Source organism: Pseudomonas sp. Root329 (genome assembly GCF_001424925.1).
GTDB lineage: Bacteria > Pseudomonadota > Gammaproteobacteria > Pseudomonadales > Pseudomonadaceae > Aquipseudomonas > Aquipseudomonas arabinosi.
Genome location: NZ_LMCV01000021.1, coordinates 1 through 56338, shown reverse-complemented (window position 1 = coordinate 56338; position 56338 = coordinate 1). Strand labels below are relative to the sequence as shown.

The 56338-nt window shown below is 59.5% G+C and carries 56 protein-coding genes, 4 tRNA genes and 1 pseudogene (1 of these 61 cut by a window edge); 15 read left to right on the top strand and 46 right to left on the bottom strand.

All coding sequences use genetic code 11. The annotated features are described in order from the left end of the window. On the top strand, window positions 1–510 hold the 3' portion of the coding sequence (locus ASC74_RS17540) for an esterase/lipase family protein (RefSeq protein ID WP_056742766.1). 363 nt of this gene lie to the left of the window's left edge; only the last 510 of its 873 coding nucleotides appear in the window; the start codon falls outside the window, past its left edge; its stop codon occupies window positions 508–510. Window positions 511–570: 60 nt separating this feature from the next. Here ASC74_RS17540 and ASC74_RS17535 read toward each other — a convergent pair whose 3' ends face one another. From ASC74_RS17535 to ASC74_RS17455, 17 genes are all read right to left on the bottom strand, one after another. Beyond that, window positions 571–1131 carry a DUF1285 domain-containing protein gene (locus ASC74_RS17535; RefSeq protein WP_046049085.1) on the bottom strand — a complete coding sequence of 187 codons (561 nt, stop codon included), beginning with the start codon at window positions 1129–1131 and terminating at the stop codon, window positions 571–573. 17 nt (window positions 1132–1148) lie between these two features. Then, complete coding sequence (locus tag ASC74_RS17530; protein WP_056742765.1) at window positions 1149–1757, bottom strand: DUF4823 domain-containing protein; 609 nt, start codon at window positions 1755–1757, stop codon at window positions 1149–1151. Window positions 1758–1986: 229 nt separating this feature from the next. Next, on the bottom strand, window positions 1987–2955 hold the full coding sequence (locus ASC74_RS17525) for a GTP 3',8-cyclase MoaA (protein WP_046049083.1): 969 nt from the start codon (window positions 2953–2955) through the stop codon (window positions 1987–1989). A gap of 139 nt (window positions 2956–3094) precedes the next feature. Then, complete coding sequence (locus ASC74_RS17520) at window positions 3095–3733, bottom strand: TetR/AcrR family transcriptional regulator (protein WP_007945721.1); 639 nt, start codon at window positions 3731–3733, stop codon at window positions 3095–3097. Between the two features lie 342 nt (window positions 3734–4075). Continuing rightward, window positions 4076–4861, bottom strand: coding sequence for a TatD family hydrolase (locus ASC74_RS17515; RefSeq protein ID WP_056742763.1), 786 nt, complete (start codon window positions 4859–4861; stop codon window positions 4076–4078). 14 nt (window positions 4862–4875) lie between these two features. Beyond that, a complete protein-coding gene (locus ASC74_RS17510; protein ID WP_056742761.1) occupies window positions 4876–5232 on the bottom strand; it encodes a PilZ domain-containing protein in 357 nt (118 codons plus the stop codon). 42 nt (window positions 5233–5274) lie between these two features. Further along, window positions 5275–6264: a DNA polymerase III subunit delta' gene (locus ASC74_RS17505; protein WP_056742759.1), complete on the bottom strand. Its 990-nt coding sequence runs from the start codon at window positions 6262–6264 to the stop codon at window positions 5275–5277. Continuing rightward, window positions 6257–6889, bottom strand: a complete 633-nt coding sequence (gene tmk, locus ASC74_RS17500; protein ID WP_046049079.1) for a dTMP kinase — start codon at window positions 6887–6889, stop codon at window positions 6257–6259. The genes ASC74_RS17505 and tmk overlap by 8 nt, the downstream gene beginning before the upstream one ends. A 19-nt stretch (window positions 6890–6908) precedes the next feature. Then, window positions 6909–8165 (bottom strand): endolytic transglycosylase MltG, encoded by a 1257-nt coding sequence (gene mltG / locus ASC74_RS17495; protein ID WP_056742757.1) that lies wholly within the window; start codon window positions 8163–8165, stop codon window positions 6909–6911. Window positions 8166–8168: 3 nt separating this feature from the next. Beyond that, window positions 8169–8984, bottom strand: a complete 816-nt coding sequence (gene pabC, locus ASC74_RS17490) for an aminodeoxychorismate lyase (protein WP_056742756.1) — start codon at window positions 8982–8984, stop codon at window positions 8169–8171. Then, on the bottom strand, window positions 8984–10228 hold the full coding sequence (gene fabF, locus ASC74_RS17485) for a beta-ketoacyl-ACP synthase II (protein WP_056742754.1): 1245 nt from the start codon (window positions 10226–10228) through the stop codon (window positions 8984–8986). Before fabF ends, pabC begins: the two co-directional genes overlap by 1 nt. Before the next feature lie 108 nt (window positions 10229–10336). After that, a complete protein-coding gene (gene acpP, locus ASC74_RS17480) occupies window positions 10337–10573 on the bottom strand; it encodes an acyl carrier protein (RefSeq protein ID WP_003442511.1) in 237 nt (78 codons plus the stop codon). A 191-nt stretch (window positions 10574–10764) separates the two neighbouring features. Continuing rightward, window positions 10765–11508: a 3-oxoacyl-ACP reductase FabG gene (fabG, locus tag ASC74_RS17475; protein ID WP_046056097.1), complete on the bottom strand. Its 744-nt coding sequence runs from the start codon at window positions 11506–11508 to the stop codon at window positions 10765–10767. A gap of 16 nt (window positions 11509–11524) precedes the next feature. Continuing rightward, the gene (gene fabD, locus ASC74_RS17470; protein ID WP_008152335.1) at window positions 11525–12463 is read right to left on the bottom strand and encodes an ACP S-malonyltransferase; all 939 of its coding nucleotides are present in this window, start codon (window positions 12461–12463) and stop codon (window positions 11525–11527) included. Between the two features lie 125 nt (window positions 12464–12588). After that, on the bottom strand, window positions 12589–13599 hold the full coding sequence (gene plsX / locus ASC74_RS17465; RefSeq protein WP_082555843.1) for a phosphate acyltransferase PlsX: 1011 nt from the start codon (window positions 13597–13599) through the stop codon (window positions 12589–12591). A 4-nt stretch (window positions 13600–13603) separates the two neighbouring features. Continuing rightward, window positions 13604–13786, bottom strand: coding sequence for a 50S ribosomal protein L32 (gene rpmF, locus ASC74_RS17460; protein WP_008152339.1), 183 nt, complete (start codon window positions 13784–13786; stop codon window positions 13604–13606). Window positions 13787–13799: 13 nt separating this feature from the next. Beyond that, entirely contained in the window at window positions 13800–14327 is a 528-nt protein-coding gene (locus ASC74_RS17455; RefSeq protein ID WP_004371317.1) for a YceD family protein, read from the bottom strand. Window positions 14328–14433: 106 nt separating this feature from the next. On the opposite strand from ASC74_RS17455, the gene ASC74_RS17450 reads away from it, so the two are divergent. Then, on the top strand, window positions 14434–15012 hold the full coding sequence (locus ASC74_RS17450; protein ID WP_056742752.1) for a Maf family protein: 579 nt from the start codon (window positions 14434–14436) through the stop codon (window positions 15010–15012). Window positions 15013–15158: 146 nt separating this feature from the next. On the opposite strand, the gene ASC74_RS17445 is transcribed toward ASC74_RS17450, so the two are convergent. The 3 genes from ASC74_RS17445 to rluC are packed head-to-tail and all read right to left on the bottom strand — an operon-like array spanning window position 15159 to window position 17784. After that, window positions 15159–16148, bottom strand: a complete 990-nt coding sequence (locus ASC74_RS17445) for a S49 family peptidase (RefSeq protein ID WP_056742751.1) — start codon at window positions 16146–16148, stop codon at window positions 15159–15161. A 24-nt stretch (window positions 16149–16172) separates the two neighbouring features. Then, window positions 16173–16835: an HAD-IA family hydrolase gene (locus tag ASC74_RS17440; protein ID WP_056742750.1), complete on the bottom strand. Its 663-nt coding sequence runs from the start codon at window positions 16833–16835 to the stop codon at window positions 16173–16175. Further along, window positions 16822–17784 (bottom strand): 23S rRNA pseudouridine(955/2504/2580) synthase RluC, encoded by a 963-nt coding sequence (gene rluC / locus ASC74_RS17435; protein WP_046049069.1) that lies wholly within the window; start codon window positions 17782–17784, stop codon window positions 16822–16824. The genes ASC74_RS17440 and rluC overlap by 14 nt, the downstream gene beginning before the upstream one ends. 700 nt (window positions 17785–18484) lie before the next feature. Between rluC and rne the strand changes: the two genes are divergently transcribed. Beyond that, window positions 18485–21694, top strand: coding sequence for a ribonuclease E (gene rne / locus ASC74_RS17430; RefSeq protein ID WP_056742749.1), 3210 nt, complete (start codon window positions 18485–18487; stop codon window positions 21692–21694). Window positions 21695–21879: 185 nt separating this feature from the next. Here the strand turns inward: rne and ASC74_RS17425 are convergent, their stop codons facing one another. The 12 genes from ASC74_RS17425 to ASC74_RS17370 all read right to left on the bottom strand — a co-directional run bounded on the left by ASC74_RS17425 (window position 21880) and on the right by ASC74_RS17370 (window position 33335). Beyond that, window positions 21880–22470: a nucleotidyltransferase family protein gene (locus ASC74_RS17425; protein ID WP_056742745.1), complete on the bottom strand. Its 591-nt coding sequence runs from the start codon at window positions 22468–22470 to the stop codon at window positions 21880–21882. After that, window positions 22467–23450, bottom strand: a complete 984-nt coding sequence (locus ASC74_RS17420) for an XdhC family protein (RefSeq protein ID WP_056742743.1) — start codon at window positions 23448–23450, stop codon at window positions 22467–22469. The genes ASC74_RS17425 and ASC74_RS17420 overlap by 4 nt, the downstream gene beginning before the upstream one ends. Then, window positions 23450–25774 (bottom strand): xanthine dehydrogenase family protein molybdopterin-binding subunit, encoded by a 2325-nt coding sequence (locus ASC74_RS17415; RefSeq protein ID WP_056742741.1) that lies wholly within the window; start codon window positions 25772–25774, stop codon window positions 23450–23452. Before ASC74_RS17415 ends, ASC74_RS17420 begins: the two co-directional genes overlap by 1 nt. After that, window positions 25771–26244: a (2Fe-2S)-binding protein gene (locus ASC74_RS17410; protein ID WP_056742739.1), complete on the bottom strand. Its 474-nt coding sequence runs from the start codon at window positions 26242–26244 to the stop codon at window positions 25771–25773. Before ASC74_RS17410 ends, ASC74_RS17415 begins: the two co-directional genes overlap by 4 nt. Window positions 26245–26490: 246 nt before the next feature. Continuing rightward, complete coding sequence (gene murB, locus ASC74_RS17405; protein WP_056742738.1) at window positions 26491–27510, bottom strand: UDP-N-acetylmuramate dehydrogenase; 1020 nt, start codon at window positions 27508–27510, stop codon at window positions 26491–26493. Beyond that, the gene (locus ASC74_RS17400) at window positions 27507–27971 is read right to left on the bottom strand and encodes a low molecular weight protein-tyrosine-phosphatase (RefSeq protein ID WP_046049063.1); all 465 of its coding nucleotides are present in this window, start codon (window positions 27969–27971) and stop codon (window positions 27507–27509) included. The genes murB and ASC74_RS17400 overlap by 4 nt, the downstream gene beginning before the upstream one ends. Beyond that, window positions 27971–28735 carry a 3-deoxy-manno-octulosonate cytidylyltransferase gene (gene kdsB / locus ASC74_RS17395; RefSeq protein ID WP_046049062.1) on the bottom strand — a complete coding sequence of 255 codons (765 nt, stop codon included), beginning with the start codon at window positions 28733–28735 and terminating at the stop codon, window positions 27971–27973. Before kdsB ends, ASC74_RS17400 begins: the two co-directional genes overlap by 1 nt. Beyond that, on the bottom strand, window positions 28732–28917 hold the full coding sequence (locus ASC74_RS17390) for a Trm112 family protein (protein ID WP_007945752.1): 186 nt from the start codon (window positions 28915–28917) through the stop codon (window positions 28732–28734). Before ASC74_RS17390 ends, kdsB begins: the two co-directional genes overlap by 4 nt. A gap of 23 nt (window positions 28918–28940) precedes the next feature. Next, window positions 28941–29951 (bottom strand): tetraacyldisaccharide 4'-kinase, encoded by a 1011-nt coding sequence (gene lpxK / locus ASC74_RS17385; protein ID WP_056742737.1) that lies wholly within the window; start codon window positions 29949–29951, stop codon window positions 28941–28943. Further along, window positions 29951–30382, bottom strand: a complete 432-nt coding sequence (locus tag ASC74_RS17380; protein ID WP_056742736.1) for an ExbD/TolR family protein — start codon at window positions 30380–30382, stop codon at window positions 29951–29953. Before ASC74_RS17380 ends, lpxK begins: the two co-directional genes overlap by 1 nt. Beyond that, complete coding sequence (locus tag ASC74_RS17375) at window positions 30379–31014, bottom strand: MotA/TolQ/ExbB proton channel family protein (RefSeq protein WP_046049059.1); 636 nt, start codon at window positions 31012–31014, stop codon at window positions 30379–30381. The genes ASC74_RS17380 and ASC74_RS17375 overlap by 4 nt, the downstream gene beginning before the upstream one ends. A gap of 98 nt (window positions 31015–31112) precedes the next feature. Next, the gene (locus tag ASC74_RS17370) at window positions 31113–33335 is read right to left on the bottom strand and encodes a DNA internalization-related competence protein ComEC/Rec2 (RefSeq protein ID WP_056742735.1); all 2223 of its coding nucleotides are present in this window, start codon (window positions 33333–33335) and stop codon (window positions 31113–31115) included. Between the two features lie 135 nt (window positions 33336–33470). Here ASC74_RS17370 and ASC74_RS17365 point away from each other — a divergent pair, with 135 nt between their 5' ends. Next, window positions 33471–33989: a DUF2062 domain-containing protein gene (locus ASC74_RS17365; protein WP_056742733.1), complete on the top strand. Its 519-nt coding sequence runs from the start codon at window positions 33471–33473 to the stop codon at window positions 33987–33989. A 101-nt stretch (window positions 33990–34090) separates the two neighbouring features. Here the strand turns inward: ASC74_RS17365 and ASC74_RS17360 are convergent, their stop codons facing one another. From ASC74_RS17360 to ASC74_RS17345, 4 genes are all read right to left on the bottom strand, one after another. Further along, a complete protein-coding gene (locus tag ASC74_RS17360) occupies window positions 34091–34870 on the bottom strand; it encodes an ABC transporter permease (RefSeq protein WP_056742732.1) in 780 nt (259 codons plus the stop codon). After that, window positions 34867–35799, bottom strand: a complete 933-nt coding sequence (locus ASC74_RS17355) for an ABC transporter ATP-binding protein (RefSeq protein ID WP_008152392.1) — start codon at window positions 35797–35799, stop codon at window positions 34867–34869. The genes ASC74_RS17360 and ASC74_RS17355 overlap by 4 nt, the downstream gene beginning before the upstream one ends. Before the next feature lie 133 nt (window positions 35800–35932). Beyond that, window positions 35933–36556 carry a glutathione S-transferase family protein gene (locus tag ASC74_RS17350; RefSeq protein ID WP_056742730.1) on the bottom strand — a complete coding sequence of 208 codons (624 nt, stop codon included), beginning with the start codon at window positions 36554–36556 and terminating at the stop codon, window positions 35933–35935. Window positions 36557–36599: 43 nt separating this feature from the next. After that, window positions 36600–37259 (bottom strand): transglutaminase-like domain-containing protein, encoded by a 660-nt coding sequence (locus ASC74_RS17345; protein WP_056742728.1) that lies wholly within the window; start codon window positions 37257–37259, stop codon window positions 36600–36602. Between the two features lie 249 nt (window positions 37260–37508). Here ASC74_RS17345 and ASC74_RS17340 point away from each other — a divergent pair, with 249 nt between their 5' ends. Both ASC74_RS17340 and ASC74_RS17335 read left to right on the top strand, forming a co-directional pair. Beyond that, window positions 37509–39956 carry an acyl-CoA dehydrogenase gene (locus ASC74_RS17340; protein ID WP_056742726.1) on the top strand — a complete coding sequence of 816 codons (2448 nt, stop codon included), beginning with the start codon at window positions 37509–37511 and terminating at the stop codon, window positions 39954–39956. 83 nt (window positions 39957–40039) lie between these two features. Continuing rightward, the gene (locus ASC74_RS17335; protein WP_056742723.1) at window positions 40040–40447 is read left to right on the top strand and encodes a PA2817 family protein; all 408 of its coding nucleotides are present in this window, start codon (window positions 40040–40042) and stop codon (window positions 40445–40447) included. A 118-nt stretch (window positions 40448–40565) separates the two neighbouring features. Here the strand turns inward: ASC74_RS17335 and ASC74_RS17330 are convergent, their stop codons facing one another. Beyond that, window positions 40566–41564, bottom strand: coding sequence for a LysR family transcriptional regulator (locus tag ASC74_RS17330; RefSeq protein WP_056742721.1), 999 nt, complete (start codon window positions 41562–41564; stop codon window positions 40566–40568). A gap of 91 nt (window positions 41565–41655) precedes the next feature. Between ASC74_RS17330 and ASC74_RS17325 the strand changes: the two genes are divergently transcribed. The 4 genes from ASC74_RS17325 (at window position 41656) to ASC74_RS17310 (ending at window position 45720) form a co-directional block, all read left to right on the top strand. After that, complete coding sequence (locus ASC74_RS17325; RefSeq protein ID WP_056742720.1) at window positions 41656–42282, top strand: hypothetical protein; 627 nt, start codon at window positions 41656–41658, stop codon at window positions 42280–42282. Window positions 42283–42374: 92 nt separating this feature from the next. Continuing rightward, window positions 42375–43145, top strand: coding sequence for a 2OG-Fe(II) oxygenase (locus ASC74_RS17320; protein WP_056742718.1), 771 nt, complete (start codon window positions 42375–42377; stop codon window positions 43143–43145). 1 nt (window position 43146) lies between these two features. Further along, window positions 43147–43782: a LysE family translocator gene (locus ASC74_RS17315; protein ID WP_033056907.1), complete on the top strand. Its 636-nt coding sequence runs from the start codon at window positions 43147–43149 to the stop codon at window positions 43780–43782. A gap of 198 nt (window positions 43783–43980) precedes the next feature. Next, entirely contained in the window at window positions 43981–45720 is a 1740-nt protein-coding gene (locus ASC74_RS17310) for a dipeptidase (RefSeq protein ID WP_056742717.1), read from the top strand. Between the two features lie 209 nt (window positions 45721–45929). Here the strand turns inward: ASC74_RS17310 and ASC74_RS17305 are convergent. The 4 genes from ASC74_RS17305 to ASC74_RS17290 all read right to left on the bottom strand — a co-directional run bounded on the left by ASC74_RS17305 (window position 45930) and on the right by ASC74_RS17290 (window position 46343). Continuing rightward, a tRNA-Gly gene (locus tag ASC74_RS17305) sits at window positions 45930–46005 on the bottom strand. Window positions 46006–46008: 3 nt separating this feature from the next. Beyond that, window positions 46009–46084: transfer RNA gene (locus ASC74_RS17300), tRNA-Glu, on the bottom strand. A 105-nt stretch (window positions 46085–46189) separates the two neighbouring features. Then, window positions 46190–46265: transfer RNA gene (locus ASC74_RS17295), tRNA-Gly, on the bottom strand. Between the two features lie 2 nt (window positions 46266–46267). Beyond that, window positions 46268–46343: transfer RNA gene (locus ASC74_RS17290), tRNA-Glu, on the bottom strand. A 393-nt stretch (window positions 46344–46736) separates the two neighbouring features. Here ASC74_RS17290 and ASC74_RS17285 point away from each other — a divergent pair. Then, window positions 46737–47495: a hypothetical protein gene (locus ASC74_RS17285; protein WP_046054392.1), complete on the top strand. Its 759-nt coding sequence runs from the start codon at window positions 46737–46739 to the stop codon at window positions 47493–47495. A gap of 145 nt (window positions 47496–47640) precedes the next feature. On the opposite strand, the gene ASC74_RS32720 is transcribed toward ASC74_RS17285, so the two are convergent. From ASC74_RS32720 to ASC74_RS17270, 4 genes and pseudogenes are all read right to left on the bottom strand, one after another. Beyond that, window positions 47641–48504, bottom strand: coding sequence for a methyl-accepting chemotaxis protein (locus tag ASC74_RS32720; RefSeq protein WP_442965794.1), 864 nt, complete (start codon window positions 48502–48504; stop codon window positions 47641–47643). Next, window positions 48502–48726, bottom strand: a pseudogene (locus ASC74_RS32715) (HAMP domain-containing protein); the annotation flags it as partial. The gene ASC74_RS32720 and the pseudogene ASC74_RS32715, both read right to left, overlap by 3 nt. A 986-nt stretch (window positions 48727–49712) precedes the next feature. Beyond that, on the bottom strand, window positions 49713–51104 hold the full coding sequence (locus ASC74_RS17275) for an aminotransferase-like domain-containing protein (RefSeq protein ID WP_056742715.1): 1392 nt from the start codon (window positions 51102–51104) through the stop codon (window positions 49713–49715). Between the two features lie 185 nt (window positions 51105–51289). Next, complete coding sequence (locus ASC74_RS17270; RefSeq protein WP_046046461.1) at window positions 51290–52051, bottom strand: SDR family oxidoreductase; 762 nt, start codon at window positions 52049–52051, stop codon at window positions 51290–51292. 100 nt (window positions 52052–52151) lie between these two features. On the opposite strand from ASC74_RS17270, the gene ASC74_RS32195 reads away from it, so the two are divergent. After that, complete coding sequence (locus tag ASC74_RS32195; protein ID WP_236713303.1) at window positions 52152–52289, top strand: hypothetical protein; 138 nt, start codon at window positions 52152–52154, stop codon at window positions 52287–52289. Further along, window positions 52286–53290 carry an NADP-dependent oxidoreductase gene (locus tag ASC74_RS17265; protein WP_056742714.1) on the top strand — a complete coding sequence of 335 codons (1005 nt, stop codon included), beginning with the start codon at window positions 52286–52288 and terminating at the stop codon, window positions 53288–53290. Before ASC74_RS32195 ends, ASC74_RS17265 begins: the two co-directional genes overlap by 4 nt. Before the next feature lie 137 nt (window positions 53291–53427). On the opposite strand, the gene pyrF is transcribed toward ASC74_RS17265, so the two are convergent. Beyond that, on the bottom strand, window positions 53428–54126 hold the full coding sequence (gene pyrF, locus ASC74_RS17260; protein WP_162247449.1) for an orotidine-5'-phosphate decarboxylase: 699 nt from the start codon (window positions 54124–54126) through the stop codon (window positions 53428–53430). A gap of 292 nt (window positions 54127–54418) precedes the next feature. Here pyrF and ASC74_RS17255 point away from each other — a divergent pair, with 292 nt between their 5' ends. Together ASC74_RS17255 and ASC74_RS17250 are read left to right on the top strand one after the other, a co-directional pair. Continuing rightward, entirely contained in the window at window positions 54419–55177 is a 759-nt protein-coding gene (locus tag ASC74_RS17255; RefSeq protein WP_046046464.1) for a response regulator, read from the top strand. Then, entirely contained in the window at window positions 55177–56229 is a 1053-nt protein-coding gene (locus ASC74_RS17250; RefSeq protein ID WP_056742713.1) for a sensor histidine kinase, read from the top strand. Before ASC74_RS17255 ends, ASC74_RS17250 begins: the two co-directional genes overlap by 1 nt. The last annotated feature ends 109 nt before the right edge of the window (window positions 56230–56338 follow it).

Below are 56338 nucleotides of genomic sequence, written 5' to 3'. Positions count from 1 at the left end.
GCGCTGACGCCGGGTGAGTTGCCCGAAGCCCTCGTACTCGCCCTGTTCAAAGCCGTCGGCATCTTCATTTCGTTGATCAGCGACCATCCGGAAAACCCTCAGGACCCTCAAGCGGCTTTTGAATCCCTGACCAGCGCAGGATTGGCAGCCTTCAACAAGAAGTACCCGCAAGGGCTACCGCAACATTGGGGTGGGGAAGGCAACGAAATTGAAAACGGCGTGTACTACTACTCCTGGAGCGGGATCCTGCAAAACTTTCAAAGCCTGCAACCTCTCGATCCGTCTCACTTGAACTGTATCGTGCTGTCGAAGTTATTTTATAAAGAGAAACACGCCAACGATGGGCTGGTCGGACAGTACAGCTCGCACCTGGGCAAAGTCATTCGTTCGGATTACCCGATGGACCATTTCGACGCAGTCAATCAAATGGCCGGGATCACGAGCTGGAACGTAAGCCCGGTCCACCTCTATCTGGAACATGCTGCTCGGCTTAAGGAAAAAGATTTGTAGGCAAAAAAAATGACCCGCTTGAATAGCGGGCCATTATCCAGAACACAGCAATTTGGCGAGTTACGGCTCAAGCCCGATAGGGAAGAACTCGCCAGCGCTCCACACGCCTAACCAGCGCTGCCCGTCGATCTCGCGGGTGACGGCCAGCTCCACCAGTTGGTAGAACACGTTGCGGTGGATCAGGGCTTCGAGGTTGGTGCGCACATGCACGTAGGGCGCCGGTTCCTGCGTAACCGGGTCGATCACCACGCGCATGGGGTGTTCGGTGCCGGCCTCGGCGGTCTCGTCAACATTGGTGGTGAAGCGCAGGACCTGGGTTTCACCCTCGCCTTCGACCTCCACGGCAATCGCCACAAAGGGCGCATCGTCGACCTTGATGCCAACCTTCTCGACCGGGGTAATGAGGAAGTAATCGTCACCATCGCGACGAATGATGGTGGAGAACAGCTTGACCATCGGCTTGCGCCCGATTGGCGTACCCAGGTAATACCAGGTGCCGTCACGGGCGATACGCATGTCGATGTCGCCGCAGAAATCGGGGTTCCACAGGTGGACCGGCGGCAAGCCTTTGGTTTTGGGGATTTGCCCCAACAGATCGTTGGCTTTTTGCGGGCCACTCATGGCGTTCTCCTTTTGAATTACTGGTCGCTGAGCCCCAGCAGGCTGCGCGCGTATTGTTCCAGCGGCGGGCCCATCAGGTCTTCCGGCTTTTTGTCGTGGAACGTCAGTAAACCGCCACGACCCTTGATGCGTGCAGTATCAATCAAATACTGGGTGCTGGTCTCGATCAACATGATCTGAATCACGCCGCCATCGATACCGAGGCGATCCAGGGCTTCCTGATCGAGCCACTCGTCCGAGTTGCCGATACGGTCGTCAGACTTGGCGAACCGGGTATAGAGCAGGTAATGGGCACCGGCGGCACGGGCTTCACTCATGGCTTGATCAAGACCTTCCGGGGCACGGGCGCGGCGGACCATAGGGAAGTATTCAACAAAGCCATCGAAGGCGACTTCGGCGATCACGTTAGGTCGCGGGTAGACAGCACTGCCTGGCGGCACAAACGCGCCCTGGGCGATATACACGAATGAGTCCGGTTGGATGCGCAGGTTATTCACACGGCGGCTGTCGCTATGGTCGAGCAACCCCGCGTCGCTCATGTGGTAGCGAGTCCCTTCAGCCAGATCGCTGACATTCATGCAGCCACCAAGCGCCAAAACGGCCAGCAGCAAAACCAGGCTACGCATCCTACCCTCCAGAGGCCGGTGACGGAAAACCGGCGAATGGCCATTGGATGCAGCTTCCGCGCCAGCTCGGGAGAGGCACGGCCCTTGTAGCAGCTGCCGAAGGCTGCGTTCGGCTGCGCAGCAGTCGCGAGATCAGGCGATCCGGTGTTCCAGACATATTTTGCTTACAGGATTTACGACTGCTTCGCAGCCGAACGCAGCCTTCGGCAGCTGCTACAAGGGATCGTGTTTAGCCGCCGATGATTTTCATGATGGTCGCGCCGCCAGAAAATGCCACTTCCTGCTTATCACCCAAGGCTTTCACCAAGAGTCTCTGCAAGGCGGGCAGCGCTTGATGACGGGGCTTGTCCAGCAGGTCGCCGACATAGTGGCGGTTGCTCGACGACAGGCAGCCGTGCAGCCAGCCCGTGGAGGACAGGCGCAGCCGCGAACAGGTGCGACAGAAAGGAACGCTTTCGTTGGCGATCACGCCGAAGTAGCCCTGCCCCGGAATCTGGTAACGCACGGCGGTGGCGTCTACCGGCGCATCGGCCTGAAGGTATTCGTAGCGCTCGCCGATCAGGCTGAGCAACTGCTGAAGGCTGACAAACTGTTGCAGGAAAGCATTGGAGTCGCTGGCCAGGTGGCCCATGCGCATCAACTCGATGAAGCGAAGCTCATAGCCGCGCTCCAGACAGTAATCGAGTAGCGGCATCACTTGATCGAGGTTCTGCCCACGCAGCGGCACCATATTGACCTTGATCTTCAGGCCGGCGGCGCTGGCTTGATCCATACCGTCGAGCACCGTCGCCAGATCGCCGCCACGGGCAATGCTGCGAAAAGCGCTGGCATCCAGGGTATCGAGGGAAACGTTGATGCGACGAATGCCGGCATCCACCAGCAGTGGCAGCTTCTTCGCCAGCAGCTGACCGTTGGTGGTCAGGCTGATGTCCGCCAGGCCCATCTGCCCGACAGCGGTCATGAAGGTTTCGAGTTTGGGGCTGACCAGCGGCTCGCCGCCGGTGATGCGCAAGCGCTCGATGCCCGCTGCTTCAATCAGATAGGCCACGCCACGCGCCATGGCCTCGGCCGACAATTCATCCTGCGCAGCCACCAACCGCTTGCCGTTGGGCACGCAATAGGTACAAGCGTAATTGCAGGCTGAAGTCAGACTGATTCGCAAATTGCGAAAACGCCTGCCTTGACGGTCAACGATCATGGACTACTCCGGCGGAAGAATATTCGGACCGCTAAAACTTGACTCACAAATCAAGTTTTAGCAAGTCCTATGCCTGAGTATATTCCTGCGGTACTGCACCACGTAGCGAAATAATGGCGCAATAAGGAAACTGAATGGTTCAGCTGCTCGGGGTGTCGCTATCGCGCTTGCGCTTGTTGCCCATGCGCACACCGATGTCCATCAGGAATTGGAAGAAACCTTCCTGATCTTCCAGCACATTGCTCCAGAACGGCGAGTGATACAGCGCCACGGCGCCGTGCACCAGCGCCCAGGATGCGCAGTAATGGAAGTAAGGAGGTACGTCTTCAAGCTTGCCTTCGCTGATCCGCCCCTTGATCAGCAGGGTCAGGCGTTCGAAGTTCGAGGCGCGGATCTTGTGCAGCTCCTCGACCATCTCCGGCACCTGATTACCCTTGACCACCTTTTCTTCCAGGCGATCGAACAAGCGATAGCGTTGAGGGTCGCGCATGCGGAATTCGAAGTAGGCCCGGGACAGGGCTTCCTTGTCCTTGTCGACATCGGCCGAATGCAACAGCTCGTTCAAATCGCGCTCGTAATCGAGCATCAGGCGCAGATAGATCTCGGCCTTAGATTTGAAGTGCTTGTAGATCGTGCCTTTGCCGATACCGACGGCATCAGCAATCATCTCGACGGTGACACTGTCTTCACCTTGATCGAGGAACAGCTTGAGCGCGGTATCGAGAATTTCTTGCTCGCGGCGACGAAACTCACGGACCTTACGAGGTTCTTTATGCATAAGAAAAGGTCTGTTGGGGTCAAAATTCGAAGCCGCGTATTATGCCTAACTTGCGCAAAAATGCACGGATCATCCGACCATATATGTGTTTCTTGATGAATTCCGGCAGCCTCGCAGATTAATGAGAACTCAACCGAAGCGCCCGTATTCCAAATTTGTTTAAAAACCGCGACCAGTAAACTGGACTCGGCGCAATACTGATCAATACTTCAACTGTCGGCGGGACATCTCCCCCAAGTGTTGCGCCGATATAGGTACCAACGGACCGCGTGCCTTTGTTTTACTCCTAATGGTCTTAACCCGGATTCACCCCCCAGAACCCGGGTTTTTTTTGCCTGCGATTTAACCTTTCACATGCGCCAGCGGAAACAGTCGCTTGAAATTCTCGGTGGTTTGCTCGGCAAATCGCTCGTAGGGCTCACCTCGCAACATTGCCAGAAATTCCGCTACGTCGCGCACGTACTGCGGCAGGTTCGGTTTGCCGCGATGAGGGATCGGTGCCAGATACGGCGAGTCGGTTTCCACCAGCAATCGATCAGCCGGCACTTTACTGGCCACGTCACGCAGCGCGTCGGCATTGCGGAAAGTGACAATACCGGACAAGGAAATGTAATACCCCATGTCCAGTGCTGCTTTGGCCATGTCCCAGTCTTCGGTGAAACAATGCAGCACGCCAGCCTGGGGCAGCGCCGCTTCACGCAGGAGGTTCAACGTATCGGCGCGGGCACCACGGGTGTGGATGATCACCGGTTTGCCCGTCTGCTGCGCCGCTTGCAGATGCAGGCGAAACGACTCCTGCTGCAACTCCGCGGCTTCCGGCTCGTAGTGGTAATCCAGACCGGTTTCACCGATCGCCACCACACGCGGGTGGTTGAGTTCACGTAACAGCCAATCCAATGCTGGCGCGGCGCCCGGTTGCACGTCCAGCGGATGCACGCCAACCGAACAGTCGACGTCGTCGTAACGTTCAGCCAGGGCTTTGACGTCGGCGGCATTCTCGACGCTGACGCCGATACACAAAAAGTGCCCCACTCCGCGCTGACGGGCCGCATCAAGTGCGGCATCCAGGGAGCCGTCGTGGGCGGCGAGGTCGAGGCGATCAAGGTGGCAATGGGAATCTACGAGCATAAAAGGGCTGCAACTTACATCGTATGAGTGGGACGGTCGGACTTCAGGGCTCCGGCCAGATGGGTTTCGATTCGACTGCGCGCGGTATTGTCGCCATCGTTGAATTGTACGCCGACTCCGGCGGCCCGGTTGCCCTGCGCACCTTTGGGGGTGATCCAGGAGACCTTGCCGGCGACCGGAATCTTCTCCGGCTCGTCCATCAGGTTGAGCAGCATGAATACCTCATCGCCCAACTTGTAGCTCTTGTTGGTCGGGATAAACAGGCCACCGTTCTTGATGAACGGCATGTAGGCCGCGTAAAGCACGGACTTGTCCTTGATCGTCAGGGACAAAATGCCGTTGCGCGGCCCCGGATTGACGAGTTCATTCATGCTGACCTCCGTTGCAGATGCTCAGAGTCTAGGCACAGACGGTCACTTCTGGGTAGGCAAACCCACCCATTGCACCAACAGCGCCTCCAGCAACAACACCCGATTGAGGTTGGCTTTGCTCATCACTTTCTGGCGCTGGGCGAGGATCCAGTCCTGAATATTCAGGACTTTGTCCTGGCCGGCTTTCTGCGCCAGGTACTGAATCACCTTGCGCATGTCCGTCAGCCCCAGACCTTCTTCGTCCTGAGTCAGCTGATAACGCAGGATCAGGCTCGACCAGTCGCAGAACCAGTCGAACAACAGCAACAGCGGAATCGCATTCCAGCCTTCGGCCAGTTGCGTCGGTGACTGTTGCTGCTTGAGCAACTTCTTCACGCCATCGACCACCAGCGCCCGCTGTTCGCGCACGCCCTGAGCCTGCAAGTTGACGGCGGCCAGTGGCGAACCGGCGGCCAGGGTCAGCAACTCGATACGCTCTTCTTCCGCACAATCCGGCAAAGCCTTCGCCAGCCACGCAAGACTCATGGCTTCGCTCGGCAGCGGACAGGCCTGCTGCTGGCAGCGGCTCTTGATCGTCGGCAGCAAACGACTGGTCTGGTGACTGACCAGCAGCAAAACAGTATCGCCGGAAGGTTCTTCAAGACTTTTGAGCAAAGCGTTGGCGGCGTTGATGTTCATCGACTCGGCCGGCTCGATCAGCACCACTTTGCGACCGCCCATTTGAGCGGTCTGAACCACGAAGCTGACCAGATCACGAACCTGATCGACCTTGATCGCCTTATCGGCTTCTTCCGGTTCCAGGATGTAGTTGTCAGGGTGACTGCCGGCCTTGAGCAACAGACAGGATTTGCATTCGCCGCAAGCTTCGTGGGCAGCGCTCGGACGCTGGCACAGCAAACTGGCCATCAAGCGCTCGGCCAATGCACGCTTGCCGATTCCGGCCGGGCCATGCAGCAGATAGGCGTGGGCATGTTGCTTGCGACCGGCCAAATGCTGCCAGAGACTGTCCTGCCACGGATAGGCTTCAGCCACGGGTCAACTCCAACAGGCGTGGCAGCAGGGCATCCAGTGCCTGCTGAACCTGTGCCAACGGCTGGGCGGCATCCACCAGGACATAACGCGCAGGATCGGCTTCGGCACGCTTGAGGAAAGCACTGCGCACCGCATCAAAAAAGGTTCGGCCTTCGAGCTCGAAGCGATCCAGACGACCGCGAGCGCTGGCGCGGGCCAGGCCCACTTCCACCGGCAGATCGAAAATCAACGTCAGGTCCGGGCGCAGATCGCCCTGGACGAAGGCTTCCAAAGTCGCGATGCGCTCCAGCGACAGGCCGCGACCGCCACCCTGATAGGCATAGGTCGAATCGGTAAAGCGATCACACAGCACCACCGCACCGCGGGCCAGCGCCGGGCGAATCACCTCGGCCAGATGCTGGGCTCGCGCGGCGAACACCAACAGCAACTCGGTGTCGGGGTTCATGACTTCGTCAACCGGCGCCAGCAGCACTTCACGGATCCGCTCGGCCAACGGCGTGCCGCCTGGTTCGCGAGTCAGCACGACCTCGATACCCGCGGCGCGCAGGCGCTCGGCCAGGTATTCGCGATTGGTGCTCTTGCCGGCCCCTTCCGGGCCTTCCAGGGTAATAAACAAGCCAGTCACAGGCAGTCCTTAGTCAGAGTCATTGCGGGCTTTGCGGCGCGGTTGCATCCGGTTCGGGCGCGGGTGCGGCTGCGGGTTCTTGAGCGGGTTCTGGAGCAGGCGCCGGCGGGGTCTCTTGAGGCTGCACTGGCGACGATTCCTGCACCGACTCCTGCGGCGACACTTGCGGCAAAGCCTCGGGAGCTGTGTCGGGCGAAGCAGCCGGAATCGGGGCCTGCTGATCCGTCGCCTCTGGTGCCGTAGCCGGCGCCGGGCTGGAGCGGTAGTCGGCACGGCGCTTGATCTGGAACTCACGCACAGCGTTATTGTGCGCGTCCAGATCATCGGAGAACACGTGGCTGCCATCACCACGAGCAACGAAATAGAGGCTATTGCCCGCCACCGGATTCAGCGCTGCATGAATCGCTTCGCGGCCGACCATGGCGATCGGGGTCGGCGGCAATCCCGAAATCATGTAGGTGTTGTACGGCGTCGCTTCCTTGAGGTGGGCGCGAGTCAATTTGCCGTTGTAACGATCACCGAGGCCGTAGATCACGGTCGGATCCGTTTGCAACAACATGCCCATTTCCATGCGCCGTACAAACACGCCAGCGATTTGCCCGCGCTCCTGCGGCACGCCGGTTTCCTTCTCCACCAGCGAGGCCATGATCAGCGCCTGATAGGGTTCGGTGTACGGCACGTCAGCGGCGCGCTGGCTCCACTCCTTGGCCAGGACTTCGTCGAGGCGGTCGTAGGCTTTTTTCAGCAGCTCGACATCGGTCATGCCGCGCACGAAGCGGTAGGTGTCAGGGAAGAATCGCCCTTCCGGAAAAATCCCGGTGTGGCCGAGTTTGTCCATCACCTCGCTATCACTCAAACCGTCGAGGGTCTTTTCGAGTTTTTCATCCTTGGCCAGAGCAGCGCGCACCTGATGGAAATTCCAGCCCTCGACCAGGGTCAGGCTGTACTGAACTATTTCCCCGCGTTTCCACAGGTCAATCAGCCCTTCGACGGTCATGCCGGGCTGCATGCGGTATTCGCCCTTGTGCAACGGTTGTTTGGCGAGATTGAAGCGCCAATACACCCGCAGCCAGAAAGCATCCTTGATGACGCCATCGGCTTCGAGTCGATAGAAGGTGCGGGTCGGTGTCGTGCCTTTGGGCACTTCCAGCAGCTCTTCCTGAGTGATGTTCAGCGGCTGTTCCAGCGCCGAATGGATTTTCCAGGCGGAAGCGCCCAGACACAGCCCTGCCAGAACCAATCCGGTTTCCAGCAGCAGCAAGAATTTACGTCTCACGTATCAAGCATCCAGTAGCGCGCGGGCAATGGTTTGGAGTTTACGGGTGAGCGGACCAACCGGCCAGCTTAGTGCGGCATAGGCGCGCACCGGCCAAACGCCATACACGCTGTTGCAGACAAAGACTTCATCAGCCCATTGCAGCTGATCGAGGGTGATATCGGTGATTTGCGTGGGGATCCCCAACGACTCGGCTTGAAACAATAATTCGGCACGCATCACGCCGGCCACGCCGCAGCGCTTCAAATCAGCCGTGATCAGCACGCCATCGCGGATCAGGAACAGATTGCTGAACACGCCTTCAATGACGCGCCCGGCCTGATCGAGCATCAAGCCTTCGGCATGATCGGTATCTTGCCATTCAGAACGGGCGATAACCTGCTCAAGACGGTTCAGGTGTTTGAGTCCGGCGAGCAGAGGCTGTTTGGAAAGCCGCGTCGCACAGGGGAACAGGCGAACACCCTGCTCCGCATGGGCAGCAGGATAAACCGCGGGTGGGTTGCCCATCATGATGCGGCGCGCCTGAGCCGAAGGATCGGGCGCATAACCGCGCGCGCTTTCGCCACGCGTGACAATGAGCTTGAGCACACCTTCGCCCAGCGCTTGGGCATAGGTCAGTAATTCTGTGCAGACAGCCGCATGATCGAGATTAATTGCCAACCGCTGGCAACCTTTGACCAAACGCACCAGATGCCGATCCAGCAGCACCGGAGCGCTGTTGCGCACGGCAATGGTCTCGAACAGACCATCACCGTAAGCCAGGCCGCGATCCTTCAGCGACAAAGCGTCAGCCGGCTGACCGTCGACCCAGCTGTCCATCAGTCAGCGAACCGGCGGAACACCAGCGAGCCGTTGGTGCCGCCAAACCCGAAGGAGTTGGACAACACCACATCGATATCCATATTGCGCGCGGTATGCGGTACGAAATCGAGGTCGCAACCTTCGTCCGGCTCATCAAGGTTGATGGTCGGCGGTGCTACCTGGCTGTTGATCGCCAGCACACTGAAGATCGCCTCGACCGCGCCCGCCGCACCCAGCAGGTGACCGGTCATGGACTTGGTCGAACTGACCGCCAGCTTGTAAGCGTGATCGCCGAACACCGACTTGATCGCACGGGCTTCGGCAAGGTCGCCGGCCGACGTCGAGGTGCCGTGGGCGTTGATGTACTGAACCTGATCGCCATTGATCTTGGCATCGCGCAGCGCATTGGTGATGCAACGTGCAGCCCCTGCACCATCAGCCGGTGGCGACGTCATGTGGTAGGCATCGCCACTGGTGCCAAAGCCGATCAGCTCGGCGTAGATCGTCGCACCACGAGCCTTGGCGTGCTCCAGCTCTTCCAGAACCAGAGCGCCGGCGCCGTCGGACAGCACGAAGCCATCACGGCCCTTGTCCCATGGACGGCTGGCGCGGGTCGGTTCTTCGTTGCGGGTCGACAGTGCGCGGGAGGCACCGAAGCCGCCCATGCCCAGACCGCAAGCTGCCATTTCAGCGCCGCCGGCAATCATCACGTCGGCTTCGTCGTACATGATGTTGCGTGCCGCCATGCCGATGCAGTGCGTACCGGTGGTACACGCGGTGGCGATGGCGTAGTTAGGTCCCTGTGCGCCCAGATGGATGGACAGGAAACCGGAAATCATATTGATGATCGAGCCAGGCACGAAAAACGGAGAAATCCGTCGTGGGCCGGAATCATGCAGTGTGCGGCTGGTTTCTTCGATATTGGTCAGTCCGCCAATACCCGAACCCATGGCCACGCCAATACGCTCACGGTTGGCGTCGGTGACTTCCAGACCAGAGTTACGAACTGCCTGAAAACCTGCGGCCAGACCGTACTGAATGAACAGGTCGAGCTTGCGAGCTTCCTTGACCGACAGGTATTCCTCGACATTGAAGCCCTTTACCGAGCCGCCAAAACGGGTGGAATAGGCAGAAAGGTCGGTGTGTTCGATCAGACCAATGCCACTGCGGCCAGCCAGAATGCCCTGCCAACTGCTCGGCACATCCGTGCCCAGTGGCGACAACATACCCATACCGGTGACTACGACGCGTCTACGCGACACAGCACTCTCCTTTTTCAAATGACGACTTTGCATCAGGCCTAAAGAAAAAACCGCACGCCGTGATGGCAGTGCGGTTTTTCCATGACAGCAAGCAACGATTACAAGCTATTAAGCCTGGTGGTTAGTAACGTAATCGATTGCGGCTTGTACAGTAGTGATCTTCTCAGCTTCTTCGTCAGGGATTTCGGTCTCGAATTCCTCTTCCAGAGCCATCACCAGCTCAACAGTGTCAAGGGAGTCGGCACCCAGGTCTTCAACGAAGGAAGCAGTGTTGACCACTTCTTCTTCTTTAACGCCCAGTTGCTCAGCAACGATTTTCTTGACGCGCTCTTCGATGGTGCTCATACCTTGTTTTCACTCCTAATGGACAAATTCAGGCAGCTGGCCAGTGGGTAAGTGTATAGAAAGACTTTTCAGTTTTTCAACTGAAAGCTTCACTCCTCAAACCCGACGACCCTCTGCCTATAAATAGATTGCAGCTTTATAACGGATTTTAGACAGCTCGTATGACATTTTTTTGAAGCGATCCGTCACATTTAACTCATGTACATCCCGCCGTTCACCGGGATTGTAGCCCCAGTAACGTAAGCCGCACCGTCGGACGCAAGAAAAGCGACCACAGACGCGATCTCTTGAGCTTGCCCCAGACGGCCCAGCGGAATCTGCGTCTGCAAGGCTTCACGCTGTGCCTCGGGCAGTTCGCGGGTCATATCGGTGTCGATGAACCCAGGGGCCACCGAGTTTACCGTAATCGAACGCGAACCGACTTCACGCGCCAGTGATCGGCTGAAACCTTCCAGACCGGCCTTGGCGGCTGCGTAGTTTACTTGGCCTGCGTTGCCCATGGCACCCACAACCGAGCCAATACTGATAATTCGTCCCCAACGGGCTTTGGTCATACCGCGCAAAACGCCCTTGGACAGGCGGAACAGACTGTTCAGGTTGGTATCGACGACGTCATGCCATTCGTCATTTTTCATGCGCATCATCAGATTATCGCGGGTGATACCGGCATTGTTGACCAGGATCGCCGGCGCACCGAACTGCGATGTAATGCTCGCCAGTACTGCAGCAACGGATTCGTCGCTGGTGACATTGAGTTCCAGGCCAGTGCCTTGAATCTCGTTTTCCTTCAGGGTAGCGGCAATGCGCTCGGCACCCGAGGCAGACGTCGCGGTGCCGATAACGATGGCGCCCTGACGACCCAGTTCCAGGGCGATAGCCTGGCCGATACCGCGGCTCGCGCCAGTGACCAGTGCAACTTTACCTTGCAGACTCATGCAGGCTTCTCCTGATTCAGGCCAACGCTGCGCGAGCGGCAGCGAAGGCGTCGGGGGTATTGAGGTTGGATGTCGACACGCCTTCGGCGCAACGCTTGTTCAGGCCAGCCAGCACTTTACCCGGGCCGCATTCGACCAACTGGGTAGCACCTTTGGCGGCCAGCGCCTGAACCGATTCGACCCAGCGCACAGGCTTGTAAAGCTGCTCAAGCAGATCGCGCTTGAGGGTTTCCAGATCGGCCGGCACAGTGGCGCTGACGTTCTGAACCACCGGGATCTGCGGCGCCTGCCAGTCGATCGCTGCGATCGACTCGGCGAAACGCTCGGCCGCCGGACGCATCAGCTCGCAATGGGACGGCACGCTGACCGGCAACGGCATGGCGCGTTTGGCGCCACGAGCCTTGCAGCCTTCGATGGCGCGCTCGACCGCAGCCTTGGCACCGGCGATGACCACTTGGCCAGGGGAGTTGAAGTTGACCGCACTGACCACTTCGCCTTGCGCCGCTTCGGCACAGGCTGCCAGCACATCAGCATCGTCCAGACCGAGAATGGCGGCCATGCCACCTTGCCCGGCCGGAACGGCTTCCTGCATCAACTGACCACGGCGTTCAACCAGCTTCACCGCGTCGCCCAGGCTCAGGCTGCCCGCGGCAACCAGAGCGCTGTATTCGCCCAGGCTGTGCCCGGCAACATAAGCCGGACGCGCGCCGCCTTCAGCCAGCCACAGACGCCACAAGGCAATCGAGGCGGTCAGAATGGCCGGCTGGGTTTTATCGGTTTGATTGAGTTGCTCTTCCGGCCCTTGCTGGGTCAGTGCCCACAGGTCGTAACCCAGAGCATCAGAAGCTTCTTTGAATGTTTCGAGGACAACCGGATGTTGCGCGCCCAACTCGGCCAGCATGCCGAGGGACTGCGAACCCTGTCCCGGAAAGACGAATGCGAGGGAAGCAGACATGTAACAAGCCCCTAATGATCTTGTCGTCGGAGAATTGACGTCCCGTTTTGGGGACGCAAGAAACTGACAGTTGGATGGCAAATTGAACTGAGCGGTCACATTTAAGCATTGTCCGACGAAAACGCCTAAAGCAACAAATCCTCCAGGCGACCGTGAATGCGTTCCGGCAGGTTTTCCTGGATCTCGATCAAGGCGCGCTGAATCGCACTCTGCAAGCCCTGAACCCCCGCCGAACCATGGCTTTTCACCACAATTCCCTGCAACCCGAGGAAGCTTGCACCGTTATGCCGCGCGGGCGCCAGATCGGCTTGCAAGCGCTTCATCAGTGGCAATGCCAAAGCACCGACCACTTTCGACGCGAGGTTTTTCTTGAACAAGGCTTCGATGCGCCCGGCAATCATGGTCGCCAGGCCTTCGCTGGACTTGAGCAGGATATTGCCGACAAAACCGTCACATACCACCACATCCGCCTCGCCACGGTACACACCGTCACCTTCGACAAAACCGATGTAATTGATGCCGCGAGCACTCTGCAACAAGGTGGCCGCCAGCTTGACCTGCTGATTGCCCTTGATGTCTTCAGTACCGATGTTCAGCAGCGCCACTCGCGGACGAACGATGCCCAGCGTTTCCGCCGCCACCGACCCCATCACAGCGAACTGCAACAGATGCTCGGCGCTGCAATCGACATTGGCGCCCAGGTCGAGCAACTGGCAATAACCCTTCTGCGTCGGAATCGCCGCCACCATCGCCGGCCGATCAATACCCGGCAAGGTCTTGAGCACAAACCGCGACAACGCCATCAGCGCACCGGTATTGCCGGCACTGACACAGGCCTGGACCTTGCCATCGCGCAGCAACTCCAGCGCCACGCGCATCGACGAGTCGGGCTTGCCGCGCAGGGCTTGAGCAGGTTTTTCGTCCATGGTGATGACTTCGGACGCCGGAGCAATCGACAGGCGCGAGCGATCCACAGCCGATTGGCCAGAGAGCAATTCTTCAAGAAGGGAGGGTTGACCGACGAGGGTCAGGTGCAGCGAGGGCGTAGCAGACAGACAAGCAAGGCTGGCCTGAACAATGCTGCGGGGACCGAAGTCCCCGCCCATTGCGTCAATCGCGATGACTTGAGCAGACAAGTGATTACTCGTCAGCGCCCTTGTCGATCACTTTACGGCCACGGTATACGCCTTCTGGCGATACGTGGTGACGCAGGTGAATTTCACCGGTGGTTTTTTCTACAGACAGAGTGCTTGCCGTCAGGGCGTCGTGCGAACGACGCATGTCACGGGCAGAGCGGGATTTTTTGTTCTGCTGAACAGCCATAATTGATTAACTCCTAAACGTTTGGGTCACGCTTTAACTGCGCCAATACACTGAACGGGTTGGACCGCGTTACCTCGTCCTCGCTCGGTTCGGGCTCATCGAGACCCGCCGGCTGCTGGCATTCTTCCGGATGATGAGCAGGCACAATGGGCAAGGCGAGCAGAAGCTCCTCCTCGATCAGTGACTGCAGATCCAAAGGATCTTCGCCCAGTTCCAGCACGTCATAACCTTTCGGCAACGACTGGGTATTCGCACCCTCCTTCACCACAGCATAACTGCATTCGCTATGGATCGGCAGGGTGACCAGCTCAAGACAACGCTGGCAAACCATTTTGACCTCGGTGTCGATAAAGCTGTGGATTACCACAGACTTACGTTCATCTCGTTCAAAAACGAATTTAGCCTGCACCGTACCGACAGTGTCGGAAAGCGGGTCGCAGAGTCTCTCCAAATCGGCCAGCAGCAGTTCACCTTGAAGGGTGGTGCCACGATCAGCCAATTTGCGCGGGTCAACGTGAGGTGGAATCGGGTCATTCAACATAGGCGCAGCATTATAGGGATGCCCCCAGCCATGTCAAAGGAAATTCAGCCCTGTCCGTCACTTGCAAGCCTCCGCTAGAATTCGCGCCTGTCTTCTGGAGATGCGCATGCTGCCTTTATTACTCGCTTCAAGCTCGGTTTATCGCCGGGAATTGCTGGCCCGCTTGCAGCTGCCGCTTACCTGCAGCTCGCCGGATATCGACGAAAGCCATCGCCCGGGCGAGTCCGCCATCGAGCTGGTCAAGCGCCTCGCCGAGGAAAAAGCACGTGCGCTGGCCGGCAGCCACGCCGCTCATCTGATCATCGGCTCCGACCAGGTCGCGGTGCTTGGCGAGCGGATTATCGGCAAACCGCACACCTTCGAAAAGGCCCGCGAACAATTGCTGGCTTCGAGCGGTGCCAGCGTGACCTTCCTCACCGGCCTGGCACTGCTCAACAGCCAGACTGGTGAATGCCAGGTCGACTGCGTGCCGTTCACCGTACACATGCGCACACTCGATACCGCGCGCATTGAACGCTACCTGCGCGCGGAACAGCCCTATGACTGCGCTGGCAGCTTCAAAGCCGAAGGTTTGGGGGTGAGCCTGTTTCAAAGCACCGAAGGCCCTGACGCCACCAGTCTGATCGGCCTGCCATTGATTCGCCTGGTGGACATGTTGCTGACCGAAGGCGTGCAGATACCTTAAAGATCAAAAGATCGCAGCCTCGTTTCACTCGACAGCTCCTACATTGAAATGCGTACCCCTGTAGGAGCTGTCGAGTGAAACGAGGCTGCGATCTTTTGACTTTAAAAAAAACCGGCAAAAGCCGGTTTTTTTATGTGACAGGAGAATCAGCGCAACGAAGGCCCCTGGAAGCCCATCCACATCGCCAGATGCTCAGCCACGCTGGCACCCAGTTTTTTCGAGAAACGATCGAACGGCGATTCCTGAACGGTGAAATCCACCAACTCCTTCTCGCCAATCACGTCACGCGCCACCGAACTGGCATTCCCCAGGCCATCGATCAGGCCCAGCGGCAGCGCCTGCTCGCCGGACCATACCAACCCGGAGAACAGCTCCGGATGTTCCTTGTCCTTGAGGCGGTCGCCACGCCCTTTTTTGACGCTGCTGATGAACTGCTGATGAGTGGTATCGAGCACGCCCTGCCAGAACTGAGTTTCTTCAGGCTTCTGCGGCTGGAACGGATCGAGGAACGATTTGTGCTCGCCGGAGGTGTAAGTGCGACGCTCGACACCCAGCTTCTCCATCGTCCCGACAAAGCCATAACCGGCCGCCGTCACGCCAATGGAACCCACCAGGCTCGCCTTGTCGGCGTAGATCTGATCGGCCGCGCTGGCGATGTAGTAAGCACCGGAAGCGCCGAGGTCCGAGATCACCGCGTAGACCTTGGTATCGGGATGCAGACCGCGCAGGCGAACGATTTCGTCGTACACATAACCCGACTGCACCGGACTGCCGCCCGGGCTGTTGATCCGCAGGATCACACCCTTGACCTTCTCATCCTCAAAGGCTGCACGCAGACTGCCAACGATATTGTCAGCGCTGGCAGGCTCCTTGTCGGCGATCATGCCGGTCACGTCGATCAGAGCGGTGTAGCTGCCACTGCGGGTGGCAGCTTTTTCCATGTCCATCAGCGGCGTGAACAGGACCAACGCGCCAAACAGGTACACAAAGGTCAGCAGCTTGAAGAAAATCCCCCAGCGACGGGACCGGCGCTGCTCCTGCACACCAGCCAGCAGGGTCTTTTCCAGCAGCTTCCAGCTTTTCTCGTCACCGCTCTCTGCGCTCGCCTTGGCGGGCGCTTTCCATTCGTCGGTCATGACATGTACCCCAGCAAAAACCTATTAAGCCCGCTGACTCAGCCAGGCATGCAATTCTGAAAAACGATCAATGGCCAGTGCCGGCTCGAATAATTTCAACGCTTCGATCGATTGCGCGCCATAGCTGACGGCCACCGAATCCATGCCGGCGTTGCGCGCCATCTGCAAGTCAAAGGACGAATCGCCCACCATCAGCGCCTGCTCCGGGCGAACCTCGCAGTGAGCGAGGATCTGCTCAAGCATCAGCGGATGGGGTTTGCTGGCGGTTTCGTCGGCCGCGCGGGTGATGTCGAAATAATCTTCCCAGCCGTGAGACTTCAGCACCCGATCCAGCCCGCGACGAGCCTTGCCGGTCGCGACCGCCAAGTGATAACCCTCGGCGCGAAACGCTTCCATCGACTCGACCACACCTTCGAACAACGGCGAAGGCACAGCTTCCGAGGCGATGTAGTGATCAGCATAGTGCTGACGGAAGGCTACCAATTCGTCGTCGCCGATTTCCGGATACAACGTGCGAATCGCTTCCGGTAGACCCAGACCGATGATGCCTTTGACAGCAAGATCATCGCGCAACTGAAATCCGGATCGCTCGGACGCGACATGCATCGACTCGACAATCCGACCAATGGAGTCGGCGAGAGTGCCGTCCCAATCGAAAATCAGCAGCTTGTAATCAGATGGGTGCACTCAGGCGCTCCACGGTTTTGGCCCACATCTCGTCGACCGGCGCCTGCAACTTCAGCTCACCACCATCCGGCAGCGGCACGGTCAGCATGTAGGCGTGCAGGAACAGGCGCTTTCCGCCCAGGTCGCGAATCTCTTTGCTGAAGCCTTCATCGCCGTACTTGGTGTCACCGGCAATGCAATGCCCGGCATGGAGGGTATGGACGCGGATCTGGTGAGTCCGGCCAGTAATCGGTTTGGCTTCGATCAGGGTGGCAAAGTCGCCAAAACGACGCAGGACCTTGAACACGGTCACGGACTCCTTGCCCTCCTCCTCGTCGACCTCGACCATGCGCTCGCCGGAGCGCAGGTTGCTCTTACCCAGCGACGCCCGGACTTGCTTGATCGAGGCCGCCCAGTTGCCGCGGACCAGCGCCATGTAGCGCTTATCGACGCCATCGCCGCGCAATGCCGTATGCAAGTGACGCAGCATGCTGCGCTTCTTGGCGATCATCAGCAGGCCGGAGGTGTCACGGTCGAGACGGTGAACCAGTTCGAGCTCCTTGCAATCGGGACGCAACTGACGAAAGGCTTCGATCACCCCGTAAGTCAGGCCGCTGCCGCCATGAACCGCGATGCCGCAAGGCTTGTTGATCACGATCAATGCCTTGTCTTCGAAGACAATCGAGGCTTCGAGACGCTGGAGCAAGCCTTGGGCCAGCGGTACCGGCTCGTCGCGCTCGGGCACGCGAACCGGCGGTACGCGCACGATATCGCCCGCCTGCAGCTTGTATTCGGGCTTGATCCGACCTTTGTTCACTCGCACTTCGCCTTTGCGCAAAATGCGGTAAATCAAGGTCTTGGGCACGCCTTTGAGCCGAGCGAGAAGGAAGTTATCAATACGTTGGCCGGCATATTCCGGCGAGACCTCCAGCAGTTGTACGGCTGGGGTCGAAGGGGCAGTAGTCGTCATGGCGCGGATGATAACAATTTTTTATGGAATTGAAGCACTTAATCATTGCTGCTATAGTCGCGAACGCCGCCAAAAGTGGCCTGGACAGCGGACTAACGGTCAAAAACCGGCCCTGACCAACGCAATTCACGAGGACGAGAGGCCGTCCTACGGCGCTTTCGCTACGAAACGGTAGAGTTTGCAGTTGTAACGAGCGCAGGTGACATGAGGCCTGAAGCATGCCGCAAAGCAGAGTTTTCACTCGCCTTGCGAGCAAATATTCACGGCCAGTTCACAAAGTGCAGTCAGCTACGAACAACCCCGAGCGAACGCTTCGGAAACAACGCCTAAATTAGCCATGATGCGTGACCTCCCCTTTCGGAGCTCACGGTAAATGCCAACCCGCTGCGGATTCTGCGCGCGGCAGCACCCGAATTATCAGGGATACGTGTAGGGTGGAGATGCACAACCGCTGGACTGTGTAGCAATAGGCTTTATCAAGACGCTTCATCTCGTCCACAGCCGCTGGTTGATTCCTCCTCCTGACTGAGTGCTTAAGTAGCCACAGCAAGCAGGACGCGTACGTCGCGACGCCGGCCCAATTGGTCGGGGTTCGCTAGACACTGGAGTGTCCAACCACTCCTGACGCACCTGACACCGACCATGAGAAGTCGTGTGTGCCGAACGCCGTTTCCGGCAGCCCGGAAACCGACGGTACTACATGAAAAGAATGCTGATTAACGCAACTCAACCCGAAGAGTTGCGTGTTGCACTGGTAGATGGCCAGCGCCTCTACGACCTGGACATCGAATCCGGTGCACGCGAGCAGAAAAAGGCCAACATCTATAAAGGCCGGATTACTCGCATCGAACCAAGCCTTGAGGCTGCCTTTGTCGATTTCGGCTCTGAGCGCCACGGCTTCCTGCCCCTCAAAGAAATCTCCCGCGAATACTTCAAGAAAGCCCCCGAAGGCCGCGTCAACATCAAGGACGTCCTGAGCGAAGGCCAGGAAGTCATCGTTCAGGTCGAAAAAGAAGAACGTGGCAACAAGGGCGCAGCCCTGACCACCTTCATCAGCCTGGCCGGTCGTTACCTGGTTCTGATGCCGAACAACCCGCGTGCCGGCGGTATCTCCCGTCGCATCGAAGGTGAAGAGCGCAACGAACTGCGTGAAGCCCTGAACGGCCTGGTTGCCCCAGCCGACATGGGTCTGATCGTTCGCACTGCCGGCCTGGGCCGCAGCAGCGAAGAAATGCAGTGGGACCTCGACTACCTGCTGCAACTCTGGACCGCCATCAAAGAAGCCTCGCTGGATCGCTCCGCGCCGTTCCTGATCTACCAGGAAAGCAACGTGATCATCCGCGCCATCCGCGATTACCTGCGCCAGGACATCGGCGAAGTGCTGATCGACAGCGTTGAAGCCCAGGACGAAGCCCTGACCTTCATCCGCCAGGTGATGCCGCAGTACGCCAGCAAGATCAAGCTGTACGAAGACAGCGTTCCGCTGTTCAACCGTTTCCAGATCGAAAGCCAGATCGAGACCGCTTTCCAGCGCGTCGTTGAACTGCCTTCCGGCGGCTCCATCGTTATCGATCCGACCGAAGCCCTGGTGTCCATCGACATCAACTCGGCGCGCGCCACCAAAGGCAGCGACATCGAAGAAACCGCTCTGCAGACCAACCTTGAAGCCGCCGAAGAAATCGCCCGTCAGTTGCGCTTGCGCGACATCGGCGGCCTGATCGTCATCGACTTCATCGACATGACCCCTGCCAAGAACCAGCGCGCCGTGGAAGAGAAAGTCCGCGAATGCCTGGAAGCCGACCGCGCTCGCGTGCAAGTCGGTCGCATCTCGCGCTTCGGCCTGCTGGAAATGTCCCGTCAGCGCTTGCGTCCATCGCTGGGCGAAAGCAGCGGCATCGTTTGCCCGCGTTGCAACGGCACCGGCATCATCCGTGACGTTGAATCGCTGTCGCTGGCGATTCTGCGTCTGATCGAAGAAGAAGCCCTGAAAGACCGCACTGCCGAAGTTCGCGCCCAAGTGCCGATCCCGGTCGCCGCGTTCCTGCTCAACGAAAAACGCAACTCGATCACCAAGATCGAACTGCGCACCCGTGCCCGCATCGTCATTCTGCCGAACGATCACCTCGAAACGCCGCACTTCGAAGTGCAGCGTTTGCGCGATGACAGCCCGGAAGCCGCAGTCGGCCAGTCCAGCTACGAAATCGCTGCTGCCGCTGCCGAAGTCGAAGAAGTCCAGCCAGCCGCTGCGACCCGCACCCTGGTTCGCCAGGAAGCCGCGGTCAAGACCGCTCCGGCCCGCGCCAACGCTCCGGTTCCGAGCGAAGTCGTCGCTGCCGCCCCTGTTGCCGCACCGGCCGCCGCGCCAGAGCCAAGCCTGTTCAAAGGCCTGGTGAAGTCGCTGGTCAGCCTGTTCGCGAGCAAGGAAGAGCCTGCTGCTCCGGTTGTGGTTGAAAAACCGGCGACCACCGAGCGTCCGGCCCGCAACGAAGAGCGTCGCAACGGTCGTCAGCAGAGCCGCAACCGTAACGGTCGCCGCGATGAAGAGCGCAAGCCTCGCGAGGAACGTGCACCGCGTGAAGAGCGCGCACCACGTGAGCCACGCGAAGCCCGCGAAGAAACGCCAGCAGTAGCAGTCGCCCGCGAAGAACGCGCTCCACGTGAAGAGCGCGCACCACGTGCCCCTCGTGAAGAACGTGCACCGCGCGCTCCTCGCGAAGATCGCAAGCCACGTGGCGATCGTGAAGAGCGTCCGGTTCGTGAACTGCGCGAGCCTCTTGATGCTGCTCCGGCCGCTGCTGCTACTGTTACTGCTACCGCTGAAGAGCGTCCAGCTCGTCAGCCACGCGAAGAACGTGCTCCACGCCCACCGCGTGAAGAACGCCAGCCACGTGCCGAGCAAGCCACTGCCGCAGTAGCTGAAGAAGAGCTGGTTACCAACGAAGAGCAACTGCAGGAAGACGGTCAGGAAGGCGCCGAAGGCGATCGTCCACGCCGCCGCTCCCGTGGCCAGCGTCGTCGCAGCAACCGTCGTGAGCGTCAGCGCGATGCCAACGGTAATGTGATCGAAGGTTCGGAAGAATCCGAGTCCGCCGAAGGTAACGAAGCTGCCGAAACCAACGAAGCGCCAAGCGCTGCCGATCTGGCCGCCGGCCTGGCTGTTACCGCAGCCGTTGCCAGCACCGTGATCAGTGCTCCAGCCGAAGCACAGGCTAACGAGCAAGCCGAACGCGCGACTGCCGCCACCCTGGAAACCGCTCCAGTGGAAGCGCCAGTGGTTGAAGCAACGACTCCGGTCGAAGCCACCGCCGCTCCGGAAATCGAAGTCGCCCCGGTTCGTGAAGCACAGCCTGTCGTTGAAGCTGCTGCTGAGCCAGTGGTTGCCGCAGAACCGGTTGTCGAAACAGCCTCCGAAACAGTGACCGAAGCTGTCCGTGAAGTTCGCGAAGAGCAAACCGCGTTCAACTGGGTTGCCGAGCCAGCCGCCGCCGAAGCGCCAGTAGCCGAGGCCATGGTGTCCGAACCAGTGGTTGCTGCTGCCGAGCCTGCCCCGGTGGTTGAAGCGCCGGTTGTTGCCGAAGTGGCTGCACCGGAAGTCGAAGCCGCCCCTGTCAGCGCCCTGACGCCAAGTGGCCGTGCGCCGAACGATCCGCGTGAAGTGCGTCGTCGCAAGCGTGAAGAGGAGCGTCTGCAGAAGGAAGCCGAACTGGCTGCCGCTGCTGCTCCGACGGCTGTCGAACCAGCACCGGTTGTCGCTGAAGTCGTCGAGGCAGCACCTGCCCCGGTTGCTGAAGTCGCTGCTGCCGAACCCGCTGAATCGGTGATCGACGAAGCACCGCGCTCCGTTCAGGAAGCGGTAGAGCAACACGAGCAAGCCCTGGAAAAAGAACACGAGCCTAAACCTCTCGTCTGATTCCATCGGCCACTAAAAAGCCCCGCCTGGTGATCCAGGCGGGGCTTTTTTATGCCCGTAAATATCACGGTGATCCAATGTGGGAGCGGGCTTGCTCGCGAAAGCGGTTTAACATTCAACATTGATGCAAGCTGAGCCACCGCTTTCGCGAGCAAGCCCGCTCCCACATTGGATCTGTGTCGAGGCTACCGGAAGATCAATTTCTGTGGAACATCCACATCCCACAACACCCCGGGATCGTCCACGACCACCTCGACTACCCTCGCCTGCGCAAACAACGCCTTGGCCCCGCGATCACCGGACAACGCCATCAACGCCGGACCGAAGCTGCGCCCAAATCCCACCGGATGCCCAAACTCACCTTGATGCACCGGAACACTGACGGCGTCATCAGCAATCTCCGCCACCACACGTTCAATACTCGCTGGAAGGATGAACGGCATATCCCCCAGCACAATCAGCCAGCCGCCAAGCTGCGGACACGCCGCCACCCCGGCCGCGATGCTGTCGCCCATGCCGGTCGATTCGGTCAGCACAATCTCGCAGCCATAAGCCTTGGCCATGCGAATCACTTGCGGTCGATCCACAGTGGTCACCAGGACGCGCTTCTCAAGGGCGGCCGGCAAATTCACCAGCACTTGCTCGATCATCGAATGAACAGCACCCTCGCGCCCCGTGCAATCCGCCACCAGCTTGTCCCTCTCGGCACCGGCCACCTGTCGAAACCGACTGCCCTGCCCCGCAGCCAAAACGATGACGCCGATCGGTTCACTCATACCACCTCCTGCAACGGCTTCTTCTGCTTGAGCTCGACGCCGTTCTTGATCGCCACGATTTCAGCCAGCAGCGACAAGGCGATTTCCGCCGGTGTGTGGCTGCCGATGTGCAAACCGATCGGACCATGCAGCCGCTCGATTGCCTCATGTGACAAGCCTAGCTGAGCGAGGTTATCCCGGCGCTTAAGGCTGTTGGCCCGGGAACCCAGCGCACCGACATAAAACGCTTTGGAGTCCAGCGCCGTGAGCAGCGCCATGTCATCGAGCCGAGGATCGTGGGTCAGCGCGACGATGGCCGTACGCTCGTCAGTCTGGATGCTGAGCACCGCGTCATCGGGCATGCCCGAAACAAATCGCCCGTGCTGCTCTTCCCAGCCGTAAACGAACTCGGTGCGCGGATCGCAGATCAGCACTTCGAAATCCAGCAGCCGCGCCATCTCGGCGACATACCGGGACAACTGCCCCGCACCGATCAGCAGCAACCGCCAGCGTGGGCCGTAAATGGCTCGCAACGTCTTGCCATCGAACGTCAGGACATCCGTCTTGTCAGCCGGTTGCAGCATGACTTCACCCGTCTCGACACAGAGTGAGCGAGCCACGATTTCATGCGCCTCGCAGCGCGCCAGCAACTTGGCGACCCAAGCCGGGTCGCCGACCCGTTCCTCGGTCAGGCGCAAGGTCCCACCGCACGGCAAACCGAAGCGTGCCGCCTCCTCGCGGGTGACGCCGTAAGTGATCAATTGCACCGGCGGCCCATCGGCTGGAATACGACCGTCGTGCAGCCGGGCAATCAAATCGTCCTCGACACACCCGCCGGACACCGAGCCAATCACCACGCCATCTTCACGCAAGGCCAGCATGGCGCCAGGTGCTCGCGGCGCGGTGCCCCAGGTCTGGACCACGCTGTACAACACCACCCGCTGACCGGCGCGGCGCCATTCGAGCACGCTGCGCAGGACGTTCAGATCGACGCTGTCCATCAGGCTTGCGCCTTCTGCCAACCTTGCAGCTGATAGCGAACCGGCAGGTCCCGGATGCGCTTGCCGGTGGCGGCAAAGATTGCGTTGCACAGCGCAGGTGCGATCGGTGGTACGCCCGGCTCACCGACACCACCCAATGGCACGTTGCCTAGCGGCGTAACTAGATGAACCGCGACCTCCTTCGGTGCCAGGGACATGCGCGCCACTTCGTACATATGGAAGTTGTCCTGCTGGACCTTGCCGTCCTTGAAGCTGATTTCCCCCAGCACAGCGTTGCCCAGGCCCATGACACAGGCGCCTTCGAACTGCGCACGAATCCGCTCGGGGTTGATCTGCGGACCGCAATCCACCGCGATGTCGGTCTTGTGCACGATCAGCGTGCCGTCGTCTTTGACTTCGACCTCGATCACCGCCGCCACATAGGTCACGAAACTGTAATGCACCGCCAGCCCCAGGCCTCGGCCCTTGGGCAACTCGCGGCCCCAACCGGCGGCTTTGGCGGCGGTTTCCAGCACCGTGCGCATCCGCGCCGTGTCGATCGGATAACGCTCGGGGGATTCGCCGTAGTTCCACTCTTCACTCAAGGTGCGCGGATCGATCTGCCGGTCCGGGCCGAGCAACTTGATCTGGTACTTGAGAGGATCCTGGCCGGCCTTGTGCGCCAGCTCATCGACAAAGCTCTGAATCGCAAACCCGTGAGGAATGTTCGACACCGAGCGATACCAGCCGACGCGTGTGTGAATCGCCGCTTCCGGGTTTTCCAGGCGCACGTTGGGAATCGCGTAAGCCATGTTGGTAAAACCCATGCCCAGCTCGAAGGCCGCCTCATGGTTCATGCCCGGCGCAAACAACGCGGTGATGCTTGGCGCCACGGTGCGGTGCAACCAGCCGGACGGCAGGCCGTCCTTGTTCAGGCTGGCTTTCAGGTACTCGGCCGACACCGTGTGGAAATAGGAACAGTGGATGTCGTCTTCACGGGTCCATTGCACCCGCACTGCCTTGCCAGGGAATTCCTTGGCGAGGATCGCGGCTTCGATGATGAAGTCCGGTTTGGATTTACGACCGAAACCACCGCCCAGCAAGGTGACGTTAAAGGTGACGTTATCGAACGGAATGCCAAGGCGTTCGCCAATTCGTTCACGGGAGACTTGAGGTGCCTGGCTTGGGGCCCAGGCTTCGCACACACCGTCCTTGAAGCGGGCGATGGCGACCATTGGTTCCATGGGCGCCTGCGTCAGGTGCGGCAGGTAATAGGAGGCTTCGAGCGTGCTGTTGGCACTGCCCATGGCTTCGTCGATGTTGCCGGTATTGCGCACCACTTTGCCGGGTTTGAGGGATGCAGCCTCAATTTCCTTGCGGTAGGCGATCGAGTCGTAACTGGCGTTGGGGCCATCATCCCACTCGATTTTCAGCGCTTCGCGGCCCTTGATCGCCGCCCAGGTATTGCTGGCCACCACGGCCACGCCGCCCAACGGCTGAAACTCCGACGGCAGCGGATGGCCTTCGATCTGCACGACCTTGATCACGCCCGGGACTTTCATCGCGGCGCTGGAGTCCACGGATTTAACCTTGCCGCCGTACACCGCTGGGCGCGCAATGGTGGCGTAGAGCATGCCGTCGAAATGTACGTCTGCACCGTAAATAGCGCGGCCATTGACGATGTCGGCACCGTCGATAGCCCTGGTGCCTTCCTTGCCGATGTAGCGGAATTCCGACGGTTGCTTGAGTCGCAGGCTGTCACGCGCTGGCACTGCCAACGCACCGGCAGCGGCGGCCAAGGCGCCGTATCCCAGCTCACGACCGGACGGTTTATGGATGACCTTATGCAGTTGCGCATGGCATTCGCTGACCGGCACTTTCCACTGATTTGCAGCGGCTTGTTCAAGCATGGTCCGCGCGGCAGCACCGCAGCGACGCATCGGCTCGTACCAGTGGCGCATGCTGCGCGAGCCATCGGTGTCCTGGTTGCCGAAACGCACTTCGTCGCCCGGAGCCTGTTGCACCTTCATCATCGCCCAATCGGCTTCCAGCTCATCAGCCACCACCATCGTCAGGCTGGTGCGCACACCCTGGCCCATTTCCGAGCGGTTGCAGACCACCGTCACTATGCCGTCAGCGGCGATGCTGACGTACACCTTGGGATCGTCGATCCAGCCGTTGGGCATGCCATCGGCGCCGAAAAATTTCTTCTCTTTCTCCGCAGCGAAAGCGTCTTGCCAGCCCCAACTCGCCACCAAAACCAACGCACTGGTGGCGCCAACGCCTTTGAGGAAACCGCGACGACTGAGGTTGCTCAGCGCGAAATCATTCGGTAACTGGCTCATGCCTTGGCCTCCTTCAGGTGAGTGGATGCCTGGCGGATGGCGGTCTTGATGCGGTTGTACGTGCCGCAGCGGCAAATGTTGCCGACCATCGCCTCTTCGATCTGTTCGTCGCTGGGGTTCGGGTTGGTCTTGAGCAGCGCTGTCGCCGACATGATCTGCCCGCCCTGGCAGAAACCGCACTGGGCCACGGCAGTGTCGAGCCAGGCTTGCTGGACGACTTGCCCGATCGGGTCGTGGTGCAATTCGTCGATGGTGGTGACGTTCTGCCCGTTCACGGAACTGATCGGCGTGATGCACGCCCGCGCAGGCTGGCCGTCGATATGAATCGTACAGGCACCGCACAGCCCCATGCCGCAACCGAATTTCGTGCCTGGATGGCCGCCCGCTACATCGCGAATAGCCCACAGCAGCGGCATCTCGTCCGGCACATCCATTTTGTAGTCTTGACCGTTAAGCTTCAGGGTATTCATGGGCACGCCCGCATAGTTATTGGTTATGGGGTCGAGCAATCTGCCGCCAGTGGGGTTGGCGGTTGGCATCACGCAGATCGGCTCAGGCTAATGAGGCTCTCTTATGCGGACGATAGCGCCTGCATCGGGCCTTTGGTGGAGCAAACGTTTGCATCGTTAGGTGGCTAAGTTAACCCAGCATTAACAAAAAAGCCCTGCACCGTTAAACGTGTGCAGGGCTTTGAGATCAGTCTTGAAAGCGTAGCCTCAATACCGATTGGGCTCCATTTCCAGGTCAACATGAAAACGTTCTGAAATGTCTTTCTGGATGCGTTGTGCCAGGTTCAGCAATTGCAGACCGGTCGCGTTGCCGTAGTTGACCAGCACCAACGCCTGCAATTTATGCACACCGGCGTCGGCATCACGGAAACCTTTCCAGCCGGCCCGTTCGATCAGCCAGCCCGCCGCCAGTTTCATCTGCCCGTCGGGTTGCGCGTAGGCCACCAGATCCGGGTATTCACCTTTGAGTTGCGCGACGAGCGCCGCTGGCACCAACGGATTCTTGAAGAAGCTGCCGGCATTGCCCAGCACTGCCGGGTCTGGAAGCTTTTCATTGCGGATGCTGCATATCGCCTGGCTGACATCGGTGGCGGTCGGGTGATCGATACCTTGCTCGGTCAGGCGCTGGCGCACCGGTCCGTATTCCAGATGCAGGTGCGCGGCGCGGTCCAGGATGAACCGAACCCGCAGGATCAACCAACGCCCCGGTTCCTGCTTGAACAGGCTGTCGCGGTAGGCGAAGTTGCATTCTTCCAGGGTGAAGTCCCGCAGGTTGCCGGTCTGGCGATCCAGCGCAGTCAGGCCGGCGAATACGTCTTTGATCTCCACACCATAGGCGCCGATGTTCTGCATCGGTGCCGCGCCGACGGTGCCGGGAATCAGACTGAGGTTCTCCAGCCCCGACAAACCCTGCGCCAGGGTGTGCTGCACGAACGGATGCCAAGGCTCGCCGGCCTCGGCTTCGATCACGACTTTGCTGCCGTCGTCGCTCAGGATGCGAATCCCGCGCGTGGCCATGCGCAGCACCAGCGACTGGATATCGGCCGTCAGCAGCAGGTTGCTGCCACCGCCAATCACCAGCAGCGGCACGTCATGTTCCACCGCGTAAGCCAGGGCTTCACGCACGTCTGCATCGTTGTGGGCTTCGGCAAACAGCCGGGCTTGAACGTCGACGCCAAAGCTGTTGAACGGTTTGAGCGAAACCTGGGCGCGCACCTGCAAACTCATAACCGTCCCTTCAATTCGATCACCAGCAAATCACTGGCGCGCTCGATCAGGTCCAGCACCTGCTCGAAGCCTTGGTCGCCGTCGTAATACGGATCCGGCACTTCATCGATTTCCGACTGATAGCGACGCAGGAACAGGTCCAGTTCGGCCTTGCCCTTGGCCGGTTGCAAGGCTTTCAGGTTGCGCAGGTTGCTGTGGTCCATCGCCAGAATCAGGTCGTAGGTGGCGAAATCGGCGCGGGACACTTGCTGGGCGCGCTGAGCGGACAGGTCATAACCGCGCAGCTTGGCCGCCGCCTGGCTGCGCTTGTCCGGGGCTTTGCCGACGTGCCAGTCACCGGTGCCAGCGGAGGCGACTTCGATTTGATCGGCCAGCCCCGCTTCGCGCAGTTTGTGTCGCAACACGCCTTCAGCCGTGGGCGAACGGCAGATGTTGCCCAGGCAGACGAACAAAACCCGCATCAGGCCTCCAGCAGGCGACGAACGCGCTCAAGGTCTTCCACGGTATCGACGCCGGTCGGCGGTGCGATCAGCGCGTCGGCAACGTGAATCCGCACGCCGTGCCACAAGGCACGCAGCTGTTCCAGGGATTCGGTATTTTCCAGCCAGCACGGGCCCCAGCTAACGAAGTCATGCAGGAAACCGGCGCGATAGGCATAGATACCGATGTGCCGACGATACGGCACGCCTTCCGGCAATTGCTCGCGGCTTTTGGCGAACGCGTCCCGGGCCCACGGCAACGTGGCACGACTGAAGGTCAACGCCAGGCCATTAAGGTCGCTGACAACCTTGACCACATTGGGATTGAACAGGGTTTCCACGTCTTCGATCGGCTCGGCCAGCGTGGCCATGCGCGCTTCGGTGTGGGCGGCCAGGTTGGCGGCAACCTGATCGATCACGCTTGGCGGGATCAGCGGTTCGTCACCCTGAACGTTGACCACAATGGCGTCGGGCGCCAGGCCCAGCTTCGCGGCGACTTCGGCCAAACGGTCGGTGCCGGAATTGTGATCTTCGCGGGTCAGCACCACTTCAGCGCCAAACCCGTTGCAGGCCTCGACGATGCGCGCATCGTCAGTGGCAACCACCACGCGCTGAGCACTGCTTTTGCTCGCCTGTTCCCAGACGTGCTGGATCATCGGCTTGCCGGCGATCAGCAGCAGCGGTTTGCCCGGCAAGCGGGTGGAGGCGTAACGCGATGGAATGACAACGGTAAAGGCTGTGGTCATTTATCCAGACGCTCGTCGGTGGTCAGGGTGCGGGCTTCGGTTTCGAGCATCACCGGGATGCCGTCGCGAATCGGGTAAGCCAGGCCTGCGCCCTTGCTGATCAGCTCGGTTTTGTCGGCGCTGAGCTTGAGCGGGCCTTTGCAGACCGGGCAAGCGAGGATATCGAGCAATTTGGTGTCCATGAGCATTCCCTGGATAAATGGATTTAAGGCAAAAGACGAGCCGGCAACAGGCGCATCAACTGCGTATCGAACCAGGCCACGAAGGCCGGCGATGGCGCAGCATCGACCGCCAGGTACCACCAATCGGCGGCGGCGAAGGCGCGGCACTTCACCGCGTCCTTTTCGGTCATCACCAACGGCAATGACGGTGTGAAATTCAAGGCCTGCACGCTGTATTCGGCGTGGTCGGCAAACGCATGCGGGACTGGCTGCCAGTGTAGCGTTTCGAGGGTTGTGAAGAAACGCTGCGGATTGCCAATCCCGGCCACGGCGTGCAGCGCCTGGCCAGCGGGAAAGTGGTCGAGGGGACGCCGTTCGCCACTTTGCAGATTGATCAATTCGGTGGGTTGAAGCTGGAAGGCAAAACCGCCGTCGCGATCGGCATCGGCACCGTTGTAGAGCACCGCGTCGACGCTTTGCAGGCGCTCGGCCGGCTCACGCAACGGCCCGGCGGGCAGGCAGCGCTGGTTGCCCAAACCTCGGGCGGCGTCGATCAGCACCAGTTCAAGGTCGCGGGCCAATCGGTAATGCTGCATGCCGTCGTCGGACAGGATCAGGTCCAGTGGCTCACTCGCCAGCAGGGCTTTGACGGCGCTGCTGCGGTCGGGGTCGATCATCAACGGAACGCCGGTACGCTGGACGATCAACAGCGGTTCGTCGCCTGCAATATCGGCGCTTTGATCCGCCTCAATCCGCCAAGGCAGTTGCGGCGGTTTGGCGCCGTAACCCCGACTGACCACGCCGACCCGCAAACCGCTGCGCTGGCAGTGCTGGATCATCCACAGAATCAGCGGCGTCTTGCCGGTGCCGCCGACGGTGATATTACCCACTACGATCAGCGGCACCGGTGGTTGATAGATCTCGCCCTCACCCGCCAGAAAACGCTTGCGCTTGTTCATAACCACGCGCCGATACAGCCACTCCAGCGGCTGCAACAGCTTCAAGGCCGGATGACCTTGGTACCACGCGGCGAGCAAGCGATCGGACATGGCCATCAAGGTGCGGGCGGCGCCGCCTCGACTGTGGTCATGCGCAGGTGGCTGAAACCGAGTTTACCGGCGGCGTCCATGGCGGTGATGACAGACTGATGCTGAGTCTTGCCGTCGGCGCTGATGGACAGCGGCAGATTGGTATCGCCACTGGACTCTTTCTGCAGTGCATCCATCAGGGTGGCCAGATCGTTTTTCGGCAACAATTGGTTGTTCACCGAAAACACGCCTTCGGCACTGATGGCAACGTCCAGGTGTTTGACCTGCTGGTCTTCGGCAGGCGAACCGCTGACCGCTTCCGGCAGATCGACGCGCAACTGGGTTTCACGGGTAAACGTGGTGGTGACAACGAAAAACAGCAGCAGGATGAACACTACGTCGATCAGCGACGCGAGGTTGATGTCCACATTCTCCCGTTGCTTGCGGCGGAATTTCACGCTTTGCCCCCATTCAGGTCAACATCACGATCGCCCTGTACCACTTCGACCAGTTTGATTGCTTCCTGCTCCATGCCCACCACCAGTTCATCGATCCGGCGTTGCAGGAAACGGTGGAAGAACACCGACGGGATACCGACCATCAGGCCTGCGGCTGTGGTTATCAGCGCCTTGGAGATACCACCGGCCAACACGGCGGCATTGGTGGTCATGCCCGAGCCCATGAATGCGCTGAAGATATCGATCATGCCCAACACCGTCCCCAACAGACCCAGCAACGGGGCCATGGCGGCGATAGTGCCCAGCGCATTGATGTAGCGTTCGAGCTCGTGAATAACCCGCGCTGCGGCTTCTTCAATGCACTCTTTCATGATCTCGCGACCATGCCTGGAGTTGGCCAGGCCGGCAGCCAGGATCTCGCCCAACGGCGAGTTGGCGCGCAGTTCCTTGAGTTTGTCTTTATTGAGTTGTTTGTCCTTGATCCAGACCCAGACCTGCCCGAGCAAATGCTCCGGGGTCACACGGCTGGCTCGCAGGGTCCAGAGACGTTCGGCGACGATCGCCATGGCTGCGATGGAACTCAGAATGATCGGTATCATCATCCATCCGCCGGATTTGACCAATTCCCACACAGTGACAGTCCCCTCGAAAAAGTGCGCCACTCTAACATAGGGGGTGAGCGCACCGAAGACCGTGATGTCGCATCCAGTCGGTCTTTAATCATTCCGGGCTACTGCGCAGAGCGCCAGAAACGCCGTTCTTGACGCATCGTCCATGGCGGCTTGAAGCGTCCCAGTTGCAGACGGATGGCACCCTGTTCGGCGCTGTCATGGATCGATATGCCGCGCTTTCGATAGCGCGCCATGATCGTGGGATGAGGATGACCGAATGAATTGCCCTGGCCGCGGGAGATCAGCACTGCTTTGGGTTGCAGCCCGGTAAGCAGCGCCATGGAAGATGAACTGCGACTGCCATGGTGCGGTGCCTGCAACCAATCGGTGGTGACGGCCAGTGGACTGTCGAGCAGCGCCCGCTCGGCTGCGGCGTCTATATCACCTGTCAATAACAGACGCTCACCGTTGGCTTCTATCTGCAGAACGCAGGATTTTTGATTGCTGTCGCTAGCCGAAGACCATTGCCAGAGCTGGAACCTCACATCATCCCAGACCCATTGCTTGCCACTCTCGCAGCCTTCTGCCTGCAACTCGGGCGGCAGCGCCAGGGGATCGCCACTGACCACTCGTTTCACCGGCAGGCCATTGGCAACGGCCCGGGCGCCACCCGCGTGATCGGCGTCGGCATGGCTGATCAGCATCAAATCGAGTCCCTCCACACCCAGTTTGCGTAAAGTCGGCAGCACCACCCGCTCGCCCAGGTCGAAATCGCCGAAACGTGGTCCGGTGTCATACAACAGTGTGTGATGACGGGTACGCACCAGGATGGCCAAACCCTGGCCGACATCCAGCTGCCAGACTTCCGCGATGCCTTCAGGCAAGACCTGCCGGGGTGGAAAGACCAGCAACAGCAGCATCGGCCAACCCAACGAGCGAAACGGCACACCCCGAGGCATTAATAGTAGAAAGGCACCGAGTGCTCCCAGTGCCCATACCCACAACGGGATAGCCACCGGCACCCACGCGGGTAAATACCCGGCCATCAGCGTCAGGCCCTTGAACAAAAGGTCGATCAAACCTCCTGCCAACCACAGCAACCCTTCGCCCACGTAAGGAAGGGGTAAAAACAACGTCCCCAGCAATGCCGGAGGCAGCACGACCAGACTGATCCACGGCACCGCGAGCAAATTGGCCACCGGCCCGCTGAGACTGATCGGCAACCCGAGCACCAGCAGCAACGGGCACAGACCGATCGCGATCAGCCATTGGGCGCGGGTCCACGTTTGCCACCAACGCCATGGGCCCAGCCGACCACCGAAGGTGAAGATCAACACCGCCACCGCCGCGAACGACAGCCAGAAACCCGGTTGCAGGCTCGCCAGCGGATCCAGCAGCAAAACACCGTCGAGCGCCAGCAACAGCGGCCACCAGGCGCCGAGGTGACGAAATCGCAGGCGCCACAACAGCACCAGGCCGATCATCACACAGGCCCGCCGCACCGGCACCTCGAAACCGGCCAGCAGCCCGTAACCGAGAGCGGCCGCGAACGCCAGTCCACAGGCCCACGGCAGCCAAGGCAAGCGTTTCGGCCACAGGCCATAACGGGCCAGCCCGGCGATCAACAGATACACCAGCCCTGCCAACAAACCGACGTGTTGGCCGGAAATCACCAACAGATGGACGGTGCCGGTGTCTTGCAGCACCTGCCAGTCTTCGCGACTCAGTCCGGCGCCATCCCCCAGCACCAACGCCGTCAGCGCACCCGTTCGCCCCTGGGCATCCACGGCCTGCAAGCGCTGACGGATGCCGTCGCGCCAGGCCCATTGGGCTTCCTTGAGCCGCTCGCCAGCCTTGACTGTCCCGGTAGCGCCGATACGTTGCGCCAACAGCCAGGCGTCGTAATCGAAGGCATGGGGATTGAGCAGCCCCGCAGGACGCTTCAACTTGACCGCCAGTCGCCACTGTTCGCCGCTGTTGACCGGCGGCCCGTCATACCAGGCCAGGCGCAGCAGTTTCGGCACCTTGCCGTGTCGCGACCGGGCGTCCGCCAACTCGAAACGCACGACGGCCTCATTGTTCTGGGGCAATCCCGTCACCCGACCTTCGACCCAACGGGTTTCGCCATCGAGGCTCACCGGCAGCCGATCATCCAGCGCCCACTGTGCATTCGCGCCTGCCCAACTGAAGCCGAACAGGAAAAATGCCAGTGGATAGCTGCGAAACGGCAGCAACATCAAACCGATTACCGGCAGCAACATCCATAACCAGACCGGCGGTAATACCGGTAAAAAACGCAGGATCAACAGACCCAACGCCAGCGCCATCATCCCTGTGCGCATACGCCCGTCCTTGAGAGTCCCCTCCTAGGCATAGCCGGCTAATCGCACAGGCATCGTTATTAATTGTCACAAAGTCTGAATGGGCGGTGCATAGAATCCAGACATACTTGCCGCCTTAACCGACCGAGAAGCCTTATGCCCCGGCGCTTATTCAAACGTTACATGCCAGACCCGATCAGCATCAGGGAACACAAGTCCTTACGCTTTCTCGGGACCCTGCTGCATGACCCGAACCTCTGGCACCTCAACCGCCATTCCGTCGCACGGGCCATGGCGGTGGGTCTGTTCGCGGCGTTCCTGCCGATTCCGCTGCAGATGCTGGTCGCCGCCATTCTCGCCATTATGGTGCGCGGCAACATGCCGATTGCGGTCAGCCTGGTCTGGCTGACCAACCCGATCACCATGCCGGCGGTGTTCTTTTGCACTTACCAGACCGGTGCCTGGCTGATGGACGTTCCTACTCGCCATTTGCCGGACGAGCTGACCTGGGAATGGATCAGCGGCGAACTCTCGACGCTTTGGCAGCCGTTTTTACTCGGCTCGGTGGTGACGGGACTGGTGCTCGGCGCACTCGCCTATTGCCTGACCATGATGTACTGGCGTTGGTGGGTCGGGCGGCAGTGGAAGCGGCGCAAGAAAAACCGGATGTCGTAAACGCAAAACGGCCTCCATTGTTGGAGGCCGTTTGTTTTGCAGTGTCTGGGCTGACGCCTTCGCGATCCGACTTGCCCGCGAAGGAGGCGACTCGGTCTTCCTTAAGTACGCATCCCGCGACCACTGACCAGCAGCCGTGCGCAACCGATGTACAACACCACGGTCGCCACCAGCATGAAGGTGATCGCCACGCTGATCCTGATGTCCGAAACGCCAAGAATGCCGTAACGGAAGGCGTTGACCATGTGCAGCACCGGGTTGGCCAGGGACACCGTCTGCCAGAACGGTGGCAGCAAGGAGATCGAGTAGAACACCCCGCCCAGGTAGGTCAGCGGTGTCAGCACAAACGTCGGGATGATCGAGATGTCATCGAAGTTGCGCGCAAACACGGCGTTGATGAAGCCCAGCAGCGAGAAGATCGTCGCCGTCAGCACCACCACCAGAATGGTCACGCCCAAGTGATGCACCTGCAATTGGGTGAAGAACAGCGACAGCATGGTCACGATGACCCCGACCATCAGGCCGCGCAGCACGCCGCCGAGGGTGTAGCCGATCAGAATCGTATGCGGCGACACGGGCGACACCATCAATTCTTCGATGGAGCGCTGGAACTTGCTGCCGAAGAAACTCGAGACCACGTTGCCGTAGGAGTTGGTGATCACCGACATCATGATCAGCCCTGGCACGATGTACTCCATGTAGGTGAAGCCACCCATGTCACCAATCTGCCGGCCGATCAGATTGCCGAAGATCACGAAGTACAGAACCATGGTGATGGCCGGCGGCAGCAGCGTCTGCGGCCAGATCCGGGTAAAGCGTTTGACCTCTCGGTAAACGATGGTGTTGAGGGCAACGAGGTTGGGTTGCAGCTCGGAACTCATACCGCCACCTTCGACAGATTTTTCTCCACCAGGGACACGAACAACTCCTCGAGGCGATTGGTTTTGTTACGCAGGCTCAACACTTCGATGTTCTGCTGCGCCAATTGGGTGAACAGAGCGGTGATGCCCATGGCCTTGTCGACCTGAACTTCAAGGGTGTGGCTGTCGAGCAGCTTGGTCGGGTATCCGAGCAACTGCGGCGCGGTTTGCACAGTGTTCTTGAGGTCGAGCAGGAACGTTTCCACATGCAGTTGGCCGAGCAACTGTTTCATACTGGTGTTCTCGACGATGGTGCCGTGGTCGATGATGCCGATGTTGCGGCACAACTGCTCAGCCTCTTCCAGGTAGTGGGTGGTGAGGATGATGGTGATGCCTTTCTTGTTCAGCTCGGTGAGGAACGTCCACATCGAGCGACGCAGTTCGATGTCCACCCCCGCCGTCGGTTCGTCGAGGATCAGCAGGCGCGGTTCGTGAACCAGCGCACGGGCAATCATCAGTCGACGTTTCATGCCGCCGGACAGTGAACGCGACGGCGTATCGCGCTTGTCCCACAGGCCCAATTGGGTCAGGTACTGCTCGGCGCGTTCCTTGGCGATTTTCGGCGGGATGCCGTAATAACCGGCCTGGGTCACAACGATGTCGAAGGTTTTTTCGAACTGGTTGAAGTTGAATTCCTGAGGCACCACGCCGATGGAGCGCTTGAGCTGCGCAGGATTCTTGTCCAGGTCGTGACCGAAGATATTCACCGTCCCGCTGGTCTTGTTCACCAGGGTCGAGAGAATGCCGATGGTCGTGGATTTGCCGGCGCCGTTAGGGCCGAGCAAGGCGAAAAAGTCACCTTCGGCGACGTCCAGATCGATACCACTCAGGGCCTGGAAACCGTTGCCGTAGGTTTTGGTTAGCTGCCGGATGGACAGAGCGGAACTCATATCGGATTTACGCACCAAGAAGGGAAGAAAGGGACATTTAAGGGCGGGCGGCGACTAATACAACCGCGGCGCACGAGCGCAATGGTGCTTGTCGCCGCCACACAAGTACAGTCAAGTGTGTCGATAGTGAGTATTAAGTCAACGCGGTCATAACCGCTTTCTGATACGCCGGACGCTGTTTCAGACGTGCATACCAGGCTTGCAGATGAGGCTGCGGCGCGCGCTCGATTGGCATCTCGAACCAGGCATAAATGAAGCTGCCCAGAGGAATGTCGCCCATGCCGATCTCATCGCCGGACAGGTACGGTTGGGTCGCCAGCGCCTGATCGGCCATGGACAGCAGGCCATCGCACTCCTTGATCGCGGCGTTGATGGCCGGCCAGTCCTGTTGACTTTCCGGTGTACGTAACACACCCCAGAACACCGTTCGAAACGGCCCGGCAAAACTTGAAGTGGTCCAGTCCATCCACTTGTCGGCAGAGGCCCGGGTCTGCAGATCCTCTGGATACCAGGCGGTGCCGTTGGCGTGACGAGCCATCAGGTAACGCACGATGGTGTTGGATTCCCACAGCACGAAACCATCGTCTTCAATCACCGGCACGCGACCATTGGGGTTCATCGCCCGGTACTGCGGTGTATCGACTACACCAAAGGCGCCACCGGCGTCGATGGCTTCATAAGCCAGGCCCAGCTCCTCGGCGGCCCACAACGGTTTTCTGACATTCGACGAGTTTTTCCGACCCCAGATCTTCAGCATGACCGCCTCTTTATGGATGAATGCGCAGGCAGCATACGCCGGATCAGGCGCGACTCAAATCGCTCTGCATGTCACCCAGCAGCGCGGGCAGTGTGTCGCTGAACAGATGCGGATAGCACTTCTCAAGGTGCTCGAAAAAGAACGCTTCAGGCACGTCGGTGAACTGGCCGTGGTCGATCAGGTATTCCATCAATTGCTCGCCGTCGCGATTGAATGGATGGAAAACGCTGTCGTTGATGCCGTCGAATTCCAGTGGTGCGACATTGAACAGTTCGCACAAGCCTTGGTTGAACGCTGGCGTGGCTTTGACCCAGCGGCCGTTCAGATACAGCTCCGTATAGCCGTGCATGGCGAACACGTCACTCTTGAGCAACTCGTGCAACCGCGGCGTCGATAAATGATTGCGTACATCTGCCAGACCGATCCGCGCGGGAATCCCGCAATGCCGAGCTGCACCTGCCAGCAGCGTGGCTTTGGGCACGCAATAACTCTCCCTCGCCGCCAACGCATAACTGCCGCGCAAGGTATTTGGGTCGCGACTGAAGGTGTAAGGGTTGTAACGCACGGCTTCGCGCACGGCGTAATAGAGATTGATCGCCTGCTCTAGAGGATCGCGACAGCTGCCGCGATGTTTTTCGGCGAACTCCACCACCGACGGGTGGTCACTATCGATGAAGCGGCCGGGACTCAGATACTCGTGCATGAGAACAATCTCCTGGGGAAGCCACGAGTCTAGCGACACGTTCAGCACAGAGATAACGACGTTTCGGCCAAACATGGACGCTTTGCCGCCCGCCCAACGAACGATTTCCTAGGTCTGTTGCCCACCGGGCCTACAAAACTCATCCATGGTTTCCCACGAATTCAATCACATCGCTCTGCCCCCCCTGTTTTGCGGATGCCGTCTAAGCTCTGAAAGTTGGTTTTGCCCTGGTTTCACGGAGGATTAAATATGCTGCTGTTGTGGATACTGGTTCTGGTTGTCGGGATTGCTTATTTAGCCCACCGTCGTGTCGCGCCGCTGCCCGCCCTGTGCATCGTTGCCGTTTACGTGGTGGCGATGGGCGCTTTCAGCCGCGCGCCAGGCTGGCTGTTGCTGATTTTCTGGGTGTTGATCGCGGCGGTGGCTGCGCCATTGTTGTTGCCCGACCTGCGCCGCAAATTTTTCAGCGCGCCGCTGTTCAGCTGGTTCCAGAAAACCCTGCCGCCGATGTCGGAAACCGAACGAGACGCCATTGAAGCCGGCACCGTGTGGTGGGACGGCGAACTGTTCAGCGGTCGCCCGGACTGGAACAAACTGCTGTCCTATCCAAAAGTGCAGTTGAGCGAAGAAGAACAGGCCTTCATCGACGGCCCGACCGAAGTACTCTGCTCCATGGTCAGCGACTGGCAGCTCGGTCAAACCATGGACTTGCCGGCCGAAGCCTGGGCTTACATCAAGGAACAAGGCTTCTTCGCCCTGATCATTCCCAAAGAGTTTGGCGGCAAGGGTTTCTCGGCCTATGCCCACTCTCAAGTGGCGATGAAACTGGCGAGCCACAGCGGCGATCTCGCGTCCACCGTGATGGTCCCCAACTCCCTCGGCCCGGCCGAACTGTTGCTGCATTACGGCACTGACGAACAACGCAACCATTACCTGCCACGACTGGCGCGCGGTGACGACATCCCGTGCTTCGCATTAACCGGGCCACTGGCCGGTTCCGACGCTGGAGGCATGCCCGACACCGGAATCATCTGCAAAGGTGAATGGGAAGGCAAGGAAACCTTGGGCCTGCGCCTGAACTGGGAAAAGCGTTACATCACACTGGGTCCTGTCGCCACCCTTCTCGGCCTCGCGTTCAAGGCCTATGACCCGGATCACTTACTGGGAGAGGAGGAAGACCTGGGCATCAGTCTGGCACTGATTCCAACCGATATCGCCGGTGTGGAAATCGGTCGTCGCCACCTGCCCCTGGGTGCGGCGTTCATGAATGGTCCGAACTCCGGCAAGGATGTGTTCGTGCCGTTGGAGTTCCTCATCGGCGGCCAGGAAATGCTCGGCAAGGGCTGGATGATGCTGATGAATTGCCTGTCGGTCGGGCGCTCCATTTCCCTGCCGGCGGTGGGCACCGGTATGGCCAAGTTCACCAGCCTGGTGACAGGCCAGTACGCCCAGATTCGCGAGCAGTTCAATGTGCCGATTGCGGCTTTCGAAGGCATTCAGGAAGCCATGGCGCGCATCGGCGGCAACGCCTGGATGATGGATGCCGCGCGGATGCTGACCGCCAACGCTGTGGATCTCGGCGAGAAACCGTCGGTGCTGTCGGCGATTCTCAAATACCACCTCACCGAACGAGGCCGCGAATGCATCAGCCAGGCGATGGATGTGCATGGCGGCAAAGCGATCATCATGGGGCCGAACAACTACCTCGGTCGCAAATGGAACGGCGCGCCGATTTTCATCACCGTGGAAGGTGCGAACATTCTCTCGCGCAACCTGATGATCTTCGGTCAGGGTGCGATTCGCTGCCATCCCTTCGTACTTAAGGAAATGGCCCTCGCCGGTCGTGAAGACAAGGATCAGGCCCTCACCGAATTTGATGGCCTGCTGCTCAAGCACATCGGTTTCGCCGTGAGTAACGCCGCCAGCACGCTGGTGCTGAACCTTGGTTTCGGTCACTTCGAACACGCGCCAGGCGACAAGCTCAGCCAAGGCTACTTCCGCGCCCTCAACCGCCAGGCTGCTGCGTTCGCCATGCTCGCTGACCTGAGCATGATGCTGCTGGGTGGCGAATTGAAACGACGCGAACGTCTGTCGGCGCGTCTTGGGGATGTGCTCAGCAACATGTATCTCGCCTCCGCCGCACTCAAGCGTTACCACGACCTCGATTCACCGGAACACATGGCACCGCTGTTTACCTGGGCCATGGAAGAAAGCCTGGGTCAGTCGGAACGAGCGCTGGATGAACTGCTGACCAACTTCCCGAACAAGGTGTTGGGTTGCCTGTTGCGGGTGATCGTGTTCCCGTTCGGTCGTCGTCACAAAGGGCCATCGGACAAACTCGGCGCCGAAGTGGCGGCGGTGATCGGCCGCGCCAAGGGCGATCCGACCCTGGAAGAGTTGCTCGGCGGTTGCTACCGACCGCAATCCACTGATGACCCGGTCGGCGCCCTGCAACATGCGTGTAACCTGCTGAGTGCCGCGCAACCGTTGCGCAAAAAGCTTCATATCGCACTCAAAAGCGGTCAGGTCAAACCGGTCGCAGGGGAACACGTCATCGATGCAGCGCTTGAGGCTGGTGTGTTGCAGCCTGGGGAAGCGCAGACCCTGCGTAACGCCGAAGCGGCGCGGCGCAAGGTGATTGATGTCGATGATTTCGACAAAAAGGAGCTGGCGCTGGGCAAAGGAAAGGTCCGCTGATCCATCCTGCGTCCTCCACCATGTAAAAAAGGGCGCGGGCGCTTTATACTCCCGCGCCCGTTTTGCTCTTGAGGACTTATCTCGTGTCCAATGTCGTTGCCGATCATCTTGTCTTGCTCGACCACCTGCGCAGCATCCTGGTCGCCGTAGGTGAGGCCGAACAGGTTCCCGAAGAAAGCCATGCCTTGTTCCTGGAGCGCTTCGACGAACTGCGTGCGTTGCTGCCGGTCGACCCGATCGAAAGCCAATACCTGGGCCAGGACATTCTGTGCCAGGTGATTACCCGCTACCCGCAAATCGTTCACCTGGTCCCGCGCGACCTGCTGTGGTACTTCGCCGGTGACTGCCTGCATTACATGCCCGACGATGAAATCGACTTGTATCAGGCGCTGGAAGAACGTCGTTTCGAAGCTGAACAAAACGATGAACCGTTCGACTGGAACCAGGAAAAACAGCTGCTGGCGATGTCGAAAGACGACAGCAAGCACTGATCCCCGGTCAGAAATGCAAAAGGCCCGCATGGTTGAACATGCGGGCCTTTTTTTGGCATTGCCGAAAGATGTGGTGGCTGGGCTGACGCCATCGCGAGCAAGCTCGCGATGAGGCCAGTCAAAGCAACCCATCACTCTCGGGCAACTCATACTGCGCAGAGACTTTTCCCAAAGCACTGGGCTTGCCCGGCTTGCTCAGGGTCGGCTCCTTCTCCAGGCACTCCACCAGATAGTCGATCAACACCCGCAACTTCGGTGGCAGATAACGGGTCGGCGAATGCAGCAGCCAGGCACCGCCGTGGTAAGACGCCAGGAAGGTCCAGTCGGGCAACACCTGCACGATCAGCCCCTGCTCCAGCGCATAACGTGCGGTGAAGTACGGCAGGCTGCCAATTCCGATGTGCTGCAACACTGCGCCCAACCGTACGCCGGTGTGATTGGCCGCATACCGTCCGCGCACGCCAACGGTGACAGCCTTGCTGCCTTTCTTGAATTTCCAGCGTGCATCGCTCGGCGTTTCGCCCAGATAGATGCAGCTGTGATTGAGCAAGTCGTGAGGGTGGGTCGGTGTGCCGTGTTCGGCCAGGTATTGCGGCGTTGCACAGAGCAAATGATCGATGGTCAGCAATTGCCGACCGACCAGTCCAGCGGGTGGCCGATCAGTAATGCGAATCGCCAGATCAACGTTGTCGTCGATCAAATCCACCTGGCGGTCCTCAAGCAACAGCTCCACATCCACTTTGGGATAACGCCGCAGAAATTCCGGCATATGCGGATGAATCACGAACCGCCCCACTGCCTTCGGCACACTGACGCGCACCAGTCCTTCCGCTTCATGGGTGAACTGACCGCTGATTTCCATCACCGACTTGGCTGCGCTGACCATCTCCTGGCAACGCTTGAACACCTCTTCGCCACCGTCGCTCAAGCGCAACTTGCGCGTGGTTCGCTGCAGCAAACGGGTGGCGAGTGCCTTCTCCAGACGCGAAATGCTGCGACTGACTGCCGAGGGTGAAGAACCCAACTGGCGAGCAGCCTCGGAGAAGCTGCCGGTCTCGACAACCTTGACGAAGATCGCCATTTCACCGAGCAGCGGAAGTGGAAGATTTATGCTCACAGCGCAACAGTCCTTTGATGTTTGAACGGATTATCACGCAATTCCACGCTTCATATAATAAAAAATAGAATTGTTAATAAGGGCATGGAATATGACGCTTCGCCTCTTTTTCCATAGTGATGACCTCAAGGCCAATGTGGAAGTCCTGGATTGCACGCCCCACGAGAACGAATTTGCCGTAGTGCTGCGCGCCACGTTGTTTCACCCCCAAGGCGGTGGACAGCCCTTTGACACCGGCTGGATCGGCGAAAGCCAAGTACTGCGGGTTGTTCAGGATCCGGACCGGATCATTCATTTCGTCGACCATCCGGTAAAACCGGGCATGACTCAGATTCGGGTCGATGAACAACGCCGCCAGTTCAATTCACGCATGCATTCCGCCGGCCACCTGATCGGCCACTTCGTCCAGGCCATGGGCTGGATGCCGATCAAGGCTCATCACTGGCCGGGCGAAGGACGTGTGCAATTCAAACCGGCAGAGTCGGCAAAAGAAGTTGATGCCGAGATGATTCAGCACGGCATCGAGCAGTGGATCGCCCATGATATGCCGCGCCTGACGTCGATGCGTGAAGGCGCCCGGGAAATCGGTTTCGGTGACCTGCCCGCCTACGGCTGCGGCGGCACCCATGTACGTAGCCTGAAGGATTTGGGCACGGTCACGATCACGTCCCTTTCACTGAAGAAGGGAACGCTGTCAGTCCACTACAGCGTGGATTGAGCATTTGGGCGATGCCGCTTCTATCATCGCCTGACGCTGGGGGAACCTGCGGCCGCGGGTTCTGTTGACTATCTGATAGATGGACCTAAGACATGATGCTTGACGTCGAGCGTCTCGATGAGACGTGCATAAAAAAACTGGCCAACGAAGAAGTGCTCGCCATCCGCGTCAAAGGCTTGTTGCCCAAGCCGCTGGCGATTCAGATTGGCGACAAAATCCTCGCCCCCGGCTTCGAAGGCTATATCAATGCGCCGAGCATCGGTCGCATCGGCATGGCGTTTTATGAAGCGGAAAACCAGCCGCTGCTGATCGAAGATTATTTCGAACGCGCTACCCGCAACATTGCGGAATTGCGCAACCGGTGTGCGCCCTACTCATCCCCCGTCGACACCCTGCGCTGCATGCTCGACGAGTCCTGGCCGGCGGGTGCGCACCTGGAAAACCTCTACGGTCGCAAGATGTATGTCGGGCTGTCCCGGGTGGTGAAACCCGGGATCTGTTTTCTGGCCCACCACGACATTTTCGCCAAGGACGCCCCGGACAGTTACCAGGCCAAAAGCCTGGAAGCGCAGTTCGCCTGCAATGTTTACCTGAACATGCCCGCCGAGGGCGGTGCACTGCAGATGTGGGACCACGATATCTCCCCGGACCAGTTCGACGAAATGCGTGGCGACAGTTACGGCATTGATCCGGCTCTGCTCGGGACTCCGACCCTGGAGATTCTTCCCGAACCGGGTGATTTCATCATGTTCAATTCGCGCTGCATGCACTCGGTGACACCGGGTGTGGCTGATCCGCGCTTGAGCCTTTCGTTCTTTGTCGGCTATCGCGGCAATGCTTCACCCCTTACTTTCTGGAGTTGAGATGCTTTCGAATTACCTGGGCGAGTTTCTGGCGCTGGCAACTATCCACTTTCTGGCCGTGGTTGCACCCGGACCGGACTTCGCAGTGACCATCCGCCAGAGCGTGCGCTTCGGTCGACTGGTCGGGATTTGCACGGCGCTGGGCATCGGCGCGGGCATTTCCGTGCACGTGCTTTACACCTTGCTCGGCGTCGGCGCGCTGATGCACACGACACCTTGGCTGCTGACGGTGGCCAAGGTTGTGGGTGGTGCTTACATTTTGTACCTCGGTGTCAGCCTGCTGCGCAGCAAGCCCAAGACCGTACTGGAAGGCGACAAACCTGACGAACCGGTCGTAGAGCAAACGTTGCTGAAGGCATTTACCACCGGTTTCCTGACCAACGCGACCAACCCGAAAGCCACACTGTTTTTCCTGGCGATCTTCACCACCATCATCAGCGCCACAACGCCACTGAAGATCCAGGCGCTTTACGGAATCTGGATGTGTTTTGTGAATGCGCTGTGGTTTGTGATCGTCGCGCTGTTCTTTTCCAGTGCCCGGGTACGGCTGCTGTTTATGCGCATGGGGCACTGGTTCGAACGCACCATGGGGGTGATTCTGATCCTGTTCGCCGGGCGCCTGATTCTGTCGATGTAAAACCTGCGCCCAAGCAAAAGGCCCGCTCAGTCGGCTGACGGGCCTTTTTCGTTTCTGCGTCGCTTTTGCATTTCTGTGCGACAGATCTCACTTCAGGGACTCCCGGACTGCTCACTCGTGGTGTTAGTTTGGGAACGTTTTCTTGCCTCATCGATCAGAAATCTCTCACAACCTGCCTGCAAAGGAATGCCCCCAGCAATGAATTTCTCACTCAAGCACTTGGCCGCGTCGACCCTGATACTGGCCGGCCTTTCGTCGTTCACCACACTCGCGCACGCCAACATCAGCCCGCAACAGAGCGCGACTATCCTCAAGACCTTCAGCGACGCATCGGTAACGGATTTCAGGCAGTTCCTGGGAGGCCTGGCCAAAAGCGACCTTGGCAAAACCGACGACCTCGGCCCGGCCATCAGTGCCTTTCTCGACAACAAGACCCTTTCCCCCGAACAGCAGAACGAGATCCATCGCCTGCTCGGCCTCTATGCACGCGTGAAGTACGGCAGCGCCGCCACCGAAACCCTGCGCGAGTTGGTGGCCATCCCGACCTTTCGCGTGGACGGCGTTGACCAGCACGACAATCCCGAATTCATCAAGATCGCTGAAAAGATCAAGGGCCTTGCCCAGGCCTTCAACCTGAACTTTCGCAACATCGACAACCGCGTCTATGAGATCTCCCTGGAAGGCAGTGGCGATGAAGTCGTGGGCATTCACGCGCATGCCGACGTGGTGCCCGTGACGCCGGAGAACTGGGTCCTGAAAGACGGCACCCGACTTGATCCGTTCAAGGTCACTCTGATCGGTGACCGCCTGTATGGCCGGGGCACCGAGGATGACAAAAACGGCATCGTGGTAACGCTCTACGCCATGAAGATCATCAAGGAAGAGAAGCTGCCGCTGGCCAGGAATCTCAAGTTGCTGGTCGACACCACCGAAGAAACCACCGGCGATGCCATCCCTTATTACTTCGAAAACAACCCGACACCCAACTACAACCTGGCGCTGGATGGTGGCTACCCGGTGGTGATCGCCGAGAAAGGCTACGGCACCGTCATGGCGAACTTTGCCAAGCGCAAGGCAGAGGGCAAGGGCGCTGAAATCATATCAATGACGGGCGGCATGGCCACCAACCAGATTCCGTCGACATCGGTCGCCACCCTTTTGAGTGACAAGCCTGCTGAATTGGCCGCCAGCCTGCAGAAGGCAGGTAGCGATTATGCCAAACGCAATGGCGGCAACTTCGAGGTAACCGCCAAGGTCGTCGGCAAGGACGTCAAGCTGACGGTCACCGGCGTTTCGGCCCACTCCTCCGAGCCCGAGTCAGGTGTTAACCCGGTGGCCAGGATGCTGGACTTCATCAATAGCCTCGACGGAAAAGTTGCGCTCAAGCACAACCACATTACCGATGCTGCTCGCTACGCCGCCGACAACTGGGGACTGGATTACCTGGGTGGCAAATTGGCGGTCGGCTTTTCCGATGCCTTCATGGGTCCGCTGACCACTTCCCTGACCTATGTCGGGATGGATGAGAAAACCTTCAAGCTCGCGGTCAACCTGCGGGTGCCGAAGGGCAAATCCCCCGAAGTGCTCAAGGCCGAAATCGCCGACAAGCTTGGCGCCTGGAGCAAGAAGACCCACGTTGCGGTGGCCTTCGACTACTCGATCGCCGAGCCGATGTTCCGCAACCCTGAGGGTGAATGGGTCAAGGCCCTGCTGGCCGTTGCCAGCGAAAACCTTGGCATGGAGCACAAGTTCGGTACTTCCGCTGGCGCCACCTCGGTCCATGAACTGCCCAACGGCGTGCAATTCGGCCTGGCCAGGCCTGAGGTCAAGTACACCGGCCACACTGACAACGAGTTCAAGACCGTCGACCAGTTCCTGCTGGATCTGCAGATCGTGACCGAGATGATGGGGCGCATCGGGCAGTTGCCGAAGCTCTGATCCCCTTTCCGGCCCGCTATTCTGGCGGGTCCGACGCTTTGATACCGTCGTGAAGTCGAGCGGCTATGCAAAAATGTGGGAGCGGGCTTGCTCGCGAAAGCGGTATATCAGTCAACAAATGCGTCAACTGACAGACTGCTTTCGCGAGCAAGCCCGCTCCCACACAAACAAAAACGCCGCTCATTGCTGAGCGGCGTTTTTGTTAAATATGGAGCGGGAAACGAGACTCGAACTCGCGACCCCGACCTTGGCAAGGTCGTGCTCTACCAACTGAGCTATTCCCGCAAATGGCGTCCCCTAGGGGACTCGAACCCCTGTTACCGCCGTGAAAGGGCGGTGTCCTAGGCCACTAGACGAAGGGGACACGCTAACTGAAACACATGGTGTGTATTTCAGTGCCCAAATCCGCATCCGAAGATGCTGGTTCTGGTTTCACTCAGCCCTGCCCGAAAGCAACGCTGTTTAAAATTGGAGCGGGAAACGAGACTCGAACTCGCGACCCCGACCTTGGCAAGGTCGTGCTCTACCAACTGAGCTATTCCCGCATTGGCGTCCCCTAGGGGACTCGAACCCCTGTTACCGCCGTGAAAGGGCGGTGTCCTAGGCCACTAGACGAAGGGGACACACGTACAACATTCACTCCCTACCGCGTTTCGCTGTGTGCTTTACGCTGTAAGTGGCGCGCATTCTATGGATGGATTGAGGGGTCGTCAACCCCCAGATATAAATTTATTTAAATCAATGACTTCGCCCTGCTTTGAGACACTAATCCGGCCTTTCCGTCGCCCGGGGTTTGACGCCTATATTCTGACACCCGCCAAGACGTTATAGTCCACCCACGCCAAAGATGATGGCAATGTGCACCTCGCACGCTATTACTTATATAAGCAGGAACGCGGCCGATACAGGCAGTGCAGTAGCCGATTCAACTTGCTGAGCGGCGCTATGCGTCCCAATGCCAAGCTACTACACTCGCACGCGAACCCCATAAAGAGGTCTTACCGGTGACACCACTCATGATCACCCTGCTAGTCGTAGCCGGGATCGCACTATTGATCGCCATTGGCTACATGAACCATGTGGTGGAAAACAATAAGCTGGAAAAGGCCCGCGCCAAGGTTGAGCTCAACGATCGTCTGCGTCGTTGCGGCGAAATCACCGAGACCTTTCCCGGCCAGTTGATGACACCGGCACTCAAGCTGCTGTTGACCCGTCTGGAATTGAACGTCTGCCAACGCCTGCTCAATCTGGAAAAAACCAGCTCCAACCTCAAGGCACGGATTGGCGAACTGAGCGCCTTGGTCGGCCAGGGCGAATCGATCCCGGTCAACAACCCGCCAGCACCGATCCAGACCGAAGCCAAAGCCAAGGACGTACGCTTCCTGCTCGAAGCCCTGCACGGCCAAATCACCCGCGCCGCACAGGACGGCTTCCTGCCAACCAACGAAGCCAAACGCTGGATCCGCGAAGTTCGCCACATCCTGGTCCTGCTGCACATCGAATTCTTCAACAACCTCGGCCAGCACGCCCTGCAACAGAACCAGCCCGGCCAGGCCCGCCTGGCGTTCGAACGCGGCGTGCAATACCTGCGCAAACAACAGGAACCCCAGGTCTACGCCGAACAACTGGAATACCTGGAAAAACTCCTGGCTCGCGCCAACGCACAAGTCATGGACAACATCGCCCCGGTAGAAGGCGAAGTAAACCAGCTGACCGAAGGCCTAAAAGACGTCGAGGCCGATGCGGACTGGAAGAAAAAAGTGATCTACGACTGATCAGAGAAAGCAGAAAAGAGAGCCACCTGAACAGGTGGCTTTTTTTTGCGTTGAGTTTGATGGGCGGGTACAGCCAGGACAGAAAGGTCGACTATCAGGCCGCCTTCGCGAGCAGGCTCGCTCCCATAGTTGATCGGTGTACGCCTCAGAGCCGAAAGTGCCCCACCATCCCCTTCAACTCAATCCCCAACTGCGCCAACTCAATACTGGAAGCCGCATTCCCCTGCATCGCCAACGAAGACTGATCCGCGCTGGCCCGGATACTCGTGACACTGCGGTTAATCTCCTCGGCCACCGAACTCTGCTCCTCGGCAGCCGCTGCGATCTGCTGGTTCATCTGCTGAATCAAAGACACTGCCGCCGCAATACTCCCCAGCGCACTCTCCGTCTGCAATGCATCACTCACCGCCAGCTTCACCAGCTCGCCACTGTTCTGAATCTGCTGGACAGAAGACTGAGCCGCCGAGCGCAAGGCGCTCACCAGTCGTTCAATCTCCTCGGTCGATTGCTGAGTGCGCTTGGCCAGGGCCCGCACTTCATCGGCCACCACCGCAAAGCCCCTGCCCTGCTCGCCGGCTCGAGCCGCCTCGATCGCGGCATTGAGGGCCAGCAGGTTTGTCTGCTCGGCCACACTCTTGATGACGCTCAGTACCGTACCGATGTTCTGGATTTCCGCACTCAAACTTTCGATGCTCGAACTGGCCGAGGTGGCTGAATCCGCCAACTGTTCGATCCGCGCCATGCTCTGGCGCACCACCTGCTGACCACTTTCAACCTTGCCGTCCGCCGTCTGCGCCGCCTGAGCGGCCTCCTCCGCGTTACGCGCAACGTCGTGCACGGTGGCGGTCATCTGATTCATCGCGGTAGCGACCTGTTCGGTCTCTTCCTTCTGGCTGCTGACTTCAAGATTAGTCTGCTCGGTCACCGCCGACAGCGACTGCGCTGAACTGGCCAACTGCTCGATACCCGCCTGCAAACCGCTGACAATACTGCTAAGCCCCGCGCCCATCTGCTGCATGGCCTGCATCAGCTGCCCGATCTCATCACGACGGGTCACTTCAACCGTCGCACTCAAATCGCCAGAGGCAATCTGTTGAGCAACACGGATCACACTGCGCAGCGGTGCCACGATCAACCGGGTAATCACCCAGGACGCAATCAGCCCGACCAGCAGTGCCAGCGCCGAGGAACCGATGATCAGCAGCGAGTTCTTTTTCAGCTCCGCCTGCATCGACCGATCTTCGGCGATATAGGCCTGATCCACCCGCTCCACCACCTGGGCGGCGCGCTGATTGAGTTGCTCATAGACGGTTTTTTCCTGCGCCAGCAGGCCGGTGTACTCGGCGAGTTTTTCACTGAATCCGCCAATGTGTCCGACGACTTCATTGAGGACAGTCTGGTAACCCTCATCCTTGACCGTGGTTTTCAGCTGCTCGGCCTGGGTCAGTGCCTGGTCAGCCTGCTCGATCTTGCCCTGCCCTGCGCTGTCGTCGCCCTTGCGGCTCTGGTCCAGGCGCACACGTGCTTCGTTCATGGCTTGCAACATCAACCGCGACACCTGGCTGACCTGACTGGCCTGTTCGAGAAACTGCCCACCATCCTTGCCTTCGGATTCCTTCAAGGTATAAGCGCCGTCATCGGCCAGCCCGGCCTGCAGCACGTCGAGGTTATTGGCCACGCTGGACACCGACCAACTGGCCATCTCCAGTGCCAGGTCCTTGGCCTGGCTGAGCGAGACGAACTCGTCAAAGGCCTTGCGGTAAGCCCCCAAGGACTGCTCGACGTCATTCATCACCGGCACGTTGGCCGCAGAAGCCGCTTTCAGTTGGGTTGCCAAAGCGAGCAGGCCGTCAACGCCCTCGCGCAGCGCGTCAGCGGTTTTCGGGTTGCCGTGCAAGGCGTATTCCTGCTCGAGCAGTCTCACCTTGAGCAAACCGCTGTTGAGCGACGACATCTGCTTGAGCCCGTCGAAGCGCTGGCTGATGGTTTGCAGGGACCATACGCCGATGGCCGCCACCAAGGCGGTCAACAGCAGCACCAGTACAAACCCGACACCCAGTTTTTTCGCCATACCGAGGTTGGCAAAACGTCCTTGCACGGCCGAGATCATTGCACTTATCCCCTGACATAGTCTGTTGACGCAGATTCGCAACGGGTCTGTATCAACACAAGTCTCTGGCGTCTGAATAATGGCAAAAAGCTACGCTTCCGTCGTTTTCAGAACGCTTGAGGTCGATCCAGAGCGGTGGCCTGAAAAAACGCCCGGGCTCGCGGATCACAGGCATAGGCCACATTGATACGCTGCCAGTCACTGGCCTCTGCGGTGGGACTGAATGCCGTCGCAGAAGACAACAGGACACCGAAGCGCTGGGCTTGTTTGCGCACCTGAGCGTAGTCGGACATCCGCGATCGCGCCCAGATGAACAGGCCTCCGACCGGCTTGCCGAAAACCTCCCATTCGGCGTCTTCAAGCACTTGCAACGCAGCCTCCCTGTCATTGCTCAAACGCTGGCGCTGGCGCTGGACCAATTTGCGGTAGGCACCGCTGGCTAAAAGGTTTGCCAGCACCGACTCGAAAAACCGTGAAGCGCCCATGCTGCTGATCATCTTGACCTCGGCCAGCCGCGAAATAACCGCAGTGCTGGCCACTACAAAACCGACCCGCAATGAACTGCTGAGGGTTTTGGAGTAGCTGCCGACGTAGATCACGTTGTCATCGATACCCAACGCAGCGAGGCGCGTACCGGGGCCGCTGTACAAATCGGCATAGACGTCATCCTCGATGACCAGAAGGCCATAGGTTTTGGCCAGTTGCACAACCCGCTGCGCCACTGCTGGCGCCAGGCTGCTGCCAGTGGGATTGTGATAGAAACTATTGATAAAGATCCCGCAGGGCCTGTACTTGACCAGCAGCGCCTCAAGCGCTTCAACGTCCGGCCCGTGCGGGGTTCGCGGCACCTCGATCATGCTGACACCGTGCAGTCTGAGCAAATCGAACAGCAAGGAATAACCGGGATTCTCCACCACCACGCAATCACCCGGCTTGAACAAGGTCCGCACGATCAGGTCCAGCCCCTGACTGGCCCCCGCCGTTGTCAGGATCTGGCTTTCCTCCACCAGGATATCGAGCTGTTTCAGCCGTTTTTGGATCTGCTGGCGCAAGGCTGGCAGGCCCAGCGGCGTGCTGTAGTTGAATAGGCCGCTCATGTCGGTGCGACTGACCTGACGGATCGCGTAGCTCAGGTCGTCAGTTTCGCGCCAGCTCTCGGGCAGTCCGCCACACCCCAGCTTGAGTTCGCCCGAAGTGCCGCCCTGCTTCGGTTCTGCCCCCTCGAACCTGGAGCAATCCTGTTGCCCCTGAGCGGCCAGCGCTGGCGTGGCGACAATGAATCCGACGCCATGACGCGACGCCAGCACCCCTTGAGCCACCAGACGCTCACAGGCCTCAACGACGCTGGACTGACTGAGCAAATTGATCCGGGCGATTTGCCGCACGGAAGGCAAACGCGTCCCCGGTGGCACCTCGCCACGGCAAAGCCAGCAGGCTAGCGCGTCGACGATTTGCTGTACGACCGGCACCAATGCCTGTCGATCGATTCTCAACTCCATGAGCAAGCAAACTCCTGTCCGTTTTGCGGGAAACAGTTAATCACAGGAACGGTCAATCAGCTGTGCGACAACGCCGCTAAAACCGTCGGTTCTAACCATTTGAAACACATTGTCCGGCACCTTTAAGGAACCGAAAAAAAAACCCGCACAAATGCGGGTTTTTTCCTACGTTTCACGGCCTGGATTCAGAACGCTGTCACGCCACCGTCCACCGCCAGTGAATGCCCCGTGGTGAACGCTGCGCCGTCGCTGCACAGGTACAGCACCGCACTGGCGATTTCCTCGACCTTGCCGATGCGTCCGACCGGGTGCATGGCATTGGCGAACTCGCCTTTCTTTGGGTCGGCTTCATAGGCACGGCGGAACATGTCGGTGTCGATCACCGCCGGACACACCGCATTCACGCGAATCTTCTTCTTGGCGTATTCGATGGCCGCCGACTTGGTCAGGCCAATCACCGCATGTTTCGAGGCCGCGTAAATGCTCATCTTCGGCGCAGCCCCGAGGCCGGCTACCGATGCGGTGTTGACGATTGCACCGCCGCCCTGGGCCAGCAGCAACGGCAACTGGTACTTCATGCACAACCAGACGCCTTTGACGTTGACGCCCATGATCGCGTCGAACTCATCGACCGTGCCTTCGGCCAACTTGCCTTTCTCGATCTCGATGCCGGCGTTGTTGAAGGCATAGTCGAGACGGCCGTAGGTATTGACCACTTCGTCCATCAGATTTTTTACATCGCTTTCCAGTGTGACGTTGCAGCGTACGAAGGTGGCTTCACCGCCAGCGGTACGAATCAGCGCCACCGTGCCCTCACCACCCGCCACGTCCAGGTCGGCCACTACCACTTTCAAGCCTTCAGCGGCGAATGCCTGGGCAGTCGCGCGGCCAATGCCATTGGCGGCGCCCGTTACAACGGCGACCTGGCCAGAAAACGTCATGCTCATTGTTATGTCCTCGAAGAGAAGATGCGGGGATCGCGTGTTCTCAATCTAGCCACAAGGGCCTGCGGCACGGCAGCACTATCAGAAGGCCGGTTGGGCGCCCATGAGTGACAGTGATAAAACCGCCGGCACGACTATCACTGCACTGGATCGATGTGCATTCGCCGCATCAGCCAAACTTGCGGCATCGTTCATGAAGGTCTATCAACAAGTCTTCATTCATCTTGAGTGCCTGTCATGACTACCCAGACCAATCGCCAGTTCCTGCTCGCCAAACGTCCGGTGGGCGCGGCGACCCGCGAGACCTTCACCTATCAAGAAGTACCGGTCGGCGAACCGGCTGCGGGTCAGATCCTGGTCAAAAACGAATACCTGTCCCTGGACCCGGCCATGCGTGGCTGGATGAACGAGGGCAAGTCCTACATTCCGCCGGTCGGTATCGGCGAAGTGATGCGCGCATTGGGCGTAGGCAAAGTCGTTGCCTCGAATAATCCGGGCTTCGCGGTCGGGGACTACGTCAACGGTGCCCTGGGTGTGCAGGATTACTTCCTCGGCGAGCCACGAGGTTTCTACAAGGTCGATCCGAAACTGGCGCCTCTGCCGCGCTATCTGTCCGCGCTGGGCATGACCGGGATGACCGCCTATTTCGCCCTGCTCGATGTCGGCGCGCCGAAGGCTGGCGACACCGTGGTGCTGTCGGGCGCGGCCGGTGCGGTGGGCAGCATTGCCGGGCAGATCGCCAAGATCAAAGGTTGCCGGGTAGTCGGCATTGCCGGGGGCGCGGACAAGTGTCAGTTCCTGATCGACGAACTGGGTTTTGACGGTGCCATCGATTACAAAAACGAAGACGTCCACGCCGGCCTCAAGCGCGAATGTCCAAAAGGCGTCGATGTGTATTTCGATAACGTCGGCGGCGATATCCTCGACGCGGTGTTGAGTCGCCTGAACATGAAGGCGCGGGTGGTGATCTGTGGCGCCATCAGCCAGTACAACAACAAGGAAGCGGTCAAAGGCCCGGCCAACTACCTGTCGCTGCTGGTCAACCGCGCGCGGATGGAAGGTTTTGTGGTGATGGACTATGCCGCGCAGTTTGCCGCCGCCGGGCAGGAAATGGCCGGCTGGATGGCCAAGGGGCAGCTCACAAGCAAGGAAGATATTGTTGAAGGACTGGAGACGTTCCCGGAGACGCTGATGAAGTTGTTCAGCGGCGAGAATTTCGGGAAGTTGGTGTTGAAGGTTTAACCCGATATTTCAATGCACCACAAACTAATGTGGGAGCGGGCTTGCTCGCGAAGAGGGAGTGTCAGTCAACATTGATGTCGACTGACACTCCCTCTTCGCGAGCAAGCCCGCTCCCACATGGGATCTTCAGCGTTTGGTTAAGCGAGTTCGGCGACTACGTCTGCCAACGCCTTGGCCGGATCCGCGGCCTGGCTGATCGGACGGCCGATCACCAGATAATCAGAACCGGCATCCAGCGCCTGACGCGGCGTCAGAATGCGGCGCTGATCGTCCTGGGCGCTGCCCGCCGGACGAATCCCCGGAGTCACCAGTTGCAGCGACGGGTGCGCCGATTTCAGGGCCTGGGCTTCCAGGGCCGAGCACACCAGACCGTCCATCCCGGCTTTTTCCGCCAACGCGGCCAGGCGCAACACTTGCTCCTGCGGCTCGATATCCAGACCAATACCCGCCAGGTCTTCACGTTCCATGCTGGTCAGCACGGTCACGCCGATCAGCAGCGGTTTCGGACCGGTGCGCTGGTCAAGCACTTCGCGGCACGCGGCCATCATGCGCAAACCACCGGAGCAGTGCACATTGACCATCCACACGCCCATTTCCGCAGCCGCCTTGACGGCCATGGCGGTGGTGTTCGGGATGTCATGGAACTTGAGGTCCAGGAACACTTCGAAACCCTTGTCACGCAGGGTGCCAACGATTTCCGAAGCGCAGCTGGTGAACAGTTCTTTACCGACTTTGACCCGGCACAGCTTCGGGTCCAACTGATCGGCCAGCTTCAGTGCGGCGTCACGGGTGGGGAAATCCAGGGCGACGATGATAGGAGTCTGGCAGGCGGACATGAGTGGGCTCTCAGGCAGGTCGAAATCGGCGCGCATTGTAGCGGAACCAGCGCCTCTGCGGGACCCGATGATCGGTAATTCGTCGAGGCGGCTCAAGCAAGACTAGCCCTTGTGCCCATTGTGTCGAGTCAGATACACACATGACACGCCTGCAACACCCTTCAACGTTACCTTCGGCAGCCGCAACACGTCCTACAGCACTTCCCGCCTCCGGGCCGGACGCCTATGCTGAAACCACAACCTCGCAGCCCATCTTTGTGGTTGGCAGCCTATCTGGCAGATGAACGCACGCATGCACAACCTCCTCGCACCTGTGAACGACGATCAAAAAGCGCCCGGTGATGACAAACGCTGGAGCATTCGCGCCCTGATCGTCGACGATGACGTCCCGATCCGCGAATTGATGATCGACTATCTGGCCCGGTTCAACATTCACGCCAGCGGCGTCACCGATGGCGCCGCGATGCGCCTGGCGCTGCAAGCGGAGCATTTCGACGTGGTGGTGCTCGACCTGATGCTGCCCGGCGAAGACGGTTTGTCGCTGTGCCGCTGGCTACGCGCCGAATCGGACATCCCGATTCTGATGCTCACCGCCCGCTGCGAACCCACCGACCGGATCATCGGCCTGGAACTGGGCGCCGACGACTACATGGCCAAGCCGTTCGAGCCTCGCGAACTGGTGGCGCGCATCCAGACGATCCTGCGCCGGGTACGCGACGATCGCACTGAACAGCGGGCCAACATCCGTTTCGACAACTGGCGCCTGAACAGCGTGCTGCGCCAGTTGATCGCCGCCGATGGCCTGGTGGTGCCGTTGTCCAACGCCGAGTTCCGTTTGCTCTGGGTGTTCATCGAACGTCCGCGCCGGGTACTCAGCCGCGAACAATTGCTGGACGCCGCTCGCGGTCGCTCGATCGAAGCCTTTGATCGCAGCATCGACTTGCTGGTCTCGCGCCTGCGCCAGAAACTTGGTGATGACCCCAAAGCCCCGCAGCTGATCAAGACCGTTCGCGGTGAGGGTTACCTGTTCGACGCCAGAGACATCGGCTGATGCGTGTGCGCTTCGATACGCTCTTCGGCCGCCTGTTTGGCATGCTGCTGGTGGCGATCATCCTGGCGCACGTGTTGGCGTTTTTCTGGTTTCATTATTACGGCCCGCCGCCGCCCCCGCCGCCGCCGGGGTTTTCCGAAAACTTCGACGGACAGCGCCCGCCGATGGACCCGCGCTTCGGAAATCGGCCACCGCGGCCGTGGTTCGGTGGCCCGTTGGTACCGCTGACCTTTCAACTGGTCTCGCTGATCATCGCCGCCTGGTACGGCGCCAAACTGCTGAGCCGGCCGATCCAGCGCCTGAGCGATGCGGCCGAGCGACTGAGCGAAAACCTCGACAGCCCGCCTCTGGATGAGTCCGGCCCACGGGAAGCCCGGCAAGCGGCACACACCTTCAACAAGATGCAGCAACGCATTCGTGAACAAGTGCAGCAACGCTCGCGGATGCTTGGCGCCGTCTCCCACGACCTGCGCACGCCGCTGTCGCGGCTCAAGCTGCGACTGGAGCAGATCGACGACAACAAACTGCAAGGCCAGATGCGTCAGGATCTGGACGACATGATCGGCATGCTCGACGCCACGCTCACTTACCTGCACGAGCAGCGCACCAGTGAGGCCCTGCAGTGGATGGACGTGCAGGCGCTGGTCGAATCCCTGAGTGAAAACGCCCAGGACCAGGGCGCCGATGTGCTCACCAGCGGCCACTGCGCGCCGCTGCAAGTGCAACCGATGGCCTTGCGTTCGTGCATCAACAACCTGCTGGACAATGCCCTGCGTTATGCCGGGCAGGCAATGATTACGCTTGAAGACACACGCGAAACCCTGGTGATCCGGGTCATCGACCATGGGCCGGGTATTGCGGCGGATAAACGTGAAGCCGTGTTCGAGCCGTTCTTTCGTCTGGAAGGATCGCGCAACCGCAACTCCGGCGGGGTCGGGCTGGGTATGACCATCGCCCGCGAAGCGGCCGAACGCCTGGGTGGGCAGTTGAGCCTGGAAGAAACGTCCGGTGGTGGATTGACCGCCGTTATCCGCTTACCTCGATCCTTGTAATTGGATGGACTCGCCCACGCCGAGGCGTCAATGCGCCACGGTGGCAGTCTAAACAGCCAACGACAGCGAGGGCGAGTCCATGAAAAAGCATACTTCGATTGATCAATCC

Bases quoted from the DNA above. Each gene is read 5' to 3' on its own strand.
- ASC74_RS17535 (WP_046049085.1), bottom strand. From the start codon at position 1,131: ATGAGTGGCCCGCAAAAAGCCAACGATCTGTTGGGGCAAATCCCCAAA.
- ASC74_RS17530 (WP_056742765.1), bottom strand. From the start codon at position 1,757: ATGCGTAGCCTGGTTTTGCTGCTGGCCGTTTTGGCGCTTGGTGGCTGC.
- ASC74_RS17525 (WP_046049083.1), bottom strand. From the start codon at position 2,955: ATGATCGTTGACCGTCAAGGCAGGCGTTTTCGCAATTTGCGAATCAGT.
- ASC74_RS17520 (WP_007945721.1), bottom strand. From the start codon at position 3,733: ATGCATAAAGAACCTCGTAAGGTCCGTGAGTTTCGTCGCCGCGAGCAA.
- ASC74_RS17515 (WP_056742763.1), bottom strand. From the start codon at position 4,861: ATGCTCGTAGATTCCCATTGCCACCTTGATCGCCTCGACCTCGCCGCC.
- ASC74_RS17510 (WP_056742761.1), bottom strand. From the start codon at position 5,232: ATGAATGAACTCGTCAATCCGGGGCCGCGCAACGGCATTTTGTCCCTG.
- pabC (WP_056742756.1), bottom strand. From the start codon at position 8,984: ATGGACAGCTGGGTCGACGGTCAGCCGGCTGACGCTTTGTCGCTGAAG.
- acpP (WP_003442511.1), bottom strand. From the start codon at position 10,573: ATGAGCACCATCGAAGAGCGCGTCAAGAAAATCGTTGCTGAGCAACTG.
- fabG (WP_046056097.1), bottom strand. From the start codon at position 11,508: ATGAGTCTGCAAGGTAAAGTTGCACTGGTCACTGGCGCGAGCCGCGGT.
- fabD (WP_008152335.1), bottom strand. From the start codon at position 12,463: ATGTCTGCTTCCCTCGCATTCGTCTTTCCGGGACAGGGTTCGCAGTCC.
- rpmF (WP_008152339.1), bottom strand. From the start codon at position 13,786: ATGGCTGTTCAGCAGAACAAAAAATCCCGCTCTGCCCGTGACATGCGT.
- ASC74_RS17455 (WP_004371317.1), bottom strand. From the start codon at position 14,327: ATGTTGAATGACCCGATTCCACCTCACGTTGACCCGCGCAAATTGGCT.
- ASC74_RS17450 (WP_056742752.1), top strand. From the start codon at position 14,434: ATGCTGCCTTTATTACTCGCTTCAAGCTCGGTTTATCGCCGGGAATTG.
- ASC74_RS17445 (WP_056742751.1), bottom strand. From the start codon at position 16,148: ATGACCGACGAATGGAAAGCGCCCGCCAAGGCGAGCGCAGAGAGCGGT.
- rluC (WP_046049069.1), bottom strand. From the start codon at position 17,784: ATGACGACTACTGCCCCTTCGACCCCAGCCGTACAACTGCTGGAGGTC.
- rne (WP_056742749.1), top strand. From the start codon at position 18,485: ATGAAAAGAATGCTGATTAACGCAACTCAACCCGAAGAGTTGCGTGTT.
- ASC74_RS17425 (WP_056742745.1), bottom strand. From the start codon at position 22,470: ATGAGTGAACCGATCGGCGTCATCGTTTTGGCTGCGGGGCAGGGCAGT.
- ASC74_RS17420 (WP_056742743.1), bottom strand. From the start codon at position 23,450: ATGGACAGCGTCGATCTGAACGTCCTGCGCAGCGTGCTCGAATGGCGC.
- ASC74_RS17415 (WP_056742741.1), bottom strand. From the start codon at position 25,774: ATGAGCCAGTTACCGAATGATTTCGCGCTGAGCAACCTCAGTCGTCGC.
- ASC74_RS17410 (WP_056742739.1), bottom strand. From the start codon at position 26,244: ATGAATACCCTGAAGCTTAACGGTCAAGACTACAAAATGGATGTGCCG.
- murB (WP_056742738.1), bottom strand. From the start codon at position 27,510: ATGAGTTTGCAGGTGCGCGCCCAGGTTTCGCTCAAACCGTTCAACAGC.
- ASC74_RS17400 (WP_046049063.1), bottom strand. From the start codon at position 27,971: ATGCGGGTTTTGTTCGTCTGCCTGGGCAACATCTGCCGTTCGCCCACG.
- kdsB (WP_046049062.1), bottom strand. From the start codon at position 28,735: ATGACCACAGCCTTTACCGTTGTCATTCCATCGCGTTACGCCTCCACC.
- ASC74_RS17390 (WP_007945752.1), bottom strand. From the start codon at position 28,917: ATGGACACCAAATTGCTCGATATCCTCGCTTGCCCGGTCTGCAAAGGC.
- lpxK (WP_056742737.1), bottom strand. From the start codon at position 29,951: ATGGCCATGTCCGATCGCTTGCTCGCCGCGTGGTACCAAGGTCATCCG.
- ASC74_RS17370 (WP_056742735.1), bottom strand. From the start codon at position 33,335: ATGCGCACAGGGATGATGGCGCTGGCGTTGGGTCTGTTGATCCTGCGT.
- ASC74_RS17365 (WP_056742733.1), top strand. From the start codon at position 33,471: ATGCCCCGGCGCTTATTCAAACGTTACATGCCAGACCCGATCAGCATC.
- ASC74_RS17360 (WP_056742732.1), bottom strand. From the start codon at position 34,870: ATGAGTTCCGAGCTGCAACCCAACCTCGTTGCCCTCAACACCATCGTT.
- ASC74_RS17355 (WP_008152392.1), bottom strand. From the start codon at position 35,799: ATGAGTTCCGCTCTGTCCATCCGGCAGCTAACCAAAACCTACGGCAAC.
- ASC74_RS17350 (WP_056742730.1), bottom strand. From the start codon at position 36,556: ATGCTGAAGATCTGGGGTCGGAAAAACTCGTCGAATGTCAGAAAACCG.
- ASC74_RS17345 (WP_056742728.1), bottom strand. From the start codon at position 37,259: ATGCACGAGTATCTGAGTCCCGGCCGCTTCATCGATAGTGACCACCCG.
- ASC74_RS17340 (WP_056742726.1), top strand. From the start codon at position 37,509: ATGCTGCTGTTGTGGATACTGGTTCTGGTTGTCGGGATTGCTTATTTA.
- ASC74_RS17325 (WP_056742720.1), top strand. From the start codon at position 41,656: ATGACGCTTCGCCTCTTTTTCCATAGTGATGACCTCAAGGCCAATGTG.
- ASC74_RS17320 (WP_056742718.1), top strand. From the start codon at position 42,375: ATGATGCTTGACGTCGAGCGTCTCGATGAGACGTGCATAAAAAAACTG.
- ASC74_RS17315 (WP_033056907.1), top strand. From the start codon at position 43,147: ATGCTTTCGAATTACCTGGGCGAGTTTCTGGCGCTGGCAACTATCCAC.
- ASC74_RS17310 (WP_056742717.1), top strand. From the start codon at position 43,981: ATGAATTTCTCACTCAAGCACTTGGCCGCGTCGACCCTGATACTGGCC.
- ASC74_RS17285 (WP_046054392.1), top strand. From the start codon at position 46,737: ATGATCACCCTGCTAGTCGTAGCCGGGATCGCACTATTGATCGCCATT.
- ASC74_RS32720 (WP_442965794.1), bottom strand. From the start codon at position 48,504: ATGGGCGCGGGGCTTAGCAGTATTGTCAGCGGTTTGCAGGCGGGTATC.
- ASC74_RS17275 (WP_056742715.1), bottom strand. From the start codon at position 51,104: ATGGAGTTGAGAATCGATCGACAGGCATTGGTGCCGGTCGTACAGCAA.
- ASC74_RS17270 (WP_046046461.1), bottom strand. From the start codon at position 52,051: ATGAGCATGACGTTTTCTGGCCAGGTCGCCGTTGTAACGGGCGCCGCC.
- ASC74_RS32195 (WP_236713303.1), top strand. From the start codon at position 52,152: ATGAGTGACAGTGATAAAACCGCCGGCACGACTATCACTGCACTGGAT.
- ASC74_RS17265 (WP_056742714.1), top strand. From the start codon at position 52,286: ATGACTACCCAGACCAATCGCCAGTTCCTGCTCGCCAAACGTCCGGTG.
- pyrF (WP_162247449.1), bottom strand. From the start codon at position 54,126: ATGTCCGCCTGCCAGACTCCTATCATCGTCGCCCTGGATTTCCCCACC.
- ASC74_RS17255 (WP_046046464.1), top strand. From the start codon at position 54,419: ATGCACAACCTCCTCGCACCTGTGAACGACGATCAAAAAGCGCCCGGT.
- ASC74_RS17250 (WP_056742713.1), top strand. From the start codon at position 55,177: ATGCGTGTGCGCTTCGATACGCTCTTCGGCCGCCTGTTTGGCATGCTG.